A 54,271-nucleotide genomic window follows, 5' to 3' on the forward strand; every position below is an offset into this window, starting at 1 on the left:
TGACCCGGACGGCGTGACCCGGACGGCGTGACCCGGACGGCGTGACCCGGACGGCGTGACCCGGACGGCGTGACCCGGACGGCGTGACCCGGACGGTGACCCGGCCCGCCGGTCAGCGGGCCGGTGCGCTCCGCTCCGGTTGCAGCAGCACCGGCTCCGGCACCGGACCGCGCAGCTGGCGGGCCACCGCGGCGGTCCAGCCCAGGTGCCACTCGTCGCCGTCGGCGTGGAAGGCGGCGCGCAGCTCGTACCAGTGCAGCCCGGGATGCCGGTGGTGCACGCCGTGCAGGTTGAACGCGAGCACGAACAGCTCCATCGGCCGGGGCAGCCGCAGGTTCATCGCCTCCAGGGGCAGCTCCAGGCGGGTCCGGTAGTGGTAGGCGTTGTCGGCGAGCGACACCAGCAGCGCGCGCCCGCCGACGGCGGCGGCGAGCATCCAGAGGTGCCGGCCGTAGCCCGCGGCGGAGCCGGCGTACGTGAGGACCACGGCGACCGACTCGAGGCGGAAGCGGCGCAGGTGCTCGCGCCGCGACACCCGCTCGAAGAGCAGGCCGGTGACGGAGTCCAGGGAGTCGGTGCGGCGCACCAGCCACCGCCACCCGGCGCCGGGCACGGCGGCCAGCAGCACCGACGCGACCTCCAGGAGGTAGAGACCGCCGAGCAGGCGCGGGTAGTAGCCGCGCGCGGCGGCGAGCCACGTGGTGACCGCCGGGTCGTAGACCTCGGTCCGTTCGCGGCGGGTCCGGCTGTACCGGTGGTGCAGCAGATGCCCGGCCTTCAGCAACGTGAAGGGGGCGCCGTACCCGGTGGCGAGGACGCGGCCGAGCCGGTCGTTCCAGGGCCGGTCGCGCAGGAGGGTGCCGTGGATGCCCTCGTGGATGAGCGACCACAGCGGCACGGTGGTGAGCACGACGGGGACGAGCAGCCAGCCCCAGCGCGGGTCGGCGGGCAGCAGCCACACCGGCAGGATCAGCAGTTGCAGCACGAGCGTGCCGGCGGCGGCGGTGGTCAGTACCCCCGAGATCAATGTCTGACGGGCAGCCATGCCCGCACCGTAGCCCCGGTGTGAACTGGCGGGAGAACGGGCGGGAGAACTCAGCCTGAACTGTCGCGGACGGTCAGCGTGGTCGGGAACGTGGCGTGCCACCCGCTGCCGACCTCGCCGCCGACCAGCGCCCGGGTCGCGGCCGCGGCCATCTCCTCGACCGGCTGGCGCACCGTGGTCAGCGGCGGTGTCGTGCACGTGGCGACGAGGCTGTCGTCGAAGCCGATGACCGCCACGTCGTGCGGCACCCGGCGGCCCGCCGCGGCGAGGACCTGCAGCGCCCCGGACGCCATCAGGTCGCACGCGACGAACAGCGCGTCGAGGTCCGGGTGCGTGGCGAGCAGCTGCCGGGTCGTCGCCGCGCCCGACTCGCGGCTGAACCAGCCGTCGTCGCCGCTGATCGGGTCGAGCCCCGCGGCGCGGACCGCGGCGAGATACCCGGCGCGGCGGTCGGCGGCGTCGCTGTTGTGCGCCGGCCCGGGCACGAGCGCGATCCGCTTGCGCCCGTTGCGGTGCAGCAGCCGCACGGCCTCGTAGGCGCCGGTGGTGTTGTCCGGCACGATCGACGGCACCGGCGGCTCGGTGCGGCTCATCGACACGACCCGCGGGCAGATCGCGTGGAACGCGGCGGCGAGCGGCGGCGGCACGTTGACCAGGACGGCGCCGGCGCTCACGGTGTGCGCGACCCGGTCGAGCAGCCGCGGCGCCTCGGCGTGGCCGACGACGTGGACCCGCATCTGCGCCTCGGTCCGGCGCAGCCCGTCGACGATCCCGGCGACGACCCGCCCGTAGTAGGGATTGGTGCCGAAGCAGGTCGGCTCGTCGTCGATGACGATGAGCTCGACGACGTCGCCGTGCCCCCGGGCGAGGGCGCGGGCGACGGGGTCGGGCCGGTAGCCGAGGCGCTCGACGGCCCGCTCCACCTGCTCGCGGACGCCGGTGGCGACGCGCGGGTTGCCGTTGATGACGCGCGAGACGGTGGCCCGGGACACCCCGGCGGCCTGCGCGACGTCGTCGAGGGTGGGCCGTTTGTGCTGCACCGGCTCAGCTTATGGGGTCACCGGAACGCGTCACGAATCTCCTTCACGAACAGGTCGGGGTTCTCCGCCGCCAGGAAGTGCCCGCCCCGCCCGGCGCGCACGACGCGGGTCAGCCGGGGGTACGCCCGCCGCAGCCACTCCTCGGGCGGCACCGGCAGCCGTGGCTCGTTGGGGATCAGCACCGACGCGGGGACCTGGATCACGTCGTGCGGCCCCGGCGGGGACGACAGCGCGTAGAGACGGGTGGAGCTCGCGATGGTGCCGGTCAGCCAGTACAGCATCACGTTGGTCAGCAGCAGGTCCGGGTCGAGCCGGGAGGCGGGGTCGCTCCAGGTGAGCCACTTCTCCAGGATCCAGGCGGCGAGCCCGACCGGCGAGTCGGTCAGCGCATACGCCAGGGTGTGCGGCCGGGTGGCCTGGACGTGCGCGTAGGCGCCCTCGGTGCGGTCCCATTCCCGCGACTGCGCCAGGTAGCGCTCCTCCGCTCCGGTCAGCGTGGCGCCGGGCGGCAGGTGGGCGTCGAGCCAGTTGGCGGTCTGGATCGCGGTGACCGTGTCCGCGTGATGGATGCCGAGCCGGTTGACCACCCCGCCGCCGATGTCGTCGCCGTGCGCGACGTAGCGCTCGAACCCGAGGTGCCGCACCATCAGCCGGTCGAACAGCCGGGCGATCGCCTCCCGGTCCAGGTCCAGGTGCAGGGCGCGGTCCGACAGCCCGTAGCCCGGCAGGGCGGGGACGACGACGGTGAACGCGTCGGCCGGGTCGCCGCCGTGCGCCGCCGGGTCGGTGAGCGGGCCGAGCACGCCGAGGTATTCCACGAAGCTGCTCGGCCAGCCGTTGACCAGCAGCAGCGGCCTCGGCCGCGGTCCCCGGCCCTCGGCGACGATCGCGTGCAGCCTGACGCCGTCGACCGTCACCTCCCGGTGCGGCAGGCCGGCGAGCCGCGCTTCCTGGGCCGCCCAGTCGTAGCCGTCGCGCCAGTACCGGATGAGGTCGTCGAGCCGGGCCACCGTCCCGGGCGTCTCGCCACCGCCACGGATCGGCGCCGCGGGCAGGCGCGCCGTGTCCAGCCGCCGCCGCAGGTCGTCGAGTTGCTCCTTCGGGAATCGCATACGGTCCAGGTTACGCTCTAAATGGTTTTGCCGGTAACGTGGCAGGTATGGACCACCGGCCGCCGGCCCCTGGCGGGCTCGCCCTCGTCGAGGCGTTCCTGCGCACCCGCAACTCGGTGACGTCCCCGGCGACGCTGGCCCGCTGGATGCGGGAGCACGGCTTCCCCGCCGGGCCGTTGACGGCGTCCGACCTGGCGGCGGCGGTCGAGGCGCGGGAGGAGATCCGCGCCCTGGCCGGCGCCAACACCCCCGGCGGCCCGCCACCCGCGCCCGGCGCCGTGAACGGGCTGCTGCGCACCCACGCGGTGGCGCCCGAGCTGTCGCCGTCCCTGCAGGTGCGCTGGCGGGCTCCGGGGGAGGGGCTCGGTGCGCTGCTGGGCGCGGTCCTCGGCGGGGTCGTCACCGCGGTCGCCGACGGCACCTGGGCCCGCTTCAAGACCTGCGCCGCCGGCGACTGCGGATACGCGTTCTACGACCACACCCGCAACCGCTCGGCCCGCTGGTGCGACGTCGCCGGCTGCGGGGTCAACACCCGCATGCGCGCCTACCGCACCCGCCGCGGTGCGCTCTGACACCTCGCGCCCCGCGGCCTTGGCCTCCCGGCGGGGCACGCTGGCACGATGAAGGCATGATCACGCCGCTGCTGGAGGTCATCGCCCTCGACGCGACCGACGCGCGCCACGCCCGCGACGGCGGGGGCGACCGCGTCGAGCTCGTCAGCGACATGGCCGCCGCCGGCCTCAGCCCGTCCCCGGCGACCGTCGCCGCCGTCCGGGCCGCCACCGGACTGCCGGTGCGCGTGATGCTGCGGGCCCGCGCGGACTTCGCCGCCGGCGACCTCGACGCCCTGCGCCGCGCCGCGAAGGACCTGCGGTCGGCGGGCGCCACCGAGTTCGTCCTCGGCTTCCTCACCCCCGCCGGGACGGTCGACCTGCCGGCGGTCCTGGAGCTCCTGGCGGTCCTCGACGGCGCACCCTGGACGTTCCACCGCGCGATCGACCACACCATCGACCGGCCCGCCGCCTGGGCCGCGCTCACCGGCCTGCCCGGCCTCGACACCGTCCTCACCTCGGGCGCCCCGACCGGCCTGCACGACGGCCTGCCCACCGTCCTCGCCGAAGCCGGAGCCGGAGCCGGAGCCGGAGCCGGAGTCGCAGCCGGAGTCGCAGCCGGCGCCGCCGGAGTCGGAGCCGCAAGAACAGCCGGAGCCGCCGGAATGGCTGGAGCCGCCGGGGGCGCGGTCAGGCTGGTGCTGCTCGCCGGGGGCGGCCTGCGGCGCGAGCACATCGCTCCGCTGCGGGCGGCCGGTGTCACCGCCTTCCACTCGGGCACCGCGGTCCGCGGGGGCGGCGACTGGACCGGCCAGGTGGACCCCGCCCTCGTGCACGACCTCAAGACCGCCCTGGGCCGCCCTCCCGCCGGCTGACCGACGGGACCGACGGGGCCGCTGGGACCGACGGGGCCGCGGGGAGCGACGGGAGCGACGGGGCCGCTGGGAGCGACGGGAGCGACGGGGCCGGCGGAAGCGGCGGTGGCGTCAGTACTGCGCGGCGGCCGGGTGGGCGGCGGCCCAGGCGGCGCCGAGCAGGGCGGCGTGCTCCGTGTCGGAGACCGGGCGGGCCGGCAGGGTCAGCGCGAGGGCCGGCTCGATCAGGTCCCAGGCGCCGGTCATCGAGCCGCCGAACACGACCACCTCGGCGTCGAACCGGGTCAGCCACTCGGTGAGCAGCAGGCCCAGGGCGCCGAACGCGGTGTCGATGACCGTCTGCGCGGCGGCGTCCAGCTCGCGGGCCCGGGCGGCCAGGCCGCGCATGCCGTCCACGTCGATGCCGGTCGCCGCGCGGTACGCACGGATCAGCGCCCGATCGGAGACGACGTCCTCCAGCTCGACCCCGTCGATGGTGCAGAAGTGCACCTCGCCGTCCGGGGGCACGGTCGGGCCGGTGGTGACCACGCTGCCGTCGGCGAGCCAGGCGGAGCCGATGCCGGTGCCGAGGGTGATGGCGACGCAGCGGGTCGCGCCCTTGGCGGCGCCGTCGACCCATTCGCCGAGCAGGAACGAGTCGGCGTCGTTGACGAAGGTGAACGCGTCGGGCGAGGCCGGGATCGCGGCGCCGAGGGCGGCGCGCAGGTCGACGCCGCGGAGGCTGTCGAACTTGCCGACACCGGCGTGCAGGGAGACGCCGGTGCGGTAGTCGAACGGGCCGGGCATCGCCACCGCCCAGCGGTCGCCGGGGTGCGGGTCGAGCAGCTTCGCGGCGCCGGCGAGGGCGTCGACGATGCCGTCGGCGGGCAGCGCGGGATCGAGAGGGTGTCGTTGCCGCTGGATCACCTTCCGGTCGTCCAGCAGCACACCGGCGGCCGTGACGTGGCTGCCCCCGATTTCGAGGACCCAAACCGGGCGGGAGTCTGCGTGCACGGCGTAACGTTATCGCACCCATGATCGACGGATCATGCGTGACCGCCGCCGAAGGGAGATGCCGTGGAACACGACCCGGACCGGTTGCTGGGGCCCGGCGGTGGCCTGCCCGAGTCCGTGCCGCCGTGGCCGGCCCGCGACGCGCTGAGGATCACCGCGGTCCGGCCGATCGTGACGGCGCCGGAGGGGCTGCCGCTGGTCGTGGTCAAGGTCGAGACGTCCGAGCCGGGGCTGTACGGGCTGGGCTGCGCGACCTTCACCCAGCGGTACGCGGCGGTGGCGGCGGCCGTGACGGAGCACGTCGGGCCGCTCGCGGTCGGCCGGCACCCGGCGGACATCGAGGACATCACGCGGCTGGTGCACTTCTCGTCGTACTGGCGCAACGGGCCGGTCCTCAACAACGCCCTGTCGGGGCTGGACCAGGCGCTGTGGGACATCGCCGGGAAGCGGGCCGGGCTGCCGGTGCACGAGCTGCTCGGCGGGCGGGTCCGGGGCGGCGTCGAGGTCTACACGCACGCGTCCGGCGCCGACACCCGTGAGGTCCTCGACGAGGCGGAGCGGCTCATCGCCCAGGGGTACCGCTGCATCCGCCTGCAGCGCGCGGAGCCGGGCCTCGGCAGCTACGGCGCCGCCGGCACCGGCGGGCACTACCCGGACTCGCCGAACCCGGACGGCTGGGACCCGGAGCGCTACCTGCGCGGCACCCCGTCGCTGTTCGAGGCGGCCCGCGGCCGGCTGGGCAGCGCCGTCAACCTCATGCACGACGTGCACAGCCGGCTCACCCCGAAACAGGCGGTCGTCCTCGCCCGCGCCCTGGAGCCCTACGGGTTGTCGTTCCTGGAGGACCCGATCCCGTCGGAGCTCTACGACCGGCTGCCGGAGATCCGCGCCGCGTCGCCGGTGCCGCTCGCGGTGGGGGAGCAGGTCAGCTCGGTCGCCGACGCGGCGCGGCTGGTCAGGGACGGCGGCGTCGACCTCATCCGGCTGCACACGTCGGCGATCGGCGGGCTCACCCCGACCCGCAAGATCGCCGCCCTGGCGGAGCTGTGCGGGGTGCGGACCGCGTTCCACTCCCCGGCGGACGTGTCGCCGGTCGGTGTCGCGGCCAACCTGGCCGTCGACATCTCCAGCCACGCGTTCGGCTTCCAGGAGTCGCACGAGTACAACGAGGCCACCCACGAGGTGTTCCCCGGCTGCCCCGACGTGGTCAAGGGCTACATGTACCCGTCGGACCGGCCCGGCTGGGGCGTCGACGTCGACGAGGTCGAGGCGGCGAAGTACCCGCCGACGAAGTTCCTCTTCGACCGCTGGGCCGCCGTCGTCCGCCGCCCGGACGGCGCGCTGGAGGCACCGTGAGGATCGTCGTCACCGGCGCCGGCGGCAACATCGGCCGCGCCACGGTGGCCCGCCTGCGGGCCGAGGGCGCCGACGTCGTCGCGCTCTCCCTGGAGCCGGTCACGTTCCCCGAAGCCGAAGCCGAAGGTGGCGCCGGTGACGGCCGCGTCTCGGTCGTCGTCGGGTCGGCCGGGGATCCGGGCGTCGTCGCCGGGGCGTTCACCGAACCCGTCGACGCCGTCATCCACCTGGCGGCGATCCCGGCGCCGACCCTCGGCAGCGCCCTGGACGTGTTCGCCGGCAACACCCGGGCGACGTTCGTGGTGCTCGACGAGGCCGCCCGCCGCGGCGTGCCGAGAGCGGTCCTGGCCAGCAGCTACGCGCTGCTCGGCATGCCGTTCTCGCCGCACGACCTGCACCCGCCGCACTACCCGATCGACGAGGCGACCCCGCCGCAGATCGAGGACCCGTACGCGCTGTCGAAGCTCGTCGACGAGCTCACCGGCGAGATGGTCCACCGCCGCGACGGCATGGCCGTCGTCGCGCTGCGCTTCCCGTTCACCGGCGACACGGCGCGACTCGCCGCGGCCGCCGCCGACCTGCGCGCCGACCCGGGCAAGGGCGCCCGGAACTCGTGGGCCTACCTGCACGTCGACGACGCCGCCGAGGCCGCCTGGCTGGCCGCGTCGGTGCCGCTGACCGGCTTCCACCGGTGCTTCGTCGCGGCGCCGGAGACCTTCTGCGACGAGCCGACCGAGCGGCTCATCGCCACCCACCATCCGGGCGTACCGGTCAGGACGCCGATCCCCGGCCGCCGCGTCCCGATCGACACCGGCGCCGCCGAGCGGCTCCTCGGCTTCGTCCCGAAGCGTCACATCACCGGGTAGGGCGTCGTCTTCGCCGACGTGACCAGGTCGTGGAAGAACGCGGTCGTCACGAGGGCCCGCCGCGCGTACCGCCGCATCACGACGCCGGCCTGGGGCGGGCCCAGGAACGGCGCCTCCCCGCGCAGGACCTCGGCCCGGGTGGCCTCGCCGCGGAACTCCTCGGCGAGCCACGTCGCCAGGTGCCCGGTGGTGTACCGCAGGTCGTAGTCGGCGTGCTCGCCCAGCCACGCGCGTTCCGGCCCGCTGAGCTCGAACCCCTCGTGCAGGGCGAGGCCGTGGTCGCCGAAGTACACCTGCCGCCCGTCGGTCAGGATGTTGTCGAAGTGCCCGTCGAAGTGCCACAGCCCTTCGCCGTTCATGAAGCCGATCGCGTCCCGCAGCCACCCGTCGACGTCCGGGGCGGCCTCCGGGCTGGCGCGCAGGAACGTGTGCACCGTCTGGGGGAGGTGCTCGAGGAAGAGCACGAGCCGCGCCGGGGCGTCCCGCAGCTGCGTCAGCCGGTCGCGTACCGACGGCGCGCCGCCCCAGTAGCGGACCCGCTCCTCGATGTCGACCGGCTCCCACGCGAACCCGGCCGGCAGCACCCGCCAGTGGTGCAGCAGTGGGAACGCGGCGTGCCGCCCGGCGACGACCCAGCCGGTGGTGATCCGGTGCGTGGCGAGCTCCCGCCACACGCCGAAGCCGGTCGAGCCGACCCCGTACTGGCAGAACATCGGCAACCCGAAGAGGTTCGCGGTCGAGTGCGGGTGCGCCAGGTCCAGCGCGGTGACCGGGACCTGCTTCACGAACACCGGGTCGCCGCCGACGTCGAGGGTGGCGGTCCGCCCGCCGATCCCGTCCGCGCCGGTCTGCGCCCGCCCGTCGACGAGCGCGGCGATCGCCGTGTCGCTGAGCAGCGTCAGCCGCGCCGACACCCGCTCGTGCAGCGCCAGGCGGGTCACGGCAGCAGCCGGGCGGCGTCGGCGAGCCAGCGGGCGTCGGCCGCCGCGCACGCGGGCGATCGGTGCGCCGACTGAGGGAAGTTGTGCACGTGTCCCCGCTCGTTCCGGTGTACGACCATGGTCCCGGCCGCCGTGAGCCGCGCCGCGTACCGGTCGCCGCCGTCGCGCAGCGGGTCGTGCTCCGCGGTGACGACGAGCGCGGGCGGCATGCCGGTGAGGTCCACAGTCAGCGGGTCCGGCGCGGCCCGCGGCGCCCACCAGCCGATCCACTCGCGCAGCTCGGCGACGTCCAGGGTGTATCCGGTGCCCTTCGTCGTGACGCTGCCGCCGTCGTCGTCCAGGGCGAGCCCGGCGACGGGGCAGACGAGCAGCTGCGCGTCGACCCGGTCCCGCCGCGCGAGGGCGGCCAGGATCGCGAGGAACCCGCCGGCGGAGTCCCCGGCGACCGCGAGCGGCCCCGGCGGCTGCGCGTCCAGGACGGTGAGGACGTCGTCGAGCGCGGCCGGGAACGGGTGCTCCGGGGCCCGCCGGTAGTCCACGGCGACGACGGTCCGGCCGGTGGCGGCGGCGATCCGGCGGGCGAAGGCGTCATGGGTGGCGAGGTCGCCGAGGACGAAGCCGCCGCCGTGCGCGAAGACGACCGTGCCCGGGCCGCCGCGGCCGTACCGGCGGATCCTGACACCGCCGATGTCGCCGTCCTCGACCGGCACGGCCGGACCGGGCGGGCGCAGGGCGGCGCGCTCGGCCCCGCCCCGGCGCAGCTCGGTGATGCGCTCCAGCGGGCTCACGGCCGGGCTCACGGTCGGGCTTGCGGTCGGGCTCACGGGTGGCTGCGGGACGCGGGACGCCGCGACCATCGCCGCGGTCGCCTCGTCGGCGAACACGTCGGTGTCCGCGGGCATCAGTCGCGGCCCTGCCAGGTGGTGACGCAGACCTCGTTGCCCTCGACGTCGGCGAGGATCCAGTACGCGGGAGCGGCCGCCTCCGACACGAGGATGCCGCCGGCGGCGAGCGCGTCGGCGATCCGCTGCGCCGCGGCGTCGTGCGGGACGCTGATGTCGAGGTGGATCCGGTTGCGCTCCAGGCGCGGCTTGTCCATCTGCTGGAACCAGACGGCGGGCCCGAGCCGGTGCGGGTCGGTGATCGCGCCGCCCGGGTCAGGAGCCTCGGCCGGGTCGTCCCCGTAGCCGAGGACCGCCTTCCAGAACGGCCGGACGGCCGGGATGTTCACCGCGTCGACGGCGAGCTCGATGAGCTGCACCGGCCGGCCCGTGGCGGGGACGGTGGCGAGGCCGATCTCCCGCAGCGACCCGGTCAGCGCCCGGGCGAGCTCGATGTCCCGCCCGGTCACCCGGCCCTCGGCGATGCTCTGCAGGGACAGCAGGACGTGCCCGGCGCGCAGGTCGAGCCACAGGTGCCGGTCCGCGTCGTCGCCGGCGACCGCGGTGCACCTGGCCGCGACCTCGGCCGCCTGCCCGACCGAGCCGACCGGCACCGCCGTCATGAGGGTGCTCAGGATGTACCGCCATCCGACGTCCACGACGGCGTCGCTGATCTCCTGCCGGTTCACCCGGCCCAATCTAGCGCTGTTCCGCGCGGCGCACGTCCCGCCGGGGCGGTGACCCGCCCGCTCACAGGAGGATGTCGACGCCCTTGCCGTCGGAGAGGCCGCTCGCCACGGCGGTGCTGTGCTTGCTGCCCATGAGCGCGCTGAGCGTGTCCGCCTGGGCGTTGACCTGGGCTTTCGCGGTGGCCGGGTCGACGCTGCGGCCCGCGGAGGGGACGCTCCAGGTGACGGACGAGGCGATCTGGCCGACGTTCATGCTGTGACTCCTCTGCTCGCCCGGCTGGTCGTGTCCACATCGGCAGCGCCGCCGCGGACCTGAAGGGTCAGCCGCCACTGGGTGAGCAGGCCCGCCGCGGCGGCGGCGAGGATCGCGGTGCCGTAGAGCAGGACCGTGGTGAGCAGGCCGAGCGGGGCGACGAGCTGCCCCGCGACGATCGCCGGGACGCCGAAGGACAGGTAGGCGACGAGGAACACGGCCGCGAACAGCCCCGCCCGCTGGTGCGTCTCGGCGAGCGGCCCGACGGCGCGCAGCGCACCGGAGAACGTGGCGCCGAACCCGGCGCCGCCGACGATCCCGCCGGCCCACACGAGGGGCAGCACGACGGCGACGATGCCGGTGACGACGACCGCGGCGCCCAGCAGGACCGCGGCGCCGCCGAGCAGGATCGTGCGGCGCGGGTGGAGGCGGCCCAGGAGGTACCCGGCGACGGCGGCCGACGCGGGCGGCAGGAACGCGGTCGCCCCGTTGAGCAGGCCGCTGTCGCGGTGGAAGATGTCCCGGACGATCGTCGGGGCGAGGCCCATGAACAGCCCGGCGAACATCCAGCTGGCCAGGTGCACGGGGACCGCGGCGGTGAACTCGCGGCGGGCCGCCCGCGGCACGGTCACCCGGGGCCTGAGCGAGTCGAGCGCGCCGGCCCGCCTGGTCACGGTCTCGGCGGAGAACGCGGCGGTGAGCGTACCGACGACCATGATCACGGTGAGGGCGCCGAAGACGATGAGGTTCGCCGAGTGGGTGAACTGCACGGCGAAGCCGGTCAGCAGCGCGCCCAGCCCGAGACCGCCGGCGGGCGCGGCGCCCGCGACGACCGTGCCGAGCCGCTTGCGGTGCGGCGGCGCCAGCTCGACGAGCGCGGCGGTGAACGCGCTGCTCGCGGCGCCCGTGGCGATGCCCTGCACGACCCGGGCGGCGATCACCCAGCCGATGCCGGGCGCGAACACGAACATGAGCATCGCGGCGACCTCGACGCTGAGCGCGCCGACCAGGACCGGCCGCCGGCCCACGTGGTCGGACAGCGACCCGACGACGAGCAGCGACGCGAGCAGGCCGAGGGCGTAGGCGGCGAACGCGACGGTCAGCACCCACGGCGCGAAGCCCCACTGGTGCTCGAACAGCACGAGCAGCGGCGTCGGCGCCCCGGCCGCCAGGTACAGCGACGCGAACGCGAGACCGGCGCCGGCGAAGGCGACCCCGGCGGGCAGTGTGACCGGTCTGGCCAGAGCGGTGGTCATGTCGTACCCCCTAAAGCAATTTCCATTGCGTTAGGCTGAAGCTACGCCGTTTTCCCCGGCTTAAAGCAACGATCGTTGCGTTAGGAGCGTCACATCGTGCCCGAGAAGCGCACCGGCGGCCGGAGCGCCGTCGTCCTCGCGCAGGTCAGACGTGCCGTCGAGGACCTGGTGCGGGAGCGCGGCGCCGAGCGGGTCACCATCCCGCTGATCGCCGAGCGCGCCGGGGTCAACCCGACCTCGATCTACCGGCGCTGGGGCGACCTGCCGACGATGCTCAACGACATCGCCACCTACCGGCTCGACCCGGACCGGCCGCTGCCCGACACCGGCGACCCGCGCGCCGACCTGGTCGCCTGGGCGGGTGAAATCGTCGAGCACTACGCCAAGCCGGTCAACGCCGCCCTGCTGCGCGGCGGCGCCGCCTCCGCCGGCGAGACCGAGTCCGACTGCCTGCGCAACCGCCGCGCCGAGGCCGTCGTCCTGGCCTCCCGGTCCGGCGCGCCCTTCGCCGCCGACGACCTCATCGACCTGGTGATCTCGCCCATCATCTACCGGGTGATCTTCCTGCCGTGGACGCTCACGCCCGACCTCGCGTCACGGTGCGTCGACCGGCTGCTGACCCAGCGCACGTCCGGCGGCCAGGCCGCTGGGGGCGAGGTAGCGTCGGAGGCATGAAGATTCCAGGACCTGACCACCCGATCACCGTCACGCCGACCGGCCGCCGCGTCACGGTCCGCGTCGACGGTGCCGTCCTCGCCGACACCACCGACGCGCTGACGCTGCAGGAGTCCACCTATCCGCCCGTGTTCTACCTGCCCCTCGCCGACGTCGACCAGTCGGCGCTGCGCCGCACGGAGCACTCGACGCACTGCCCGTACAAGGGCGACGCCTCCTACTACAGCGTCGTCACCGCCGACCGTGAGCTGACGAACGTCATCTGGACCTATGAGACGCCCTATCCGGCCGTCGAGCCGATCGCCAAGCGGGTCGCCTTCTACACCGACCAGGTCGACCTGACGGTGGAGTGACGCGTTCGTCCCGACCATGTGCAACGCGAAGGGTTACGCGAAACGTCTTCGTGTGGGTAGCGTTCGCGAACGGGGAGGGACGAGACATGCTGAGTCGACGCAAGATGCTGGTCACGGGTGCCGGAGTCGCCACCGCCGCGGTCCTGGCCGGCTGTGACGACGGTGAGAAGAAGACGGGTTCGGCCGCCACGGGCGCCGAGGGCACGGGCGGCGGCGCCGCCCCGCAGCCGGCGAAGCTCACCATCACGCCGGCCGCCGACAGCAAGGACGTCGCCCCGACCAGCCCGGTCACCGTCGCCATCGAGAACGGCACGCTCGACACCGTCACGGTCGCCGCCGCCGGCAAGTCCCTCGCCGGCACCCTGGCCGACGACAAGCACAACTGGCAGTCCACCGGCGCCCTGGCGTATGGGCAGACCTACACCGTCACGGTCACCGGCGTCGACGCCGCCGGCACCGCGGTCAACCAGACCGCCACGTTCACCACGCTGAAGCCGGCCGCCACCGTCGGGATCACCTTCCAGGCCAACCCGATGCTCGCGCTGAAGAGCGGCAACACCTATGGCGTGGGCCAGCCCGTCATCGTCTTCTTCAACAAGGCCGTCACCAACAAGGACGCCGTCGCCGAGGCCATGAAGGTCACCACCACGCCCGCGGTCGAGGGCAAGTGGCACTGGGTCAGCCCGCAGAGCGCCCACTGGCGCCCGGAGAAGTACTGGACGCCCGGCACCGCCGTGAAGGTCGACGCCAACCTGCTCGGCGTCGACGTCGGCAACGGTGTCTACGGCGGCACCAACGCCTCCGCCAACTTCAAGATCGGCAAGTCCAGGATCGCCATCGCCGACTCCAACACCAAGCAGATGGAGTGCTACGTCGACGGCCAGATGGTCCGCAAGATCCCCTGCAGCATGGGCCGCGGCGGCAAGGGCGCCATCGGCTCCAAGGGCGAGAAGATCGACTACCTGACCGCCAGCGGCGTCCACGTCCTCATGACGAAGGAACCGCTCGTCACGATGAGCTCCGCCACCTACGGCATCACCAACAAGAACGACCCGAACTACTACGAGGACAAGATCCGCCTCGCCTGCCGGATCTCGCTCTCGGGGGAGTACGTCCACCTCGCCGACTGGAACATCCCCAAGCACGGCAAGGAGAACACCTCGCACGGCTGCATCAACGTCGCCCCCGACCACGCCAAGTGGTTCTACGAGAACTTCGACGTCGGCGACGTCGTGGAGGTCCGCAACACCGCGAAGAACCTCACCCTCACCGACGGCATCGGCGACTGGAACGTCCCCTACGCCCAGTGGTGACCCCACCTGACCGCCGGCCGGGACGATGACCGTCCCGACCGGCGCGGCCGCTGTCAGCCGGGGTAGCAGATCAGCGTGATGGGCCTCGACACGAGCGTGACGGTGCTCAGCGCGCCGGTGTCCCGGGCGATCAGCTCGATCGACACCGATCCGGCCGTGAAGGCGTCGCTCCGGCTCGGCGCGATGTGCAGCAGCAACGGCCCGTCGGCGTGGACACCGAGGACGTAGCGCTCGTCCGGCTGCCCGTATTCGACACCCCCGTTCGTGGGGCGCTCGGCGGCGGGGATCTGGTCGGGCAGCGGGAACCGCTCGGTCACCCGTCCGGACTCGAGGTCGAACCCCACGAGGAACCGGTGCCGCCCCACTGCCCCCGCACCCGTGGCCGAGCCCGGCGGGGCCGTGTCGCGGGTACCGATGAACAGCGTGCGGTCGTCCGGTCCCAGCCTCGGCGTCCCGAGCTCGGCCGGCACCACCTCCGTGGGGCGCAGCCCCAGCTCCCCGGCGGGGATGTCGCGGACGACCTGCCCGGTCGTGCCGTCGGCCAGGCGCAGCCCGGAGAAGGCCGACTCGCGCGACGGGCACAGCACGAGCACCCCCGAGTTGCGCACCGCGCACACCCGGTCGGGCAGCGCGGGGTCCAGCGGCACCGTGGCGCGTACCCCGGTGCCGAGGTCGACCATGTACGTGACGACGGCATCGTTGGCACCGGACCCGCCGGAGACCTGCACCACCAGCCGCCGGCCGTCCGGCGACCACCTCGCGCCGGACGTGGTGTCCCCACCGGCGAACTCCTGCCGTGCGGTGCCGGTCAGGTCGCGCAGGACCCTCGTCCCGTCGGCCCGCAGCACCAGCAGCCACCGCCCGTCCGGTGACATCCCGTCCACGAGCAGCCCGTGCACCCGGTACTGGCCGCCGTCCGCGGTCACCAGGACCCAGCGGTCCTGGTCGCCGTCGCCGCCCAGGTAGGCCAGCGCGGCCTGGCCGACGCCACGGTCCTCGGGCAGCACCGGCGCGGACGCCTGCGGGACCAGCCGCCCCGGCAGGCCCGCGGCGGCGACCGGCAGGGGCGCGTCATCGCCGCCGCCGAACGGCACCCCGACCGCCAGCAGACCGGCGACCACGAGCAGCGCCGCCGCGACCGGCACCAGCCGCGCCGCCAACCGCCGGCGCCGGACCACCCGCACGGCCCGGTCGGTCACGTCATATGTGCGCGCGTCGTCCGCCGCCTCGATCAGCGCGTCCCGCAGCCCGGTCATGCCAGTACCTCCGAATCCTCGATGAGTTCGACCAGCTCGGGCGCGACGACCCGCAACCGGGCCAGCGCATGATGGGTCTGGCTCTTGACCGAACCCACCGAGCAGCCGAGCGCGTCAGCGGTCTCGGCCTCGGACAGGTCCTCGAAGTACCGCAGGACGATCACCGCCCGCTGCCCCGGAGCCAGCTTCGCCAGCGCGTCGCGCAACACGATCCGGCGCACCGTCTCCGCCGACTCGTCGCGCCCGGTCGCCCGCTCGGGCGGGTCCGCGGTCGTCGTCTCCTGCACGCGCCTGCCCCGCCACGACGAGACATGCTCGTGGTACAACGCCCGCCGCACGTACGCGTCCGGCGCCCCCGCCCGCGCCACCCGGCGCCAGTGCCGCGCCACCTTGACGAGCGTGACCTGCACCAGGTCCTCGGCCTTGTGATGATCGCCCGTCAGCAGGAACGCGATCCGCGACAGGCGCCCCAGCCGTGCAGCCACGAACTCCCGAAAGCCCGCCTCATCGTCCACCAGCACCCCTCAAGTCGTTGCTCCACCCCCGTACACGAACGCTGCGGTGCCCGAGGTTGGCCCCGACCTTGGGTGAACGGCAAACCCGTCTACCGACGCGAAGTTCCGTTCATAGGGTGCCCGGTGTGACCGTCGAGGTGCCGTTCCATCCTCTTGCCGTCGACCGGTCAGACGTTCGCCACGCCCACGGCCCCGATTCGACAAGGCAGCCGGGCGTGCCTGCAGGCCGGACCGCTGAGTTCAACTCGTGCTCGGCGACGGCGGCCTTGACAACGCTGGTCGACATGACCGTGCGGTAGACACTCGTCGGCATCCGCGGCACACGCTCCCACAGTGGTGCGTGTGCAGCTTGACGGGAACCAGATCAGCTCCGAGGCAGACTTCCACCGCCACATGGCGGGGCTTCTGGACTTCGGCCCCTACTACGGGCACAAGTTGGACGCGTTGTGGGACCGGCTGACCACCGATGTTCCGTGTCCCGTGCATGTGACCTGGACCGCAGCCCGGGGGAGTCGCTCGGCCATGGGACGAGCCGCGTTCAAACGAATCGAAGGCATCCTTCGCGCGGCGGCCGACCAGGACGCCGCCGGGGATCGGGTCGATCGCTTCACCTACGAACTCGCATAGCGCCGTCCAGACCGTTTCGCGCGCGGCATCCTCATCTGCCGCTGCCTTCGCGTGGCGTGACGTCGGGCCGTTTTGCAGACGTGATGAGCAGAGCAGTTCCTATGCGCAACGCCCGGCTGGCTTCTGTGCGAAGCTGGTCCTCCGCCAACGGCAGGAGCCGACGATGGACGACGAGATTCAGCTGATCAGCGACGGTGACGGGCTGGCGGTCATCGGGCCTCCGGCTGCGGTCGAGCGGTTCCTCGCTTCGGAAGGACTGCCGGCCAAGGACCTCGGGCTGCACCGGCTCGGACCGGTACTCGGTGCTGGCTCCGCGGTCGCGCAGGCAGGGTCCGAGATCGCCGCGAACTCGGGTCGGTGGGTGCAGCTGACGCGGGAGTCAGCGCAGGCAGTGAGCAAGTACGGGCTGCGGGAAAGCTCGAAGTCGGGGCTCGGCACCGGGGTGCTCAAGGGCGGCAAGGGACAGATCAAGGGCTTCGTCGAGTTCGCGGGCAAAGGCTCCGGGTCGTTGCTGACCAACCCGGCGGTACTGGCAGGGGCCGCCGGGATCATGGCGCAGCTGGCCATGCAGCAGGCCATGGACGAGATCACCGACTATCTCGCGGTGATCGACGAGAAGGTCGACGACGTCCTGCGCGCGCAGAAGGACGCCGTGCTGGCCGACATGGTCGGTGCCGACTTCGTGATCGAGGAGGCCATGACGATCCGGGCCGAGGTCGGGCGGGTGTCCGAGGTGACCTGGTCGAAGGTGCAGGCCACACCCGTGACGGTCGGCAAGACCCAGGCGTACGCGCTGCGGCAGCTCGATGCGCTCGCCGAGAAGCTTGAGCACAAGGCCGACATCGGCGATCTCGCCAAGGCTGCCCGGGACGCCGAGACCAAGGTTCAGGAGTGGCTCGCCGTGCTGGCCCGCTGTTTCCAGCTGCAGGACGCGATCGGCGTACTCGAGCTCGACCGGGTGCTGGACGCGGCCCCAGAGGAACTCAACCGACACCGCCTCGGTCTGAAAGCTGCTCGGCAGAACCGGCTCGAGCTCATCGCCCGGAGCACCGAGCGGCTGCTGGCCCGCATGGATGCGGCCGCCGGAACGGCCAACAAGCGGGTGCTGCTCCATCCGGCCAAGGCCCCGGCCGTGGTGCTGTCGAGCAATCACGTCTCAACCGCGGTCGTGGAGTTCCGCGGCCGGCTCGGGATCGAGGGCGATCGGCACTCCGCGGAGGCCCGGCGCTGGGGGGACGCGGCAAAGGAGGTGCGCGACAAAGCATTGGAGACCGGCGCGGACCACGTCGACACTGCCCGCCGTATCGGCGCCGAGACGTTCGACCGGGCCAAGTTGGTGACGGGCAAACTCACTGAACGGGCGCTGCGCTGGCGGAGGGACGGCGACGCCCACGACGAGGACGACTGACTGTGTGTGCGGTCGGCTGGACGTGAGCCTGTGCGTCTGCAACGCGTACCGGCCCGGGTACCGTGCGGTCGTGGCATGTCGAGGGATGTTCTACCGCAACGCCGCGGCGGCTAGACGGGCCGTCATCTTCACCGTCGATCAGTAGGACCGGGTGAGCATCGCGGCGGCCGGCAGGCGTTGACCGTGAGTCGGATGGTTCCGATTTTTCGGAAATATGCGGAAAATCGACCGACGCGATCCGAGAATCATGCGGTGCGGGGGATGCGGGTGCTGGTCACCGATGACGGGCGGTGGCGGCTGGAGGTGCGGTCCCGGGGGGTCGACGTCTATGACCGCGGGGCTCAGGGCTCCCGCAAGACCAGGATCGGCGCGCTCGTCCTGCGCCAGACCGACCTCGACCGCGCCGTGCGCTACCTCCTCGACCAGGGGGCCGACGTCGACACCCTCCACGAGCGCTGACCGCCGCGGCCCGACGGGCCGCCGCTGAACGGGGGCGCCAGGCGAGACCGGGGGTCAGCGGCCGCCGGCGACCCGCAGGGTGGTGCCCGTGGCGTACGAGGCGGCGTCGCTCAGCAGCCAGGCGACGGCCTCCGCGATCTCGGCCGGTTCGCCGGCGCGGCCGAGCGGGATGCCCGGCCCGGCCTTCTCGGCGCGGTCGGGGTCGCCGGACACGGTGTGCATCTCGGTGCGGATGATGCCCGGGGCGACCCCGTTGACGCGGATGCCCGCCGGGCCGAGCTCCTTCGACAGCCCGAGCGTCAGCGTGTCGAGGGCGGCCTTGCTCGCGGCGTAGTGGATGTACTCGCCGGGGCTGCCCAGTGTCGCCGCGCCCGACGAGATGTTGACGATCGCGCCGCCGCGGGGCAGGACGCGGGCGGCTTCGCGGGCGCACAGGAAGGCGCCGACGATGTTGACGTCGACGACCCGGCGCAGGTCCTCGGTGTGCAGGTCGGCGAGGGGGCCCATGGGGGAGGTGATGGCGGCGTTGTTGACCAGGCCGGTGACCGGGCCGAGCTCGGCGGCGGCGGTCGCGAAGAGCCGCACCACGTCGTCCTCGGCGGACGTGTCGACCTGCACCGCGACGGCGGACCCGCCCGCCTCCGCCACGGCGGCGACGACCGACGCGGCTGCCGCGGCGGCGCGCTGGTAGCCGACCGCGACCCGGTGCCCGTCCGCCGCGAGCCGCACGGCGCACGCCGCGCCGATGCCCCTGCTGCCGCCGGTGATGACCGTGACCTGACCCATGGACGCGAGCCTAGGCGATCACGCGCCCAGTGCGGCCCGGTTGTGAGGCAGCGCCCATCCCGACAACGATGGGCCGAGCGGGACCACGCCGGACGGGTTGATGTCGCGGTGGACCTCGTAGTAGTGCCGCTTGATGTGGTCGAAGTCGACCGTGTCGCCGAAGCCCGGGGTCTGGAACAGGTCGCGGGCGTAGTCCCACAGCACGGGCAGCTCGGTGAGCTTCTGCCGGTTGCACTTGAAGTGGCCGTGGTAGACGGCGTCGAAGCGCACGAGGGTGGTGAACAGGCGGATGTCGGCCTCGGTGATCTGGCCGCCGACGAGGTACCGCCGGGTCGACAGCCGCTCCGACAGCCAGTCCAGCCGGGCGAACAGCCGCTCGTAGGCCGCCTCGTACGCCTCCTGGGAGCCGGCGAACCCGGCCCGGTAGACGCCGTTGTTGACGTCCTTGAAGACGACCTCGTTGACCTCGTCGATCTCGTCGCGGAGCTCGGCGGGGTACAGCCGCGGAGAACCCGGCTTGTGGAAGGCCGCCCACTCGGTGGAGAGGTCGAGGGTGATCTGGGCGTAGTCGTTGGTGACGACCTGGCCGGTGGTGACGTCGACGATGCACGGCACGGTGATGCCGCGCTCGTAGCCGGGGATGCGGGCGAAATAGGCGTCCTGGATGCGTTCGATGCCGAGCACGGGGTCGACGCCGCCGGGGTCGAGGTCGAAGGTCCAGCTGCGCTGGTCGTGGGTCGGGCCGCAGACGCCCATCGACAGCACGTCCTGCAGCCCGAGCAGCTCCCGCACGATGATGGCGCGGCTCGCCCACGGACAGGCCCGGCTCACCACCAGGCGGTAGCGGCCGGGCTCGACCGGGTAGCCGTCCCGGCCGTCGGCGGTGATGCGGGAGGTGATGTAGTTCTGGTCCCGCTTGAACTCGCCGGTCGACCGGTAGGCACCCATACGTCCTATCCTGCCACCGCCGCGTACCGCTCCGCCGGGTCGCGGGTCAGTGACTGCTTCGCACCGCGGGACGTGTCGTCGGCGAGGACCTCGTCGCGGTCCTGCTCGATCGCGTCGAACACCTGCGCGGCGACCGACGCGGGGCTGACCTTCGGGGCGTCGACGGTGGCGGCCATGTCGGTGTCGACGTAGCCGACGTGCAGGCCGGTGACGCCGATGCCCTGCGGCGCGAGCTCCAGGCGCAGTGCGTCGCTGGCCGACCACAGGGCCGCCTTGGTGGCGCTGTACGACCCGCCGAGCGCGACCCACGACAGCGCCGAGTGCACGTTGACGATGCGGCCGCCGCCGTTGGCGAGCAGCTGCGGCACGAACGCCCGGGTGACCTGCAGCGGGCCGTAGAAGTTCGTCTCGAACTCGCGGCGCACGTCGGCCAGGTCGCCGGTCAGGAAGCTGGCGCCGACGTAGATGCCGGCGTTGTTGATCAGGACGGTGACGTCGCCGGTGCGGGCGGCGGCCAGCCGGACCGACCCGGGATCGGTGACGTCCAGGGTGACCGCCTCGGCGCCGGGTGTGGTGACGGTGCGCGGGTCGCGGGCGGCGGCGTACACCTTGCGGGCGCCGCGGGCCACGGCCTCGGCGACGAGCGCCTTGCCGATGCCCCGGTTGCCGCCGGTGACCATGACCACCGCGTCCTCGATCTTCATGATGTGCCTCCGCTGTCGACGTGGGTGGAAACCGATCGGTTTCCGACCGCTGTGGCAACCATAAACCGATCGGTTTACCCTTGGGATGTGACCTCTCCGACACGGGACCGCCTCTTGCGCGCCGCCGCCGACCTGTTCTACGCGGAGGGCGTCGGCGCGGTCGGCGTCGAGCGCCTGTGCCAGACCGCGGGCGTGTCGAAGCGCTCGATGTATCAGCTGTTCGCGACGAAGGACGACCTGGTCGCCGAGGCGCTGCGGGTGCACGGGCCGGACACCGTCGCACGCTATTTCGCGCCCGAGGACGCCGGCCTCACCCCGCGCGAGCGGATCCTGCACGTCTTCGACGTCCTCGAGGAGCAGGCCGCCGCGCCCGGCTTCCACGGTTGCCCGTTCGCCAACACGACGATCGAGCTGCACGACGCCACGCACCGGGCCAGCCGGGTCGCGCTGGAGTTCAAGACGCGGCTGGAGGTGTACTTCCAGCGGCAGGCCGCCCTGCTCGGCGCCCGCGACCCGCAGCAGCTCGGCACCCAGCTGCTCATGCTGTTCGACGGCGCCTCGGTCCGGGCCGTGATGCGCGGCGGCGGGATCGGCGGCGTCGGCAGCCGCACCGCCGCGATGCTGCTGGACGCGTTCGCATGACGTCGCAGGTAATCGACACGCCTACCCGGCACGGGTGACGATCACGGCATGACGGCTTACGCGCTCGCCCACCTGCACACGCCCACCATCAACGAGGACGTCCTGGTCTACCTGGAGCGGATCCAGGCGACCCTCGACCCGTTCGGCGGCACGTTCCTCGCCCACGGCCCCGACGTCGAGGTCCGCGAGGGTGACTGGCCCGGCTCGCTCGTGATCATCGCGTTTCCGGCCCTGACCGCGGCCCGGGCCTGGTACGACTCGCCCGCCTACCAGGAGATCCTGCACCTGCGCACCGACCACATCGCCGGCACCGCGATCCTCTTCGACGGCGTCCGGCCCGGCCACGACCCGGCGAGGATGGCCGCCGCGATCCGCGCTGTCACCTGAGCGCACGGCCGGATACAGTTTGCCGCGTGCCCATGGATCGGATCGACACCAGCGTGGCCCACCCGGCCCGGCGGTACAACTACTGGCTCGGCGGCAAGGACAACTTCGCCGCGGACAGGGCCTCCGCCGACGCCATCGCCGCGGCCTGGCCGAGCGCGCCGATCGCCGCCCGGGAGAACCGGCGCTTCCTCGGCCGCGCCGTGCGCTTCCTGGCCGGCGAGGCGGGCATCCGCCAGTTCCTGGACATCGGCACCGGCCTGCCCACCGCGGGCAACACCCACGAGGTCGCGCAGGCCATCGCCCCGTCGGCCCGGGTCGTCTACGTCGACAACGACCCGATGGTCATGGTCCACGCCAGGGCGCTGCTGACCAGCGCGCCCGAGGGCGCGACCGCCTATCTGGAGGCGGACCTGCGCGACCCGGCCCGCATCCTCGCCCACCCCGACCTGCGCGCCACCCTCGACTTCACCCGGCCGATCGGCCTCATGCTCGTCGCGGTGCTGCACTTCATCCACGGCGAGGGCGCCGGCGCGCCGATCGTGCGGGAGCTCCTCGGCGCCCTGCCCCCGGGCAGCTATCTCGTGGCCAGCAACGCGACGAAGGACTTCCTGCCGCCGCAGATCGCCGAGGTGTACGACCGGATGCTCGCCGCCGGGCAGACCGACATCTGGCCACGCACCCTGGCCGAGTTCGGCTCGCTGTTCGACGGGCTGACCCTCGTCGACCCGGGCGTCGTCGCCGTCAACGAATGGCGCCCCGACGCCGACCGCGACCCGGACCTCACCCCCGCCGACGTCTCCGTCTACGGCGCCGTCGCGCAGCTCTAGCCCGAGCGCAGGGCCTTGATCGCGGCTTCGAGGGTGTCGTACATGATGTCGCCGCGGCCGTGGTCGCCGAGGCGGCGGGTGACGTAGGCGAGGCTGTAGCCGAGCGACTCGTCGCGGCCGCCGGACGACCCGCCGATGCCGCCCATGCCCAGCCAGGCCTCGTCGCGGCGCCAGCCGAGGGTCCAGGTCGCGTCCTCCTCCAGCAGCCGGTCGAAGCCGACCGCCTGCGGGGCGAGCGCCTCGGCGAGCAGCGGCGCGGGCAGCATGCCGGGCAGCCCGTCGTAGAACGCGACGAGCCCGCGCGCCGTCGCGTGGCAGTTGACGGCGGGCAGCTCCCCGCGCCGCCACCGCGGCCCGTTGACGACCTCGGTGGCGAGGAGCCCGGCCGGGCCGAGGGCGCGGGACCACAGGTCGCCGTGGCCGCTCAGCTGCCGCTCGGGCCAGTCGGGCGTGGCGTGCTCGACCTCGGCGCACCGCGCGATGTCCACGTCGGACAGTCCGAAGTGGACGTCGACGCCGAGGGTGCGCACGACCTCGCCGACCGTCTCGCCGGTGGCGCCGCGCAGGATCTCGCCGAGGATGGTCCCGTAGGTCAGCGCGTGCTCCCCGAACGCCGTCCCGGGCTCCCACTCCAGCGGCGTGCCCGCGATGACCGCCGCGAACCGGTCGCCGTCCAGGATCTCGGCGACGTCGGAGGTCCCGGCCGCGGGCGAGCCGGCCTGATGGGACAGCGCGTGCCGGACCGTGGCCGCCGGGTGGGGGAACGCCTTCCAGTACGTGGCGATCGGGGCGTCGAGCTCGATGCGACCGTCGGCCACCCGGCGCAGCACCGCCATCGCCGCCACCGGCTTGCCCGTGGAGAACACCGTCGCCAGGGTGTCCGCCTCCCAGGGCCGCGTCCTGGCCGCGTCGGACCAGCCGCCCCACAGGTCGACGACCGGCACGCCGTCCACGGAGGCGGCGACCGACGCGCCCGTCTCCGCACCCGAGCCGAACAGCTCCTCGAACGCCGAACGGACGGTCTCGAACCCCGGTGCGACGCTGCCGTGCACGATGTCTGCCACGGGCCGCACCCTACCCGCGGCGTCATCGCGTCGCCGGGAATTCCTCGCGGTCGCCGCCGCGGGTGGTGTATAGCGAAGCCTCGAACCGCCGCTTCAGGGCCGGGACCCGGTCGGTGGTGCGCAGGAAGGCGCGCTGACCGGCGAGCGCGAGCCGGCCGAGCACCGGGCGGTGCACGAGCTGGTCGCCGCCCGTGCGCGCCTTCGAGGCGGCCACGGCGGCGAAGCCGTAGTCGCGCATGCGCTGCTCGTACCCCCGCAGCGAACCGTCACCGGTGGTCAGGGCGCGCACCAGGTTGTGCGCGTCGCGCAGCGCGGTGTTGGCGCCGACGCCCTGGCCGGGGGTCATGGTGTGGATGGCGTCGCCGAGCAGCATGACGTTGTCGGTCGGCCACGGCGGCACGGGCACCGAGGTGCGGATGCTGATCGGGAAGCAGGTGTCCGGGTCGGTGAGCGCGAAGAGCCGCCGCAGCGCCGGGCTCCACCGCTGGGTCATGGCCAGGGTCTGCTCGACCAGCCGCGGGCCGCGCAGGCCGGTCACGCCCGCCGGGAAGCGGTCGCGGTGCGCGGAGACGCCCCAGTTGACGTGGTCGGCGGTCGGGTCGCCGGGCAGCGGCGACGTGCCGCCGGGACCCCACGGGAACTCCATGACGTGCAGGACGCAGGCCATGCCGTGCGGGGCCAGGACGAGGCCGATGCCCGGGAACACCCCCTCGGGCAGCAGCGCCCTGGTGTCGTCGGTGAGCGGCACCTTCCCGCCGATCGCGACGATGCCCGAGTCCTCGACGCGGGCGTGCGGCAGCCGCTGGGCGCGCACCCGTGAGCCGGTGCCGTCGGCGCCGACGAGGAGGTCCCCGGTGGCGGTGCCGCCGTCGGCGAAGTGCGCCGTCACCGAGTCGCCGTGCTGCTCGTAGTGGGTGAACTCGCTGCCGAAGCGCACGACGTCCTCCATGCCGGTGTACAGGACCTGCCGCAGCGTCATCCGGCTCACCGACTTCTCGTCGTTGACGTCGTCGGTGGGTGTGCGCAGCGGCACGGTCAGCGTGCGCCGCCCGCGCTCGTCGAGGAACGCGAAGGTCTCCGGCCGGCGCGCGCAGGTCCGGACGAACAGGTCGTAGACGTCCGGTGGCAGGCACGCCTTCAGCGCCCGGCTGCCGTCGGGGTCGATGCCGACCCGGTAGCCGTGCAGCCCGCCGGTCCTGGTCCGGTGCCGCTCGAAGACCCGCACGTCGACCCCCGCCCGGCGCAGGCCGTGCGCGAGGCACATGCCGCCGGTGCCGCCGCCGATGACGATCACTCGCATCCGAGCTCCTCTAGAATGTCTAGTCACTAGATTTTCTAGTGTCTTAGCGTACGAGGAGTCCTCTACGATCGGCAAGTGTGGGAACGACCGCACGCGCGGACCTGCTCGCCGAGCTCGGCCAGGTCATGCAGGCATACCAGCGCGCCATCGACGTGCTCGACCAGCGCGTCGCCGACCACCTCGGGCTCAACCGCACCGACATGCGGTGCCTGGAGCTGCTGTTCGCCCCGGAGCCGCTGAGCCCGAGCGAGCTCGCGACCGCCGCGGGGCTCACCACCGGCGGCGTGACCACCGCCATCGACCGGCTCGAACGCGCCGGGTACGTCACCCGCGAACGCGACTGCGCCGACCGGCGCCGGGTCACCGTCCACCCCACCGCGCACGCCCGGCGGGTCGTCGCGGAGATCTACGGCCCGATCGTGGCCGAGGGCGACGCCCACCTCGCGGCGTACGACAACGCCACCCTCGAGCACATGATCGAGTTCCTGACGTTCGCCACCGGCCAGCAGTACCGGCACGCGAAGCGGCTCAACCGTCCCGCTTGACCCGGTAGTACAGGTGCGTGACACCGGTGCCCGCGACGATCCGCGGGTCCTCGAGGTGGACGGGGTGCCGGGTCAGTCCGCCGAACCACGCGATGCCCTCGCCGAGCAGGACCGGCGCGAGGGCGACCCGGATCTCGTCGAGCAGGCCCAGGTCCAGGCACTGCGCCGCGAGGGAGGCGCCGGCGACACCCACCCACTTGCCGGGCCCGGCGATCTCCTTCGCCACCTCGACCGCCTCGGCCGCCCCGCCGGTGACGAACCGGCAGCGTGGCTCGTCAGGGACCGAATGACTCAGCACGACGACCGGGACGCCCATCGGATGGGTGCCGCCCCAGCCGTCCGTGATGTCGTACAGGCGGCGGCCGACGACGAGGCAGCCCAGGTGCTCGAACGCGGCACGCAGGTGCGGCTCGCTCGCCGCCGAGACGTTGAACGTGACGCCCGGGTTGTGGCTGGGGATGTTGACGGGACCGTTGCCGTACCAGCCGAAGAGGTGCTCCACACCGTCGTGCGGGTCGGCGACGAACCCGTCGAGGGACATCGTCATGTCTGCGATCACCTTGGTCATGTCGTGGCTCATACCCAGATGTACCGACACGGGAGCGGCTCGGTAGCGGGTCTGTCCCGGGGTTGTGCGGATCTCCTACAGTCTTCGTGTGACCGACGTGCCGCCGCAGAGCCCCGACGCCACCGACTCCGGCCCGCCGCGGTCCTCCGGCCAGGTCCCGCCACCGGTGTGGGCCTCCACCGCCGGCGCTGCTCCGGGTGCTTCCACGGCTCCGGGCGCTTCCGCTGCTTCCGCTGCTGACGACGGCCCGCCCCGGGCGCCGATGGTCGATCCCGGCCCGCCGTGGACGCCCTCGGGCCGGCCGCAGGCGGCCGGCGCGGGTCAGCCGTCATGGGTCACCGCCGGGCAGCCGCAGGCCGCCGGCGATGCGGGTCAGCCGTCGTGGGTCACCGCCGGGCAGCCGCAGCCCGCCGCCGGGCAACAGCAGCAGCCGGAATGGATCACGGCCGTGCAGCCGCAGGGCGACGCCGGGCAGTCGTGGATTCCCGGCGACCCGGGGCCGGCGCCGCAGCCGTCCCAGCCGTCGCCCGACGGCGTCGACGACGGGCCGCCGCCCGGGCTGTGGCAGAAGATGCGCGCCGACCCCGAGTACGCGCCCGAGCACCTCGCGCTCGAGGCCGTCACCAGGATCGGGCCGAAGATGCTCCTCGAGCTGCAGAAGCTGCGCGCCCAGAACCCGGGCGCGCCGCCGGAGGCGATCGCGAGCATGGTCGTCTACCGGTACACCAACCACGCCAGGCTCTCCGGCGCGGTGTCCGGCGCCGTCGGGCTCGCCGGGGCGGTCCTCGACGTCGGTGTGCTCGCCTGGACCCAGGCGAAGATGGTGCTGCTCGTGGCCGCCGCGTTCGGGCACGACCCGGCCGACCCCGAGCGGGCCACGGAGCTGCTGGTGCTGCAGGGCGTCCACAAGTACACGCAGACGGCCCGGGCCGCGCTGCAGGTCGCCCGCGGCCGGCAGGGGATCGGCACGCTGCTGCCGGACAAGCGCCGGCCGATCAACCAGATGCTGCTGACCCTGGGCCTGAAGCTCGCCCAGATGGCCGGGGTCAAGGCCGCGAAGCGGCTGTTCGCGAAGATCGTCCCGGGTGCGGCGATCATCCTCGGCAGCTTCGCCAACGCGGGCGCGACGAAGTCGCTCGGCAAGAAGGCCGTCGAGCTGTACGGCCGCCCGGCGCTGCCGATGCAACGCCCGCCGCTGCAGCTGCCGCCGGGGCCGAAGCACTGACGCGGCTCAGGCGCTCCGGCGCAGGGTCGCGAAGACGATGACGTTGCCGCGGTACGAGCGCCGCATCCGGTCGAACGTGCCGCCGCAGGTGATGAGCCGCAGCACCGGTCGGTCCGCCGCGCCGTAGACCTCGGCGGAGGGGAACCGCTCCTTCGGGTACTCCTCGACCCGGTCGACGCCGAACACCGCGGTCGTGCCGTCGGCCCGGCGGACGGCGATCTCGTCGCCGGGGCGCAGGTCCCGCAGCTGGTAGAACACCGCGGGCCCGTCCCTGGCCGTGTCGACGTGCCCGAGGATCACCGCCGGCCCGATCTCCCCGGGCGTGGCGAGGTTCCTGTACCAGCCGGCGGGCGCGTCGCCCCGCAGCGGCGGCACCGCGATCGTCCCGTCCGGGTTGAGGCCGAGCTCCATCAGCGAGGTGCTGACCCCGATCACCGGGATGTCCAGGTGTACGGGCACCGAAGCCCCCATCGCACCACCGGCCGCGGCGACCCCGGCGGAACCGCTCGTGCCGCCGGTCACGGCGCCGCCCGGTCCGGTGGCAGAGCCCGTGGAAGGGCTGGGGGCAGACCCGGTGGCAGGACTGGTGGAAGAGCCGGCGCCCGGTCCGGTGGCGGCCGGAGAGCCGGCGGCACGGCCGGTCGGCGCGGGCGGTCCGAGCGGCACCTCGTCGGCGGCGGCCTGCTGCCCGGGCCGGCGCTGCGGCTCGCGCGCCGGCGCGGCACCGATGACCACGAGCGTGAGCCCGGCGACCGCGCAAACGGCGGTCAGCACGTCGACGACCCGCCGTCGCCGCCGCGGCTCCATCGCCGAGATCCGCTGCCGCACCCGCGAGACGGCACCGGCCACCCCGGCTACCCCGGCCGCGGCCGGTGCCCCGGACGCGGCGGATGGTCCAGGCGTGGCGGATGGTCCAGAAGTGGCGGCTACCCCGGACGCGGTAGGTGCTCCGGACGCGGTGGGGGCTCCGGACACAGCGGGTGGTCCGGACGCGGCGGGTGGTCCGGACGCGGTGGATGGTCCGGACGCGGTGGATGGTCCGGACGCGGTGGATGGTCCGGACGCGGTGGATGGTCCGGACGCGGTGGATGGTCCGGACGCGGTGGGTGGTCCGGGCCGCATCTACCGCGGACCGGACGACGGGCGCAGCCGGAACACGGCGAGGGCCGCGGCGGCGAGCAGCAGGACGATGCCGGCGCCGGCGAGGAGCGGATACCGCATGCCGAGACCACCACCGCCGCCCGTGCCCGGCGCGCCGCTCGGGGTCGTGGCCGGCCGCGCGGTCGCCGTGGCGGTCGCGGTGGTCGCGCCGCCCGCCGCACCGGCGGAGCTGCCCGGCCCCGTGGAGGTCGTGGCGCCGCCCGCGGCACCGGCCGAAGCGCCGCCGCCCGGCCCGGTCGAGCCGCCCGCGGTCGCACCACCGGCGGTCGAGCCGCCGCCGGCGGCGCCCGAGCCGGTCGAGGCGCCGGTGGGGGTCGAGGTCCTGGCCGCGTTGCCCGAGGCGGCCGGGCCGGCCGAGGCGGAGCGGGAGGCGGGCGCGGCGGTCCCCGAGGTGCCGGCGGGGCCCGGTGCGGCGCCGTCACGGTCGTCGCGGGTCGCCACGCAGTACGACAGCAGCAGCACCAGCAGGACCAGCAACGCGACGGCGACCACCGTGGCGATCGCCCGCCGCTCGGCGAGGGTGCGCCTGGCGTGAGCTCTTCTCGCGGGTTCGGACATCGGGGCCTCCCCTGTCGAAGACGGGATGAGGGTACCCAATCACCGGCGTCGCATAACCACCGGTCAATAGCACCGAACGTGGGCGAGGCGTCAGACGGTCACCCGGCGGCGCGCAGGGCGCGGCGGGGCACCCGGGCGGCGGTCCCACAGCACCAGCAGCCCGATCCCGGCCCGCAGCGACACGGCCCCGGCCAGCACCCACACGATCCACGGCATGCTCCGTACATGCCCACGTGGTCGATGCGTCAACCGTCTACTCGAACAGCGAGTGGTGCCCGCCCCGGGCGTGGCGGCGGCGCTGGATGACGACGAGGTCGACGACCGCGACGGCGGCGAGGAACACGAACGCCCACGCGGGCAGCGGCAGGCCGGCGCGGAACAGCAGCACGGCGAACACGACCGACGACACCAGGCCGAACGTGGCCAGGACCAGGCGCAGGTTGAGGGGGCTGTACGGGTGCCCGACGGTCCCTCGCCGCCGGGGCGGCTGCGCGTCCAGAGGCATACCGGTCACCTACCCCGCCCGGCCGGTACCGTAACCGCGTGCCGAACCGAGATCGAAACTGGAGCGGGGCGTGAGCGGGCGGCTGCGGGAGATCGCCCGGCAGACCGTCGCGATCGCCGCCGCCGGCGAGTACCGCAACCAGGCCGGCGACCTCGTCCGCATCGGTCCCGCGGTGACCGCCGCCGTCGCCGGGACCAGGCTGTACCTGCCGGACGACCCCGTGCCCCCGCCCGCGGGGCCGCCGGTGGAGGCCCGGGTCGAGGTGACCGCCGAGTCGACCCTCGCGGCGGCCCGGCGCCTGGCCGCGCTGGGCGACGTCGCGTGCCTGGTGTTCGCGTCCGCGAAGAACCCCGGCGGCGGCTTCCTCGGCGGCGCCGAGGCGCAGGAGGAGAGCCTCGCCCGGGCGTCCGCCCTCTACCCGTGCCTGCGGGCGGCGCCGGACTTCTACGCGTTCCACCGCGAGCAGCACGATCTGCGCTACAGCGACCGGATCGTCTACTCGCCGGGTGTGCCGGTGTTCCGCGACGACAAGGGCAGGCTGCTCGACGCGGCGCACCACGCCACGTTCCTGACGGCCGCCGCCCCGAACCTCGGCGCGATCCTGCGCAGCCGGCCCGGCGACGCCGGCGACGTCCCCGCGGTGCTGCACCGGCGGGCCCGCCGGGTCCTGGCGGTCGCCGCCGCCCACGGGCACCGCACCCTGGTCCTCGGCGGGTGGGGTTGCGGGGTGTTCCGCAACGTGCCGGCCGACGTGGCCGGCGCGTTCGCCCTGGCGCTCGCCGACGTCGGCGCGTTCGACCAGGTGGTCTTCGCGGTGTACGACCGGGCGAAGGGCACCCCGGTCCGCGCGGCGTTCGTCGAGGCGTTCGGGAGTGCTCCCGGCCGTCTGTAGAATCAACGCCCGGATTGAGCGTGTTGCAGTATTCAAGCGGGTTGATGGCGATATCCGTTCCCGGACCCGTCAGGTATGTTCCGTCGGTCGCCCGAGCGGTAGGAGCGGAATGAGCGTGAACGAGGCCACCTGCGAGGATGCCGGTCCCGCGGTGGACGGCACGGCCGTTGACGGCACCGCCGTCCTGGGCTCCTCGCTGCCGCGGATGCTGCTCGCGACCGCCGTCGCGGTCACGGTCGTCGTCCTCGGCGTGACCCACTGGTCGACGGTGCGTGAGGGCGTCGCCGGGCTCGCCCGGGCCGACAGCGCCTGGCTGGTGGTCGCCGCGCTCGGCACCGCGTCGATCTGGATCGCCGGGACGATCACGCAGATCGGCTCGATGTCGCTGCGCCCGCCGGTCGGCAAGCTCCTGGCGGTCCAGGTGGCGGCGTCGTTCGCCAACCACGTGCTGCCCGCCGGTTCGGGCGGGATGGGGATCAACATCCGGTTCCTGCGCAAGCACGGCCTCGGGCCGGGCGCCGCGGTCGGATCCGTCGGGCTGAACACCCTCGCCGGCGCGGTCACGCACACGCTGCTGCTCGTCGTGGCCGTCGCCGTCAGCCCGTCGCTGGCCCGCGGCATCCAGGTGCCGGGGTCGTGGCGGGAGTCGGCGGCGCGGGCCGCGGGACCGGCCGGCTGGGCCCTGCTCGCGGTCGGTGCCCTGCTGCTGGCCGCGGGCCTGGTCGCCGCGGTGCGTCCCGCGTGGCGCCGCACGATGGCGGCCCGGGTCGTCGCGGCGGGCCGGCGGGTCGGTGAGGAGCTGCGCCGGCTGTGGGGGGTGCTGCGCGACCCGTACCGGGCGGCGGCGCTGTGGCTCGGGTCGTTCTCCACGCCGCTGCTGCACGCCGTCATCCTCTACGCGGTCCTGCGCAGCCTGGGCGTGGCGGTGACGGTCGGGACCGCTGTCGTGCTCTACCTCGTCGTGTCGACGCTGTCGGCGTTCGTGCCGTCACCCGGTGGCATCGGCGCGCTCGACGTCGCCATGCTGGCCGGCCTCACCGCGATCGGCGTGTCCTCGGCCGTCGCGCTCGGTGCGGTGGTGGGGTATCGGCTGATCACCGTGTGGGTGCCGCTGCTGCCCAGCGCGTTCGTCCTGGCGGTGCTCCTGCGCCGGCGCATCATCTGACCCGTGCCGCCCCGGCACGACGCGCTCCCGCGGCGGCGCCACGCCGTCATGCCCGTGCCGAGCCGGCACGATGCGGTCGTCCGCGCGGTCCCGCGGCGCCAGGTCGTCGACCGGGTGCGCGGACAGCCGGCGGCGGCGCCACGGCGGGGTGGTGAAGCGGGCCGGCAGCGGGGGCAGGGCCGGGGCGAGCGCGACCGCGGCCAGGCCGACGACGACCCCGGCGACGACGTCGAGGACCCAGTGGTTGGCGGTGACGACCACGACGACCCCGGTGATCGTGGGGTACACGTAGCACAGCGCCCGCCCGCGCCGCCCGGCCAGCAGCGCCGCGGCGACGCACGCGGTCCACACCGCCCAGGCGAGGTGCAGCGACGGCATCGCCGCGTACTGGTCGGCGGGCACCTGGCCGCCGTGGTCGAGGCTGAACCCGGCGGCGGCGATCGTGTCCACGTAGCCGCCGTCCGGCATGAGCCTCGGCGGCATCACCGGCAGCAGGTAGAACACGGTCATCCCGGTCAGGTTGGTGATGACCAGGGCGTTGCGCATCGGCCGGTAGAGGTCCGGGCCGGCGATGTAGCACCAGACCAGCACCGCCAGGGACACGCCGATGTGGGCGAACTGGTACCAGTACACCGCGGCCAGGGCCAGCGGCGGATGGTCGGTCAGCCACCGGTTGGCGGCCAGCTCCCAGTCCAGGTGCAGCAGCCGCTCGATCGACAGCACCTCGGCGCCGTGCCGGTGCGCGGGCGCCTCCCGCACCGCGGCCAGGGAGCGGATCATGTCGTACACCTTGACGAGCAGCACCACGATCAGCAGCTCGCCGAGCACGTTGGGCCGGCGGCGCCGGGTGACGGAGATCGTGGCGGGACGGTCCGTGAGCGGGCTGGAGCGCAGCGGAGGGCCGCTCACCATGGGCGCAGGTCGTGGCTCAGGCCGACGCTGGAGCGCAGCGGAGGCGGCGGCGTGAGTGAGCTGGAGCGCAGGGTCACGCGCGCGCGCCGATCGGTGCCCGGTGCGCCGCGGCGAGCTCATACAGCGCGGTGGTCCTGGCCAGGACGTCCGGCCACGCGACCGGCGGCGCCGTGGCCAGGTTGTGTGCGGCGATCCGGCCGCGCCGGGCCGGATCGGTGGCGAGTGCGGCGATCGCGTCGGCCATCGCGGCGTCGCTGTCGACCAAGACACCCTCCCTGCCATCGGTGATGAGCTGACCGATCCCGCCCTCGGCCCGCGCGACCACGGGAAGCCCGGCGCACCGCGCCTCCAGCGCCGCGATCCCGAAGGACTCCAGGATGGCCGGCGCGACGAACAGGTCACCCTGCGCGAACAGCGACCTGATCTGTGACCGGGACAGCCTACCGGGCAGGCTCACCCATCCGGTCATCCCGTGTCTGCGCAGGTAGCGCTCCATGGCCGGGCGGCGCGGGCCGTCGCCGGCGATGACCGCCCGCAGGCCGGTCGTCTCCGGCAGCGACAGCCGGGCCCGGCGCAGCATCCGCAGCAGCTGCAGCGGCCGCTTACGGGCGGCGAGGCGCATGACGGCGACGACGAGCACGCCGCGCGGGTCGGTGGGGTGCGGGTCGACCCGCCACCGGTCGGCGTCGATGCCGTTGGGCAGCACGTGCACCTCGGCGGGCCAGACGAGCCGGCGCAGGGGCGCGGCCGCCACGTCGCTGACCGCCGTCCACACGGCCGGCCAGGAGGACCAGCCGGAGGCGCTGTCCAGCGCGCGGAACGCGTGCTCCAGGTGCGACAGCAGCGAGTGGATCGTCACCACGGTCGGGACCTGACCGGCGAGCGACGCGGCGGCGTACGCGAGCGGCGAGGCCGGCCCGGCGTGCACGTGCAGCACGTCGTACCGGCCGGACAGCAGCAGCGACCGGCCCGCCCGCAGGACGGTGGGGCGCACCTCGGCGGGCAGCCAGAGCCGCTCCGACAGCCGGTGCACCCGCGGCTCACCGTGCGGGGAGGGCAGGGTGGTGCCGCCGGGGCCGTCGGGGGTGGTGGTGACGATCTCGACGTCGTGCCCGGCCGCCTGCTGCCGGACGGCCAGGTCGTGCACGTGCATCTCGATGCCGCCGAGGCGCGGGAGGTAGAAGTCGGTGACGTGCGCGATTCTCATGAACTGCGGCTCCGAGATGGTGACGGCCGGTGCCCGGGGTGGGATGGGAGCATTGGCCGGTGCCGTACACGATGGTGTCGTTTCATGCGCATCCGGACGACGAGGCGTTGCTGACCGCGGGGACCCTGGCCAGGGCGGCCGCGGAGGGGCACCGCGTCGTCCTGGTCGTCGCGACCGCCGGTGGGGCCGGGCTCGCGTCCTCGGCGGTGCTGGCGGAGGGACCCCTGGCCGGGCGGCGCCTGACCGAGCTGCACGCCTCCGCGGCGGCCCTCGGCTGTGCTCGGGTCGAGTGCCTCGGCTACGAGGACTCCGGCATGGCGGACGCCCGCTCCGGGGCCGACGGCTCGTTCGCCGACGCCGACGTGCGCGAGGCGGCCGGCCGGCTCGCCGCGCTGCTGGAGCAGGAGCGCGCCGCCGTGCTCACCGTCTACGACCCGGCCGGCGGCTACGGCCACCCCGACCACGTGCAGGTGCACCGGGTCGGGACCCTGGCGGCGGAGCTGGCCGGCACGCCGGTCGTGCTGGAGGCCACCGTCGACCGGCGGCTGCTGCAGCGGGCGCTGCGCGCCGTGCACTGGCTGCCCGGCATCCCGGCGGACTTCCACCCGGCGCGCTTCGCCGGGGCGTTCGCGGAGCCGGGGCGCATCACGCACCGTGTCGACGTGCGCCGCTTCACCGGGCCCAAGCGGGCCGCCATGGCCGCGCACACCAGCCAGGCCGGGGCCGACACCGGCCGGCGCACCCTGGCGGTCCTGCTGAAGCTGCCGCGTCCGCTCTTCCGGTTGCTGATGGGGCGCGAATGGTTCGTCCAGCACGGCCGCGCACCGGCCCGTCCCCTGATCGACGACGTCTTCGCCGGTCTGCGGGACAGCCGCTGAGCCCTTCCCCCGAGCAGGCAATGCGCCCCCGATCGTCGGTCATGGCCGTTGGCCCCTTGCACCTGGACCGCCGCGCCGGCAACCGACCTTCAGCGAACCGCTGGGGAATTGTAGGTGGTCGCCGCGTGGCGTAGGGGGGAGGCACACCCGCCGATCACCGCGGTTGTGCTCAGATGCGCTGCCCGGATGCCGATTCGGCCGGGGTGGGGGAGCGGGCGTCACTGCGCCGGTCGATGATCCTCGCCCGGGACAGGGTCGCCGCGACGCGCGCCGTCGCGTACTTCCTGATGGTCGGCGGCGCGGTCGTCGGCGTGTGCGCGCTGCTCGTCCCCGGGTTCGCCGGGAGCTTCGCGGGCATCGTCGCGACCGTGGTGACGGCGATCGCCATGATCGGCGCCGGGGCGTGCTGCCGGCTGGCGCCCGACCGGGTGCCGGAGCCGTTCTGGGCGGTCGTCCCGGCACTCGGCGTGCTGATCATCGGCGGCCTGAACCTCGCCACCGAGGACGTGAGCGTCAGCGCGCACCTCTACTATCTGTGGCCGCTGCTGTACGCCGCGACGTTCCTGCGCCAGGACGTCGCCTACGCGCTGCTGGTGGCGGCGAGCCTGACCGACGCGGCGGTGACGTTCACGCTGCAGCCGGTCAGGGTCGGGCTGCCCGACATCGCGGCCCTGGTCACGGCGTACTGCGTGCTCACCGTCGTGGTGACGAAGCTGCGCGGCCGGGCCGACGCCCTGGTGGCGATGCTGGAGCAGCAGGCGCTGACCGACCCGCTGACCGGGCTGCCCAACCGGCGGGCGTTCGACCGGGACCTCACCGCCGCGCTCGACGCCGCCCGGCTGACCGGGGCGGAGTACTGCCTGCTCATCGTCGACGTCGACCACTTCAAGACGATCAACGACACGTGGGGCCACGCGACCGGCGACGCCGTGCTGGTCCAGGTGGCGGCGGCGCTGCGGGAGGCCGGGCCGGGGCAGTCGCGGGCGGCGCGGCTCGGCGGGGACGAGTTCGCCGTGCTCGTGCGGGGCGACGTGGCGGACGCGCAGCGGATCGCGGTGGCGGCGCGGGCCGCGGTGGCCGGCGTCGCGGACCTGCCCGACGGGCTGCCGACGCTGAGCGTCGGCCTGGTGTCCACCCGCTCGGCCGTGACGGAGCCGGACGCGCTGCTCGCCGCGGCCGACCGGGCCCTGTACGACGCGAAGGTCCACGGCCGGGACAGGGTCAGCGTCGTCGAGACCGCCCCGCGCCGGCGGGCCGGAGCCCGGAACAGGTAGCCACCCGTCCAGTTCCGTCCTATTGACATGCCCCGATCTCGGTCCGATGCTGTGAGAGCGCTCTCACTAAAGGTTCTTCACAGATCCGGGAGCGCACCGGCGGGCCACACAACGTCGCGACAGTCCTGCCCGGCCGCCACCGGGGAGCACGCCGGGCTGTCCAGCGGAACTGAGGAGCCACCTTTGCGCACCATGACCAGGCTGCTGCGCGCGGCCGCAACCCTCCTACTGGCCGTGCCGGCCGTGCTCGTCGGCGGCACCGCCGCGCAGGCGATCGGGCCGAGCCTGCTGCCCATGACCGTCACCAACTCCACCGGTCGCGGCGACGCCGTCTACCTCTACGTGCTCGGCGTCAACCTGGCGACCGGCCGGCTCGGCTACGTCAACGGCGCCGGCACGTTCAACAACTGGCCCGCCGGCGGGCTGCCGCCCACCCCGGCGCCCGACGTGTCGATCGCCGGCCCCGGCAACGGCGGCACGAAGACCATCCAGATCCCGCGCGGGCTGTCCGGCCGGGTCTACTTCTCCCTCGGCCAGCGGATCAACTTCTACCTCACCCCGGACGGCCTGGTCCAGCCCGCGCCGTGGGCGGGCGGGGACTCCAACCGCGACATCCTGTTCGACTGGAGCGAGTTCACCTACAACGACGCCGGCCTGTGGCTCAACAGCTCGCAGGTCGACATGTTCGCCGTCCCGCACGCCGTGACCGTCACCGGCGCCACGGGCACCACGAAGCGGACCGGCGACCTCGTCGCCAACGGCCGCGACGCGGTGATCAACGGCATCCGCAACCAGCCCGGCTGGGGCGGCTCGATCTACACCCGCGGCGACGGCACCGTCCTGCGCGTCCTCGCCCCGGGCAAGGCCGCCGAGGCGGGCGGGCTGAGCAGCACATACCTCGACTCCTACATCAACTCGGCGTGGGGCGCGTACGCGAGCAAGACGCTGACCGTGGTGCCGTTCGGCGACCAGCCGAACACGAAGTACTTCGGCCGGGTGTCGGGCACGACGATGAACTTCACCAACAGCGCCGGGCAGCAGGTCGCGTCGTTCCAGCGGCCCACCAGCGCCGACGTGTGGGGCTGCGCCGGCCGGCTCGCCGCGCCCAACGACCTGGTCGTCGGGCCCATCTCCCGTACCCTGTGCGCCGCCCTCAACCGCGGCACGCTCGGCACGATCGACACCCAGCCGAGCACCAACGCGGCGGACTTCTACAAGAACAACCCGACCAACCAGTACGCCAAGATCATTCACGCGAACATGGTGGACGGCAAGGCGTACGCCTTCCCCTTCGACGACGTGGGCGCCTTCGAGTCGCTCGTGCACGACGGTGACCCCCGCGCCGCCGGGATCGTGCTCACCCCGTTCAGCGGCGGCAGCAACCCGCCGACCGGTAACCGCATCATCAGCAACATGAACAACAAGTGCGTCGACGTCCCGTCGTCCAACTTCACCGACGGCAACCAGCTGCAGATGTGGAACTGCAACGGCACCGGCGCGCAGAACTGGACGTTCAACGGCGACGCGATCCAGGCCGGCGGCAAGTGCATGGACGTCGCGGCCGGCTCCCTCGCCAACGACGCGAAGATCCAGATCTGGACCTGCAACGGCTCCGGCGCGCAACGCTTCACGCTCAACGGCGCCGGCGACATCGTGAACCTGCAGTCGGGCAAGTGCCTGGACATCCAGTCGTTCAACGCCAACGACGGGGCCAAGCTCATCCAGTGGACCTGCACCGGCAGCTCCAACCAGAAGTGGCGCCGCGGCTGATCCGACCGTATGCCGCCGAATGACGTGGTCCTGGCCCGCCAGCCAGGACCACGTCCGTTTCTACCGGTGGAACGTCAGAACGTCCCGGCCGTGTTGCACTTGGCCTTCTGGACGATGCAGTCCTTCACCCGCTGGCCGAGGGCCACGTTGTCCCAGGCGAAGAAGTTGTCGCCGTGCATCGACGACGCCATGCCGGACGCGAGGGTGTAGCCCGCCGCGCTGCCGTGCGTGTTGTAGTCGATGACGAACGAGACGTTCGGGATCGCGACCGGGAACGCCCCGCCGCACTTGCCGTTGACCAGGTTGGTCGACACGTGCGACTTGTGGTCGGGGCTGTCCAGGTTGATCCCGTCCCAGCAGTCCTGGAAGACGAGCTGGTACGTCAGGTTGGCGGTCTGCGCGCAGATCGGCCAGTTGCCGTCGGAGCTGCGGCCGATCTCGCCGCCGGGGCCCGCGCACCAGAACTGGCCGGGTGCGCCGGACGGGGTCGCCACCTGCCGCTTGGCGTCACCGGCGATCATCCGGAAGCCCTGCGGGAACGGCACGGTCGCGGTCGGGTCCTGCAGGCGGGAGCCGTAGTACACGGTCACGCCGCGGGGCTCGATCGCCACGCCGTTCTGGTAGAGCGTCGGGATCCAGTACGCGGAGTGGTCCAGCGCCGGCCCGCAGCTCGACGACGTGTTGGCGAGCAGCGACTCGGTGGTGGTGTTGGCGTTGGTACTGCGGTTGCCCAGGAAGCTGTGCATGTGCGACGCGCCGGGCAGCCCGGGGAAGACGATCGGGTCGTCCTTGAACGAGTGGCTGTAGGTGCACGCCGCGTTGAACTCCGAGACGCGCACGGCGTTGGCCGGCGCCGGGTGCATGGGCAGCGCGTTGAACTGCGCGAGCTGCGCGGCCCACTTCGCCTGGTCCATCTTCACCCAGCCCGCGCCGGACGAGCCGGTGGCGGTCGGGGTCGGCTGGCTGCCGCCCGTGCCGAACACCTGGAACTCCCACAGCGACGCGCCGTACTGCGTCGCGCGGGCGGTGGTGTTGAGCTTCACGTACCGGCCGGAGGCGGACACGTTGAAGGTCTGCGTGCCGCCGGTGCCGTTGACGGTGGTGTTGATCGTCGTCCACGAGGTGCCGTTGGCCGACGTCTGGATGGTGAAGTTCTTCGCGTAGGCGGTCTCCCAGATGATGACCACCTTGTTGATGGTGGCGGTGGCGCCCAGGTCGACCTGGAGCCACTGGGGGTCGCTGAACGCGCTCGACCACCGGGTGCCGGTGTTGCCGTCGACCGCGTTGGCGGCGGGGGTGCCGCCGTTCTCGGTCGACGACGCCGTCGCCGGCTTGCCCTGGGAGATCGGGGTCTCGGCGGCGTCGGCGGACTGCAGGGCCTGGGCGGTGAGGAACGTGCCGACCAACGCGGTGAGCGCGGCGCCGAGCACCAGGGTGCGCAGCCGCGTTCTGCCCGCGAGGGCGTAGTTGGACATGACGGGTCCTCCGGTTCTGCGGGTACGGCCGGGGGCGGGGTCCGACCGGCACCGGCCCGTGGCAGCGGGACGGTGATCTTGCCAGAGAGCGCTCTCTGTCGTCTCACACTGAACCTCGGACTCGATTCGTGTCAATGGATCCGGACAAATGGGAGAGCGCTCTCCAAGAATCCGTTTTCCCGCAGGCCGCACGGTGTCCGGCCCATCGACGGTCATGACACGCCCGCGACGGGCCGATTCGAGGGAGCGCTCTCCGCGCCGGTTCGCGGGAACGTCGCGGGATCACGGGAGAAAGGCCCAGGTGGGTCACAGGCAACGCACAAGGACGCCACACGTTCGCTCCGTATCCAGGGGACATGAAGAAGTTCCTGGGCAGCACAGTGGGCAGGACCGTCGCCGCCGGGGTCGCCGCCCTGGTGCTCGCCGCCGGCGGTGGCACGGCATGGGCGCTCGACCGGTTCGTCGTCGACCACGTGCAGATCGCCGACGTCGACGCGTACGAGGCCGCGGCCGGCACCGCGGCGGACCGCGCCGGCGCGCAGAGCACGGTCACCGGCACCACCTACACCTCCGCCGACGCGACCGTCACCGTCGCCAAGCACGTCACCGGCACCGGCGGCGGGACCGTCACCTACTACGTCGCCGACGTCGTCCTCACCGACGCGACCCGGCTGCGCTCGGCGTTCGCGGACAACCGGTTCGGCACCAACATCGTCGAGAACACCTCGGCGATCGCCGCCGACAACGACGCCGTGTTCGCGATCAACGGCGACTACTACGGGTTCCGCGACACCGGCATCGTGATCCGCAACGGCGTCGTCTACCGCGACAAGGGCGCCCGCCAGGGCCTCGCCTTCTACCGCGACGGCACCGTCGAGGTGTACAACGAGACCGCCACCACCGCCCAGAAGCTGGTCGACGCCGGCGTGTGGAACACGCTGTCGTTCGGGCCCGCGCTGCTGGAGGACGGGCAGGTCGTCGCCGGCATCGAGGACGCCGAGGTCGACACCAACTTCGGCAACCACTCCATCCAGGGCGACCAGCCGCGCACCGCCGTCGGCGTCGTCGACGCCAACCACCTCGTCTTCGTCGTCGTCGACGGGCGCAGCACCGGCTACAGCGCCGGGGTGACGATGACCGGGCTCGCCGGGATCCTGCGGGACCTGGGCGCGGGCACCGCGTACAACCTGGACGGCGGCGGCTCGTCGACGATGGTCTTCGACGGCGAACTGGTCAACAACCCCCTCGGCAAGGGCACCGAGCGGGGCACGTCCGACATCCTCTACATCGAGCGGTAGTCCGCCGATGATCGTGCTCATCCCGGCGTACGAGCCGGGCCCGCGACTGGTCCGCCTCGTGGCCGACCTGCTCGACGCGGGGCAGCGGGTCGTGGTCGTCGACGACGGCAGCGGCCCCGCCCACGCCGGCGTGTTCCAGGCCGTGCGGGACCTGGGCGCCACCGTGCTGACCCATCCGGTCAACCGGGGCAAGGGCGCCGCGCTGAAGACCGGCTTCCGGCACGCGGGCGGCGACGACGTGGTCTGCGCCGACGCCGACGGCCAGCACCGGGTCCAGGACGTGCTGCTCGTCGCCGCGCACGTGCGGCGCACCGGCCGCACCACCCTCGGCGTGCGCCGCTTCACGGGAGCCGGGGCGGTGCCGTTGCGCAGCAGCGCCGGCAACACGCTCACCCGGGTGCTGTTCGCCGCGGTCACCGGCCGCCGCGTCGCCGACACCCAGACCGGCCTGCGCGGTTACCCCGGCGCGCTGCTCGGCTGGCTGCTGGACGTGCCGGGGGAGCGCTTCGAGTACGAGATGCGCGCCCTGCTGCTCGCCGCCCGCCACGGCCACCCGGTCGAGCAGGTGCCGATCGCGACGGTCTACCTGGAGCACAACGCGTCCTCGCACTTCCGGCCCCTCGCGGACTCCGCCCGGGTCTACGCGCCGCTGCTGCGCTTCGCCGGCTCGTCGCTGCTCGCCGCGGCCGTCGACGCGGTGCTGCTCTTCACCCTGTACGCGGCGACCGGCGCCCTGCTGCCCTCGGTGCTCGGCGCCCGCGCGGTCAGCTCCACGACGAACTTCCTGGTCAACCGGCGGGTCGTGTTCGCCGGCGGCAGCTCGTCGCCGGCCGCCTCGGCGCGCCGCTACTGGACCCTCGTCGCCGGGCTGGCGCTCGGCAACGCCGCGGTGCTGCACGCGCTCACCGGCGCCGGGCTGCCGCTGCTACCGGCGAAGCTCGCGACCGAGGCACTGCTGTTCGCCGTCAGCTACCTCGTGCAGCACCGGGTCGTGTTCGGCAGCCCGGCCACAGGTGCCTCCCAGGTGGCGCACAGCCCCGCCCGGCTTGATGAACGGGTAGCGAACTCGAGATGAAGGAACTCCCGTGGACGATTTGATGATCATCGGTGTCGACCTCGTCGCCATCGCCGTGCTGACCTTCGCGGTGTACTTCCCCCGCCATCACCGCCGCGACCTGGTCGTCGCGTTCATCGGGGTGAACCTCGGCGTCCTGGCCACCTCGATCGTGCTCGGCTCCTCGTCGGTCGGCGCGGGCCTCGGCCTCGGCCTCTTCGGCGTACTGTCGATCATCCGGCTGCGCTCCAACGAGATCGCCCAGCACGAGATCGCCTACTACTTCGCCGCGCTCGCCCTCGGCCTGCTCAGCGGGCTCAGCCCGGCCGTCGGGCCGCTCACGGTGGGGCTGATGGCGCTCGTCGTCGGCGGGCTGTTCGTCGCCGACCATCCGCGGCTGTTCGGCCGGCACCGGCAACAGACGATGCAGCTGGACCGGGCGCACACCGACGAGGCGACGCTGCGCGCGCACCTGGAGGACCGGCTGGGCGGCCGGGTCGTCAACCTGATCGTCCGGCACGTCGACCTGGTCAACGACACCACGCTCGTCGAGGTCCGGTACATCACCGGCAGCGGCAGCAACGCTCAGCTCGGGCCGGCCATCGAGCGGGTGACGGCATGACGACGACAACCGGCGCCGCCGCGCTGCGGCCCATCGGGCTGGACGAGCTGACCCGGCGGGCGGCACTGCAGACCCGGGTCGACCGCAAGTATCTGCTGCCCGCCGACCGGCTCCCCGAGGTGCTGCGCCGCCTCGCCCGCGCCGCCCGGGTCCTGGAGATCGACGGACGGCGCAGCTTCGGCTACCGCTCCGACTACTTCGACACCCCGGCCCTCGCCTGCTACCTCGCCGCCGCACACCGCCGGCGCCGCCGCTTCAAGGTGCGGGTCCGGACCTACCTGGACACCGGTGAGCGGTTCCTGGAGTTGAAGACCCGCGGGGCGCGCGGCACCACGGTGAAGGAGCGGGCGCCGTACACCGGCGGCCCCCTGACCGACGTCCCGATGCCCTGCGACCCAGGGCTGCTGCGGCCGGTGCTGGTCACCCGGTATGACCGCACGACGCTCTACCTGCCGGCCACCGGCGGCCGGGTCACGATCGACACCGGCCTCACCTGGCAGCTGTGCGACGGCGGCGACGGCCTGCGGCTGCCCGGCCGGGTGATCGTCGAGACGAAGGCCGCCGCCGGCGCGTGCGAGGCGGACCGGCTGCTGTGGTCGCTGGGTCACCGGCCGTGCCCGATGTCCAAGTACGCCACCGGCCTCGCCGCGCTGCGGCCGGACCTGCCCGCGAACCGCTGGCTGCGAACCCTGCGCCGGCACCTCCCGATCGACATGGAGTCCTGAGATGCGCATCCGTGCCCGCCTGCTCGCCGCCGTCACCTCCACCGTCCTCGCCGCCGCTGCGCTCACCGGCTGCGGCACCTCCAGCGGCTCCTCCTCCGCCTCCGCCGCCTCCTCCAGCGCGGCGGTCGTCGCCGACGCCACCCTCAGCGCCGCCGCCGTGCTGGCCGCCGATACCGCGGTGCACGAGGCCGGCACCACGTGGAGCGCTTCGGACGCCGTGACGATCTCCCTGTCCGGGTCTTCGGCGTCGGTACCGTCGGGCAAAGGCGTCACCGTCAGCGGCGGCAAGGTCACCATCTCCGCCGCCGGCACCTACCGGGTCACGGGCACGCTGAGCGACGGGCAGATCGTCGTGGACGCCGCCGGCGCGACCGTCAAGCTCGTCCTGGACGGGGCGAACGTCAGCAGCTCCACCGGCGCGGCGATCGCGGCCACCGCGGCCGAGCAGGTGGTCGTCATCCTCGCCGACGGCAGCAGCAACACGCTGTCGGACACCAAGGCGTACGCGGCGGACGCGGCCGTCAACGCCGCCCTGTACAGCGCCGCCGACCTGACGATCGCCGGCTCCGGCGCGCTCACCGTGCACGGCAACGGCAACGACGCGATCGCCGGCAAGGACGGCCTGGTCGTCGCGGGCGGCACGATCACCGTCGACGCCGTGGACGACGGCATCCGCGGCAAGGACTACCTCGTCGTCACCGGCGGCACCGTCACCGTCACGTCCGGCGGCGACGGGCTCAAGGCCGACAACACGGAGAAGGCCGACGCCGGCTACGTCGCCGTCAGCGGCGGCACGCTGCGGATCACGGCCGGCGGCGACGGCGTGGACGCGGCCACCGACCTGGTGCAGACCGGCGGCACGATCACGGTCACCGCGGGCGGCGGCAGCACCGCCAAGACCGGCGACACCTCCACGAAGGGGCTCAAGTCCGGGGTGATCAGCGTCCTTGAGGGCGGCATCGCCACGGTCGACGCCGCCGACGACGCCGTGCACAGCGACGGCGCCGTGCACCTCGCCGGCGCGACGCTCACGCTGTCCTCCGGCGACGACGGCGTGCACGGCGGGACCGCGCTGGTCATCGACAAGGGGACGGTGAAGGTCGCCAGGTCCTACGAGGGTCTCGAGTCGGCGCACATCACCGTCAACGGCGGCGACATCTCGGTCGTCTCCAGCGACGACGGGCTGAACGCCGCGGGCGGCTCCACGTCGGCCTCGACGGGCACCGGTTCCGGCTCCGGCGGCGGCTCCGGCGGCTCCGGTACGGGCACCGGCGGGATGGACGGTGGCCGCGGCGGCGGTGGCTTCGGTGGCGGCGGCGGTGGCTTCGGCGGTGGTGGTGGCGGTGAGGCGGTCGGCGACTTCACGGTCACCGTCACCGGCGGGACGCTCGTCATCGACGCCGGCGGGGACGGGTTCGACTCCAACGGCACCGCGACCATGACCGGCGGCACCGTCGTCGTGAACGGGCCCACCCAGCGCAACAACGGCGCCCTCGACGTCAACGGCGCGTTCACCGTCAGCGGCGGGGTCCTCGCCGCGGCGGGCAGCTCCGGGATGGTCGTCGCGCCGGACACGGACTCGGCGCAGGGCTGGCTGTCGGCGACCTTCACCGGCACCCTCGCCGCCGGCACCACCGTCCAGATCGTCGACGGCTCCGGCAAGGTCGTCGCCACGTTCGTGACGTCGAAGGCGACCCAGAACCTCGTGTACTCCTCGCCGGCGATCACCAGCGGCGCGCAGTACAAGGTCTACACCGGCGGGACGGCGAGCGGCGGCAGCACCGGCGGGCTCGCGGCGGGCGGCAGCCTCGGCTCGGCGGCCCTCGCGGTGACGGTCACCGCCGGTCAGGCGCCGGCCGGCGGCGGGATGGGCGGCGGCCGGTAGCACCTCCCCGGGCGCGTCCGGTTCGCAGGACGCGCCCGGGGCCTCCGCCGCTGCTCACCCCTTCCGTGCCTGTCGTGTCTTGCTGATGCCTTCCGGGTGGCTTCCGGGTGGGTGACACGATCGGGTGCATCCTGACGGTCACCCGGGCCCGCCCGTCGGCATCGGAGTCGGCCCCGACGGAGGTGCCGGCGGGCGTGTCCACGTGAATACGCTCGGTGCATGACGTGCCCGATCTGCGCCTTTCCGGGCAATGACGCCGCCGCGATCCGATGCGCCAACTGCGGCTTCGCGATGCGCCCTCCGCCGCCCAACCCGGCACCCGACGACGAGACCGGTCCGGGCCCGGCCGCCGCCGTGCCGCCCATCCCCGGACCGCGGGTCGCCACCTACGACGAGCACCCGGGTCCGCCGGTCGTCGCCGCGTATGGCGAGCACCCGGTCCCCGGTCCGCCGGTCGTCGCCGCGTATGACATGCACGCGGTTCCGCGTCTGCCGGCCGTCGCCGGGTATGGCGAGCAGCCGGTCGTCGCCGCGTACGACGTGCACGCGGTTCCCGGGCCGCCCGGTGCGGGTCCGCCGCCGTTCCCGCCGCCGTACTCGTCGTGGCCGCCGGTGTCCTGGCCGCCGGTCGTGGACGCGCCCACCTCCGGGCCGCCGGTCCCGGGAACGCCCGGCGCGTGGCCGCCGGTCTCCGGCGCACCCACCTCCGGGCCGCCGGTCTCCGCCGTGCGGGTGCCCGCGCCGCCCGGCTCCCGCTCGCCGGCCGCCGCCCGGCAGCGGCCGCGGGTGGTCGTGCCGCTCACGGTGATCGTCGTGGTGCTCGTCGTCGCCAGCACCGTCATCGCGGTGGTGCGGATGACCGGCGGCCCGAAGTTCACCCCCGCGGCCGCCGAGACGACCGCCCGCGTCGGCTGGAACACCCAGCCCGGCCAGCCGGACCAGCGGGCGGCGGGCCAGGTGTCCGGCCAGGCCTCGGCGCCGGCCTTGCCGCCGAGCGGGGTGCCGGCCGGGGCGCAGGCCGACCCGAGGGCGCAGGCCGCCGCCGTCGACGGGGTGCTCGACGCCAGCGTCGCCAGCCGTACCAGACTCAACGCCGCCATCGCGCGGGTCAGCGACTGCACGTCCATCGAGCAGGCGATCGGCGACCTGCGCACGGTCGGCGCAGAGCGGCAGGCGCAGCTGGACGGCGTCGCCGCGTTCGACCTGTCCGCGCTGCCCGAGGGCGAACAGGTCCGGACCCTGCTCAGCGAGGCACTGCGGTACTCCCTGGCCGCCGACCGCGGATTCGTGCTGTGGGGGCAGGCCGTGCAGGACAGCGGCTGCGACGGCGGCGGCCGCGCCGACTACCAGGAGGCGCAGCGCCAGTCGCGGCTGGCGAGCGACGCCAAGACCCGCTTCCTGGCCGTCTGGAACCCGGTCGCCGCCCGCAACGGCCTGCGCGACCGCTCATCCGCCGAGATCTGACCGGCTCCGGCCGGGGATCGTGCCGCGCTCCACGACGTCCCACCGCACGTAGCGGTAGCCGGCCCCGAACGGCACGTGATCGAGGAAGTCCTGCTCGCCGCGGTACCGCTGCACCGCCGCGGGCCGGATCCTGTCCGGGTACTCGTACCCGGGGTACATGACCCAGTGCTCGACGTAGACCGACGCTCCGGGCTTGCGGGCCACGAAGATCTCGCCGACCTTCGTGCCGTCGGCGTGGAAGATCTCGTGCAGCGGATAGCGGCCCTGCGCCGCGAGGGGCGCGGCGCAGACCCGCGTCCCGGCCGCGTTCACGGAGCAGGTCACCTCCATCTGCGCCGCCGCCGACGACCCGGTGAGGAGCCCGGCGGCGGCCACGATCCCGGTCAGCAGCGCCACGCGCCGCTTGACGTTTCCTGCGTGTCTGGTGCTCATGCCGCCATCATCGGCGCCGCCGCACCACCGCCGGATCCGTAGAACTACGGGCGTGCGGGGGACCGGAACCCGACAGGGCGAGGGCCATGACGAGGGCAGGGGAGGGCCCGGCCGTCGGTAGCGTACATCGACGCATCCGAAATCGTCGATAGGAGACACGGTATGACGCGCTTCAGGCGTGCACTGATGTCGATGACGCTCCTGACCGGTCTGATCGGCGCCGCCGGCGTCGGCGCCCCCGCCGCCGCGGCGGCCGTGGCGGACATCCGCGACCAGCTCGAGGCGGCCCCGGGCGTGACCGTCCTGGAGGAGCAGCCGGTCGAGGCGCCGTACCGGTTCTTCGTCCTGAGCATCACGCAGCCGGTCGACCACCTGCGGCCCGCCGCCGGCACGTTCCAGCAGCGGTTCACGATCCTGCACCGGGGCACCGACCGGCCGACGGTGCTGCACACCACCGGCTACAACGTGCCCGCGTACGCGTTCCGCTCGGAGCCGACCCGGCTCGTGGACGGCAACCAGCTCTCCGTCGAGCAGCGCTTCTTCACCCCGTCACGACCCGACCCGGCGGACTGGTCGAAGCTCACCATCTGGCAGGCCGCCAGCGACCACCACCGCATCGTCGCGGCGCTGAAACCGATCTACGCGAAGAAATGGCTGTCGACCGGCGCGAGCAAGGGCGGCATGACCTCGATCTACCACCGCCGTTTCTACCCGTCCGACGTGGACGGCACGATCGCCTACGTCGCCCCGCAGGACGTCGTCAACAGCGAGGACTCCGCGTACGACCGGTTCTTCACGAAGGTCGGCACCGCGCAGTGCCGGGCCGCCCTCGACGCGGTCCAGGTCGAGGCGCTGCGCCGGCGCGGCGAGCTCGTCGCCCGCTACGAGGCGTGGGCCGCGGCGAACGCCCGCACGTTCACCACCATCGGCAGCGCCGACCGCGCCTTCGAGTTCATGGTCAACGGCACGACGTGGGCGTTCTGGCAGTACAGCCTGGCGAGCGACTGCGCCACCGTGCCACCGGCGACCGCGTCCAGCGACGACCTCTGGGCCTGGCTCGACGAGATCTACGGCATCGACTCCAACACCGACCAGGGCGTCGGCCCCTACATCCCGTACTACTTCCAGGCCTCCTACCAGCTCGGCTACCCGGACGTCGCGCTGCCGCACCTGGCCGGCCTGCAGCACTACCGCGGCCAGGACCGCGCGCAGTCCTACATCCCCCGCGACATCGTCCCGCACTTCCAGCCGCTCGCCATGGACGACGTCGACGTGTGGGTGAAGCTCTTCGGCCGCCGTCTCTTGTTCGTGTACGGCCAGAACGACCCCTGGGGCGCCGAACCCTTCCGCCTCGGTCCGGGCACGAAGGACTCCCTGTCGTACACGGCGGCCGGCGCCAACCACGGCGCGAACATCGCCAAGCTGACCCCGGCGGAGGCCGCGACCGCGACGGCCGCCGTCCAGCGCTGGGCCGGCGTCACCACGGCCGCGTCCCTCACCGGGGCTCCGTCCCACATCCCGTCCCTCGACGACCGTGACCCGGCCCTGGACCGCCGTTTCGCCCTGCGGTGACAGCTCCATGACCGCCCCGCGTCCGGCGGGGCGGGCCCCGCGTCGTGCGCCGGGAAGTGTCGTACCCGGCCGGTACCGTCGCGGGCATGACGGGGATGCGGCAGACGCCCCGCTCCCCGGGGGCAGTTGGGGAGCGGGGCCTTCCTGGGGCGGGGATCAGGACCGCGACGACGACCATGACGAAGCGGTCTTGGGCTGCGAGGTCTGCGGGTCGGGCCGGCCTGGACGGGACGGCCTGGTCCGCGCGTCTGCGGGCGCATGCCGGCCAGGACGAGGCGGCCCACGGTTGTCGGGGCTTGCGGTCGTGGCGGCCTGAGGTCGCGGTGCCGGCGTGCGGCGGACCTCGGGACGCGGTGCCGGTGTGCGGCGGGCCTCAGGACGCGGACGGTGAGGGTGCCGCGGTCGTCGGGGCGGTGGGCGTGGTGACCGGGCCGGGGCCGCGGTTGCCGTCCTGGCCGGGGCGGACCTTGCGAGGCTCACCGTCACGGCCGGGGACGCCTGGGGCTCCGGGTCCGCCGTAGCGGCCAGGGCGTTCGTCGCGGGTGATCCGGCCGCGGTCGTCGCCGCGGTGACCGTCGCTGAACAGCGCGGCCCCGACGGCGACCACGCCCGCGCCGAGACAGCAGCCCAGCACCAGGCCGATGATGCCGACGAGCAGTGGGACACCGACCCGGGAGTCCCGCAGACGCCCACCGGCCGTCCGGATCCCACCCGGCGCTGCCGGGGGAGGTGCGGCGTACGCCGCCGGGGTCGTCGCGCCCGGGCCCGCTGACGGGGGAGGCGGCGCGGCCCACACCGGCTCACCGGGACCGCCGTGTGCCGGGCCACCTTGCGCCGGATCGCCCTGCGCCGGGCCGGCTTGCGCCGTGCCGCCCTGCGCGGGGGCACCCTGCGCGGGGGCACCCTGCGCGGGGGCGGCCTGCGCGGGGGCGGCCTGCGCGGGGGCGGCCTGCGCGGGGGCGGCCTGCGAGTCGCCTTCCGCCGCGCCGGTTTGTGCCGGGCCGCTCTGTGCCGGGCCGCTCTGTGCCGGGCCGCTCTGTGCCGGGCCGCTCTGTGCCGGGCCGCTCTGTGCCGGGCCGCTCTGTGCCGGGCCGCCCTGTGCCGGGCCGCCCTGTGCCGGGCCGCCCTGTGCCGGGCCGCCGTGGGCTGCGGTGTCGTGGGCCGGGGTGTGCACCGTCGGGGCGTCCCGGGTCGGGTCGGCGGCGGGCCGGTCCGGATCGTCGGGCAAAGGCTTCGTGTCGCTCATCGGAGACCTCCGGTGCGGGGCGATGTCGGGGTCGACGCCGCCAGCATCTGCCCCGCACCTAAGAGGTCCGGTCCGCGTGACTAAGAGTTCGATGAGAAATCCGCGAGGGCCTCCCGGGCCTCGGCGAGCACGGCGTAGGAGGTCGGAGTGGTCAGGACGTGTTCGAGCGCCGCGCGGTGCGCGACCCGCAGCGCGTCACCGGCCGGGACGGTGACGTCGGGGGTGACGCCGGTGCCCTCCCAGTTGGTGCCGGTGACCGGGTTGATCGAGCGGGCGATCGGCACCGCGACCTCCAGGGTCGCCGAGAGGGGGAAGCGGTCGGTCGGGTGGGCGCCGCCGCGGGTCACCTCGCCGACGAGGGTGGCCCGGCGCAGCGCCTGCAGGTTGTAGGCGAACTCCTCACCGGCGGAGAAGGTGAAGTCGCTGGTCAGCACGTACACGGGACGGTCCAGGTAGCGTGGGCCCGGCACGTACGCGAGCGTCCAGAACTGCCTGGTCGTGCCGGTGCGGCCGTCGTAGATGTCGTTGAGGTGGGTGTCGGAGTCGGGGAACAGGTAGCTGTGCCACAACTGGACGCCGTCGGGGTCGCCGCCCTTGTTCCGGCGCAGGTCGAAGATGAGGGCACCGGTGTGCGCGACGAGCCGCATCGCCGCGGCGATGGCGGGGCCGCCCGTGCCGGGTGACGCCACGCCGCGCAGGTCGACGTACCCGACGTTGCCGTCAAGCCGCTGCACCGCGGCGATGTGATGGTTGCCGAGTCGCTGCGCCTCCAGCCAGGCGGCCTCGGCCTCCTCGGGCGTGACCGCGGCGCGGTGGTCGGGGGATCGGACGAGCAGCCGCAGATGCCTGTCGCCACTGACCTCGTGGAACACCGCCGTGACCCGCGCCGCGAACCCCTCGACGTCAAAGCCGCTGCCGGCATCGCCGATATCGCCGAAACGGTCGGTGCCGCTGGGATCGCCGGTGCCGTGAGGATCGCTGACACTGTCGAAGCCGTCACGCCCGGCGCCGCCGAAGGGGTCGCGCGCGTCGGGCGCGTCGGGCGCATCCGAGTCGCCAGGGCAGTAAGCGTCGGTGGCGTCGAGCCCGTCGGCGTTGCCGGGGCTGCCGGGGCTGCCGGTGTTGCCCGGGTCGGGTGGGCTGCTGGCGTTGTCGGAGTGGTCGCGGCCGGACCTGCCGGGGGCGTCGAGGTGCTCGCGGCTGTCGGCGTTGGCGAGGTGCTCGCGGCCGTCGGCGTCGCCAGGGCGGTCGGGGCTGCCGGAGGTGTCGACGTTGCCAGGGTTGCCGAGGCCGTCGAGGTTGCCGGCCTCGTCGAGGTTGCCGAGGTTGTCGAGGTCGTCGAACTCGCCGGCGGCGGCGCGGCGTTCGATCGCTGTCGCGACCTCGGCGGCGACGGCCGGGAAGACGTAGTGCTTGCGGATGAGGTCGAGCATGTCGTGCAGCAGCTGATGCATGTGGTTGTGCCTTTCGCACTCAGGTCACTGGTCCGAGCGGGCCCAGGCGCGAGCGACGCCGCGAACGGTCAGCGGCGCGAGGTGACACCTGGGCGGTCATGGATGCGGGCCACGGCGTCACCTCCTCGAAAAGCAGAACCTGAACAACAACCAGCGTGAGTATCGCACAGCGGTCAGACAAAACCCGGAAGCCGGCCGGCGACCTCGGTGGGCGACGGCATCCGGGCGATCTCCCCGGCGAGCACCCGTGCCGCGTCGCGGTGGCCGGCCTGCCCGGACAGCAGGGTCAGGACCTCGTCGGTGACCGCGTCGGCGGTCAGCTCGTCCGGCGCCAGCCGCAGGCCCGCGCCGCGGGCGGTGACGGCGGCCGCGTTGGCGTGCTGGTCGGCGCCCTGTGGCAGGAGCAGCTGCGGTACGCCCGAGGCCAGCGCGCCCAGGGTCGTGCCGCTGCCGCCGTGGTGCACCACGACGTCCGCGTGCGGCAGGACCGTGGCCTGGTCCACCCATGGCTGCACGGTGACGCCGGCGGGCAGGGTGCCGAGTTCGTGCGGGGGGACGCGGCCGGCGGCGACGATCACGGTGAGCCCGAGCCTGGTCAGTCCTTGGATCGCGGTGGTGAGCAGGTCCGCGGTGCCGAACGCGGTGCCCAGCGTCAGGTACGCCAGGGTGCCCGCCGGGCGGGTGAAGGCGGGGGACGGCTGGGCGTACATCACCGGCCGCAGCGCGATCCGGTCGGCTGTCGCCAGGAAGTCCTCGTCCTGCAGTGAGGGCGGGCAGATGTCGAGGTGCGGACGGCCGGGCGCCTCGTCGACCAGGGTCGGGATCCGCAGGCCGATGCCGTCGGGGAACATGCGGCCGAAGCCGTGCCACAGTCCGGGAATGCCGGCCCGGTACGCCGCCGCGGCCGCACCGGGCACGCCCCAGCCGTGCACGACGAGGTCGGGGCGCAGGCGGTCGAGTTCGGGCGCGAGGTCCTCGGCGTAGATCTCGTAGAAGGCGTCGGCGGGCCGGAACGGGCGGAGCCCGTGCGCGTCGAGGGCGGGGTGCACGGCTTCGCCGGCGGCGAAGTGCACCTCGTGGCCGGCTTCGCGGCAGGCGGCCGCGAGGGGGACCAGGGGATAGGTGTGGCCGGGCGAGCCGAGGCCGGCGAACAGCACGCGCACCGGCCCAGCTTGCCAGTTGACGGCCGCGCCGAAAAACATACACTCCAAGTGCATATACTCCCCGCCGGATGAAGGAGCTGTATGAGCGCGCAGGAAGGCAGGCTCGCCGGTCGGGTCGCCGTCATCACCGGGGCGAGCCGGGGCATCGGCTTCGGCATCGCCAAACGGTTCGTGGAGGAGGGCGCGAAGGTGTGCGTCACCGCACGCAAGCCCGACGCCCTGGAGGAGGCGGTCGCCGCGCTCGGCGGGCCGGTCAACGCCGTCGCCGTCGCCGGCCGGGCCGACGACCCTGAGCACCGCGCCGACGCCGTCCGCCGGGTGGCGGACCTGTTCGGGCCGCCGGACGTCCTGGTCAACAACACCGGTATCAATCCCGTGTACGGCCCGCTGCTGGAGCTCGACCTCGACGCCGCCCGCAAGATCTTCGAGGTGAACGTGCTCAGCACCCTCGGCTGGGTGCAGGAGGTCTTCCGCGGAGCGCCGGGCAGGGGCGGCGCGGTCGTCAACGTGTCGTCGGTGTCGGCGTTCCACCCGCCGGCCGGCATCGCCTTCTACGGCGTCACCAAGGCCGCCCTCAACCACCTCACGTCGTGCCTGGCCGCCGAGCTCGCGCCGGCCGTCCGGGTCAACGCGGTCGCCCCGGCCGTGGTGAAGACCCGCTTCGCCGCCGCCCTGTACGAGGGGCGCGAGGAGGACGTGGCCGCGCTCTACCCGATGGGCCGGCTCGGCGTGCCGCAGGACGTGGCGGGCGCCGCCGCGTTCCTCGCCTCCGACGAGGCGAGCTGGATCACCGGCCAGACCCTCGTCGTCGACGGTGGCGTCACGCTCGCCCGGAGGGCCGGATGACGGCCGCGGGACTGCAGCTCAACGGCGCCGCCGTGGTCATCACCGGCGGCGGCTCGGGGATCGGCGCGGCCCTCGCCCGCCGGTTCGCCGGGCTCGGCGCGCAGGTCGTCGTCAACGACCTCGACACCGCCGCCGCCCGCCGCGTCGCCTACGAGATCGACGGCCTCGCGTTCTCCGGCGACGTCGCCGACCCCGACGAGGTCGACCGGCTCGTCGACTTCGCCTGGGACAAGCTCGGCGCCCTGGACCTGTTCTGCGCCAACGCCGGTGTCGCGCCGGGCGGTGACGCGACCGCCCCCGACGCGGCGTGGCAGCAGGCGTGGCAGGTCAACGTCATGGCGCACGTCTACGCGTCCCGGGCGCTCCTGCCGCGCTGGCTCGCCAAGGGCCAGGGCCGGCTGCTGGCCACCGTCTCCGCCGCCGGCATGCTGACGCTGCTGGGCAAGGCACCCTACGCGGTGACCAAGCACGCCGCGTTCGCCTACGCGGAGTGGCTGCGCTGCACGTACGCCCACCGCGGCATCGTCGTGCAGGCGCTGTGCCCGCAAGGGGTCCAGACGCCGATGCTCGCCCGCGGCGAGGGACCCAGCCGGGGCCTGCTCGACCGCACCGCCCTCACCCCCGAGCGGGTCGCGGACCACGTCGTCGAAGGGCTCGCCGGCGACCGGTTCCTGATCCTGCCGCACCCCGAGGTCGCCACCTACTACACCCGCCGCGCCGAGGACCCCGACCGGTGGCTCAACAGCATGAACCGGCTCCAGCAGAAGCTCGACCAGGGACGGTTGTGATGGACTTCCAGTTCGACGCGGTGACCGAGGCGTACCGCGAACGCCTCCTCGCCTTCATGGACGAGCACGTGTACCCGGCCGAGCGGGCACCTGACCTCGGCGCGTTGCGACGCACGGCGCGGGACCTGGGGCTGTGGAACCTGTTCCTGACCGGCGAGCACGGCCCCGGGCTGACGAACCTGCAGTACGCGCCCCTCGCCGAGATCATGGGCCGCAGCCCGTCGCTGGCGCCCGCCGCCCTCAACTGCGCCGCCCCCGACACCGGCAACATGGAGCTGCTCGCCGCGTTCGGTACCCCGCAGCAGCGCGAACGATGGCTGGAACCCTTGCTGGACGCCAGGATCCGCAGTGCCTTCGCGATGACCGAGCCCGACGTCGCCTCGTCGGACGCGACCAACATCGCCACCCGCATCGAGCGCGACGGCGACCAGTACGTCATCAGCGGCCGGAAATGGTTCGCCACCG

The 54,271-nt window shown here is 73.7% G+C and carries 58 protein-coding genes and 1 pseudogene (1 of these 59 running past the window's edge); 31 read left to right on the top strand and 28 right to left on the bottom strand.

Annotated elements, in window-relative coordinates; genetic code table 11:
* Nucleotides 1-112: 112 nt before the first annotated feature.
* The 3 genes from ACZ6TV_RS25120 to ACZ6TV_RS25130 are packed head-to-tail and all read right to left on the bottom strand — an operon-like array spanning nucleotide 113 to nucleotide 3,197.
* Nucleotides 113-1,045 (bottom strand): fatty acid desaturase family protein, encoded by a 933-nt coding sequence (locus ACZ6TV_RS25120; protein WP_465299687.1) that lies wholly within the window; start codon nucleotides 1,043-1,045, stop codon nucleotides 113-115.
* Nucleotides 1,046-1,095: 50 nt separating this feature from the next.
* Nucleotides 1,096-2,085 carry a LacI family DNA-binding transcriptional regulator gene (locus tag ACZ6TV_RS25125; RefSeq protein ID WP_465299688.1) on the bottom strand — a complete coding sequence of 330 codons (990 nt, stop codon included), beginning with the start codon at nucleotides 2,083-2,085 and terminating at the stop codon, nucleotides 1,096-1,098.
* 17 nt (nucleotides 2,086-2,102) lie between these two features.
* The gene (locus ACZ6TV_RS25130; RefSeq protein ID WP_465299689.1) at nucleotides 2,103-3,197 is read right to left on the bottom strand and encodes an epoxide hydrolase family protein; all 1,095 of its coding nucleotides are present in this window, start codon (nucleotides 3,195-3,197) and stop codon (nucleotides 2,103-2,105) included.
* 47 nt (nucleotides 3,198-3,244) lie between these two features.
* Between ACZ6TV_RS25130 and ACZ6TV_RS25135 the strand changes: the two genes are divergently transcribed.
* On the top strand, nucleotides 3,245-3,769 hold the full coding sequence (locus ACZ6TV_RS25135) for a CGNR zinc finger domain-containing protein (RefSeq protein ID WP_465299690.1): 525 nt from the start codon (nucleotides 3,245-3,247) through the stop codon (nucleotides 3,767-3,769).
* A 56-nt stretch (nucleotides 3,770-3,825) separates the two neighbouring features.
* Complete coding sequence (locus ACZ6TV_RS25140; RefSeq protein ID WP_465299691.1) at nucleotides 3,826-4,623, top strand: copper homeostasis protein CutC; 798 nt, start codon at nucleotides 3,826-3,828, stop codon at nucleotides 4,621-4,623.
* Between the two features lie 111 nt (nucleotides 4,624-4,734).
* Here the strand turns inward: ACZ6TV_RS25140 and ACZ6TV_RS25145 are convergent, their stop codons facing one another.
* The gene (locus ACZ6TV_RS25145; protein WP_465299692.1) at nucleotides 4,735-5,616 is read right to left on the bottom strand and encodes an ROK family protein; all 882 of its coding nucleotides are present in this window, start codon (nucleotides 5,614-5,616) and stop codon (nucleotides 4,735-4,737) included.
* 63 nt (nucleotides 5,617-5,679) lie between these two features.
* Between ACZ6TV_RS25145 and ACZ6TV_RS25150 the strand changes: the two genes are divergently transcribed.
* Complete coding sequence (locus ACZ6TV_RS25150; protein WP_465299693.1) at nucleotides 5,680-6,972, top strand: enolase C-terminal domain-like protein; 1,293 nt, start codon at nucleotides 5,680-5,682, stop codon at nucleotides 6,970-6,972.
* The gene (locus ACZ6TV_RS25155; RefSeq protein WP_465299694.1) at nucleotides 6,969-7,838 is read left to right on the top strand and encodes an NAD-dependent epimerase/dehydratase family protein; all 870 of its coding nucleotides are present in this window, start codon (nucleotides 6,969-6,971) and stop codon (nucleotides 7,836-7,838) included. Before ACZ6TV_RS25150 ends, ACZ6TV_RS25155 begins: the two co-directional genes overlap by 4 nt.
* Here the strand turns inward: ACZ6TV_RS25155 and ACZ6TV_RS25160 are convergent.
* The 5 genes from ACZ6TV_RS25160 to ACZ6TV_RS25180 all read right to left on the bottom strand — a co-directional run bounded on the left by ACZ6TV_RS25160 (nucleotide 7,823) and on the right by ACZ6TV_RS25180 (nucleotide 11,858).
* Nucleotides 7,823-8,779, bottom strand: a complete 957-nt coding sequence (locus ACZ6TV_RS25160) for a serine/threonine protein phosphatase (protein WP_465299695.1) — start codon at nucleotides 8,777-8,779, stop codon at nucleotides 7,823-7,825. The genes ACZ6TV_RS25155 and ACZ6TV_RS25160 overlap by 16 nt on opposite strands.
* Complete coding sequence (locus ACZ6TV_RS25165) at nucleotides 8,776-9,681, bottom strand: alpha/beta hydrolase (protein ID WP_465299696.1); 906 nt, start codon at nucleotides 9,679-9,681, stop codon at nucleotides 8,776-8,778. Before ACZ6TV_RS25165 ends, ACZ6TV_RS25160 begins: the two co-directional genes overlap by 4 nt.
* Nucleotides 9,681-10,349: a VOC family protein gene (locus ACZ6TV_RS25170; RefSeq protein WP_465299697.1), complete on the bottom strand. Its 669-nt coding sequence runs from the start codon at nucleotides 10,347-10,349 to the stop codon at nucleotides 9,681-9,683. Before ACZ6TV_RS25170 ends, ACZ6TV_RS25165 begins: the two co-directional genes overlap by 1 nt.
* Before the next feature lie 61 nt (nucleotides 10,350-10,410).
* On the bottom strand, nucleotides 10,411-10,602 hold the full coding sequence (locus ACZ6TV_RS25175) for a hypothetical protein (RefSeq protein ID WP_465299698.1): 192 nt from the start codon (nucleotides 10,600-10,602) through the stop codon (nucleotides 10,411-10,413).
* Nucleotides 10,599-11,858, bottom strand: coding sequence for an MFS transporter (locus tag ACZ6TV_RS25180; protein WP_465299699.1), 1,260 nt, complete (start codon nucleotides 11,856-11,858; stop codon nucleotides 10,599-10,601). Before ACZ6TV_RS25180 ends, ACZ6TV_RS25175 begins: the two co-directional genes overlap by 4 nt.
* A 96-nt stretch (nucleotides 11,859-11,954) precedes the next feature.
* Here ACZ6TV_RS25180 and ACZ6TV_RS25185 point away from each other — a divergent pair, with 96 nt between their 5' ends.
* From ACZ6TV_RS25185 to ACZ6TV_RS25195, 3 genes are all read left to right on the top strand, one after another.
* Nucleotides 11,955-12,533, top strand: coding sequence for a TetR/AcrR family transcriptional regulator (locus ACZ6TV_RS25185; RefSeq protein ID WP_465299700.1), 579 nt, complete (start codon nucleotides 11,955-11,957; stop codon nucleotides 12,531-12,533).
* The gene (locus ACZ6TV_RS25190; RefSeq protein ID WP_465299701.1) at nucleotides 12,530-12,886 is read left to right on the top strand and encodes a DUF427 domain-containing protein; all 357 of its coding nucleotides are present in this window, start codon (nucleotides 12,530-12,532) and stop codon (nucleotides 12,884-12,886) included. The genes ACZ6TV_RS25185 and ACZ6TV_RS25190 overlap by 4 nt, the downstream gene beginning before the upstream one ends.
* Nucleotides 12,887-12,972: 86 nt before the next feature.
* On the top strand, nucleotides 12,973-14,199 hold the full coding sequence (locus ACZ6TV_RS25195; protein ID WP_465299702.1) for a L,D-transpeptidase: 1,227 nt from the start codon (nucleotides 12,973-12,975) through the stop codon (nucleotides 14,197-14,199).
* A gap of 53 nt (nucleotides 14,200-14,252) precedes the next feature.
* Here ACZ6TV_RS25195 and ACZ6TV_RS25200 read toward each other — a convergent pair whose 3' ends face one another.
* Together ACZ6TV_RS25200 and ACZ6TV_RS25205 are read right to left on the bottom strand one after the other, a co-directional pair.
* Complete coding sequence (locus ACZ6TV_RS25200; protein ID WP_465299703.1) at nucleotides 14,253-15,455, bottom strand: TolB-like translocation protein; 1,203 nt, start codon at nucleotides 15,453-15,455, stop codon at nucleotides 14,253-14,255.
* Complete coding sequence (locus tag ACZ6TV_RS25205; RefSeq protein WP_465299704.1) at nucleotides 15,452-15,970, bottom strand: SigE family RNA polymerase sigma factor; 519 nt, start codon at nucleotides 15,968-15,970, stop codon at nucleotides 15,452-15,454. The genes ACZ6TV_RS25200 and ACZ6TV_RS25205 overlap by 4 nt, the downstream gene beginning before the upstream one ends.
* A gap of 125 nt (nucleotides 15,971-16,095) precedes the next feature.
* Between ACZ6TV_RS25205 and ACZ6TV_RS25210 the strand changes: the two genes are divergently transcribed.
* From ACZ6TV_RS25210 to ACZ6TV_RS25225, 4 genes are all read left to right on the top strand, one after another.
* Nucleotides 16,096-16,269 (top strand): hypothetical protein, encoded by a 174-nt coding sequence (locus ACZ6TV_RS25210; protein WP_465299705.1) that lies wholly within the window; start codon nucleotides 16,096-16,098, stop codon nucleotides 16,267-16,269.
* 34 nt (nucleotides 16,270-16,303) lie between these two features.
* Complete coding sequence (locus ACZ6TV_RS25215) at nucleotides 16,304-16,597, top strand: barstar family protein (protein ID WP_465299706.1); 294 nt, start codon at nucleotides 16,304-16,306, stop codon at nucleotides 16,595-16,597.
* Nucleotides 16,598-16,760: 163 nt separating this feature from the next.
* Nucleotides 16,761-18,005 carry a hypothetical protein gene (locus tag ACZ6TV_RS25220; RefSeq protein WP_465299707.1) on the top strand — a complete coding sequence of 415 codons (1,245 nt, stop codon included), beginning with the start codon at nucleotides 16,761-16,763 and terminating at the stop codon, nucleotides 18,003-18,005.
* Between the two features lie 252 nt (nucleotides 18,006-18,257).
* Complete coding sequence (locus tag ACZ6TV_RS25225; RefSeq protein WP_465299708.1) at nucleotides 18,258-18,464, top strand: hypothetical protein; 207 nt, start codon at nucleotides 18,258-18,260, stop codon at nucleotides 18,462-18,464.
* A gap of 54 nt (nucleotides 18,465-18,518) precedes the next feature.
* Here the strand turns inward: ACZ6TV_RS25225 and ACZ6TV_RS25230 are convergent, their stop codons facing one another.
* From ACZ6TV_RS25230 to ACZ6TV_RS25240, 3 genes are read right to left on the bottom strand one after another with little or no spacing between them, the layout of a single operon-like run.
* Nucleotides 18,519-19,250: an SDR family oxidoreductase gene (locus ACZ6TV_RS25230; protein ID WP_465299709.1), complete on the bottom strand. Its 732-nt coding sequence runs from the start codon at nucleotides 19,248-19,250 to the stop codon at nucleotides 18,519-18,521.
* 18 nt (nucleotides 19,251-19,268) lie between these two features.
* Nucleotides 19,269-20,198: a glutathione S-transferase family protein gene (locus ACZ6TV_RS25235; RefSeq protein ID WP_465299710.1), complete on the bottom strand. Its 930-nt coding sequence runs from the start codon at nucleotides 20,196-20,198 to the stop codon at nucleotides 19,269-19,271.
* A 5-nt stretch (nucleotides 20,199-20,203) separates the two neighbouring features.
* Entirely contained in the window at nucleotides 20,204-20,902 is a 699-nt protein-coding gene (locus tag ACZ6TV_RS25240; RefSeq protein WP_465299711.1) for an SDR family oxidoreductase, read from the bottom strand.
* An 87-nt stretch (nucleotides 20,903-20,989) separates the two neighbouring features.
* On the opposite strand from ACZ6TV_RS25240, the gene ACZ6TV_RS25245 reads away from it, so the two are divergent.
* From ACZ6TV_RS25245 to ACZ6TV_RS25255, 3 genes are read left to right on the top strand one after another with little or no spacing between them, the layout of a single operon-like run.
* Nucleotides 20,990-21,544: a TetR/AcrR family transcriptional regulator gene (locus tag ACZ6TV_RS25245; protein WP_465299712.1), complete on the top strand. Its 555-nt coding sequence runs from the start codon at nucleotides 20,990-20,992 to the stop codon at nucleotides 21,542-21,544.
* Between the two features lie 48 nt (nucleotides 21,545-21,592).
* Entirely contained in the window at nucleotides 21,593-21,931 is a 339-nt protein-coding gene (locus ACZ6TV_RS25250; protein ID WP_465299713.1) for a DUF1330 domain-containing protein, read from the top strand.
* A 32-nt stretch (nucleotides 21,932-21,963) separates the two neighbouring features.
* Nucleotides 21,964-22,758: an SAM-dependent methyltransferase gene (locus ACZ6TV_RS25255; RefSeq protein ID WP_465299847.1), complete on the top strand. Its 795-nt coding sequence runs from the start codon at nucleotides 21,964-21,966 to the stop codon at nucleotides 22,756-22,758.
* Here the strand turns inward: ACZ6TV_RS25255 and ACZ6TV_RS25260 are convergent.
* On the bottom strand, nucleotides 22,755-23,822 hold the full coding sequence (locus ACZ6TV_RS25260) for a serine hydrolase domain-containing protein (RefSeq protein ID WP_465299714.1): 1,068 nt from the start codon (nucleotides 23,820-23,822) through the stop codon (nucleotides 22,755-22,757). The two genes, ACZ6TV_RS25255 and ACZ6TV_RS25260, sit on opposite strands and share 4 nt — an antisense overlap.
* Before the next feature lie 22 nt (nucleotides 23,823-23,844).
* A complete protein-coding gene (locus tag ACZ6TV_RS25265; protein ID WP_465299715.1) occupies nucleotides 23,845-25,122 on the bottom strand; it encodes an FAD-dependent oxidoreductase in 1,278 nt (425 codons plus the stop codon).
* 77 nt (nucleotides 25,123-25,199) lie between these two features.
* Between ACZ6TV_RS25265 and ACZ6TV_RS25270 the strand changes: the two genes are divergently transcribed.
* Complete coding sequence (locus ACZ6TV_RS25270; RefSeq protein ID WP_465299716.1) at nucleotides 25,200-25,667, top strand: MarR family winged helix-turn-helix transcriptional regulator; 468 nt, start codon at nucleotides 25,200-25,202, stop codon at nucleotides 25,665-25,667.
* On the opposite strand, the gene ACZ6TV_RS25275 is transcribed toward ACZ6TV_RS25270, so the two are convergent.
* On the bottom strand, nucleotides 25,651-26,235 hold the full coding sequence (locus ACZ6TV_RS25275) for a dihydrofolate reductase family protein (RefSeq protein WP_465299717.1): 585 nt from the start codon (nucleotides 26,233-26,235) through the stop codon (nucleotides 25,651-25,653). The genes ACZ6TV_RS25270 and ACZ6TV_RS25275 overlap by 17 nt on opposite strands.
* A gap of 88 nt (nucleotides 26,236-26,323) precedes the next feature.
* Here ACZ6TV_RS25275 and ACZ6TV_RS25280 point away from each other — a divergent pair, with 88 nt between their 5' ends.
* Nucleotides 26,324-27,460, top strand: coding sequence for an EcsC family protein (locus tag ACZ6TV_RS25280; RefSeq protein WP_465299718.1), 1,137 nt, complete (start codon nucleotides 26,324-26,326; stop codon nucleotides 27,458-27,460).
* A gap of 6 nt (nucleotides 27,461-27,466) precedes the next feature.
* Here the strand turns inward: ACZ6TV_RS25280 and ACZ6TV_RS25285 are convergent, their stop codons facing one another.
* From ACZ6TV_RS25285 to ACZ6TV_RS25300, 4 genes are all read right to left on the bottom strand, one after another.
* Nucleotides 27,467-28,288: a class F sortase gene (locus tag ACZ6TV_RS25285; protein WP_465299719.1), complete on the bottom strand. Its 822-nt coding sequence runs from the start codon at nucleotides 28,286-28,288 to the stop codon at nucleotides 27,467-27,469.
* A gap of 294 nt (nucleotides 28,289-28,582) precedes the next feature.
* The gene (locus ACZ6TV_RS25290) at nucleotides 28,583-29,179 is read right to left on the bottom strand and encodes a hypothetical protein (protein WP_465299720.1); all 597 of its coding nucleotides are present in this window, start codon (nucleotides 29,177-29,179) and stop codon (nucleotides 28,583-28,585) included.
* A gap of 90 nt (nucleotides 29,180-29,269) precedes the next feature.
* The gene (locus ACZ6TV_RS25295) at nucleotides 29,270-29,395 is read right to left on the bottom strand and encodes a hypothetical protein (protein ID WP_465299721.1); all 126 of its coding nucleotides are present in this window, start codon (nucleotides 29,393-29,395) and stop codon (nucleotides 29,270-29,272) included.
* Between the two features lie 37 nt (nucleotides 29,396-29,432).
* Nucleotides 29,433-29,684, bottom strand: a complete 252-nt coding sequence (locus ACZ6TV_RS25300; RefSeq protein WP_465299722.1) for a DUF6343 family protein — start codon at nucleotides 29,682-29,684, stop codon at nucleotides 29,433-29,435.
* A gap of 70 nt (nucleotides 29,685-29,754) precedes the next feature.
* Between ACZ6TV_RS25300 and ACZ6TV_RS25305 the strand changes: the two genes are divergently transcribed.
* Entirely contained in the window at nucleotides 29,755-30,576 is an 822-nt protein-coding gene (locus ACZ6TV_RS25305; RefSeq protein ID WP_465299723.1) for a TIGR02452 family protein, read from the top strand.
* 109 nt (nucleotides 30,577-30,685) lie between these two features.
* Complete coding sequence (locus tag ACZ6TV_RS25310; RefSeq protein ID WP_465299724.1) at nucleotides 30,686-31,741, top strand: lysylphosphatidylglycerol synthase transmembrane domain-containing protein; 1,056 nt, start codon at nucleotides 30,686-30,688, stop codon at nucleotides 31,739-31,741.
* A gap of 192 nt (nucleotides 31,742-31,933) precedes the next feature.
* On the opposite strand, the pseudogene ACZ6TV_RS25315 reads toward ACZ6TV_RS25310, so the two are convergent.
* Both ACZ6TV_RS25315 and ACZ6TV_RS25320 read right to left on the bottom strand, forming a co-directional pair.
* Nucleotides 31,934-32,773, bottom strand: a pseudogene (locus ACZ6TV_RS25315) (phosphatase PAP2 family protein); the annotation flags it as partial.
* On the bottom strand, nucleotides 32,727-33,860 hold the full coding sequence (locus ACZ6TV_RS25320) for a glycosyltransferase family 4 protein (RefSeq protein WP_465299725.1): 1,134 nt from the start codon (nucleotides 33,858-33,860) through the stop codon (nucleotides 32,727-32,729). The gene ACZ6TV_RS25320 and the pseudogene ACZ6TV_RS25315, both read right to left, overlap by 47 nt.
* A 59-nt stretch (nucleotides 33,861-33,919) precedes the next feature.
* Between ACZ6TV_RS25320 and ACZ6TV_RS25325 the strand changes: the two genes are divergently transcribed.
* From ACZ6TV_RS25325 to ACZ6TV_RS25335, 3 genes are all read left to right on the top strand, one after another.
* Nucleotides 33,920-34,738 (top strand): PIG-L family deacetylase, encoded by an 819-nt coding sequence (locus ACZ6TV_RS25325; protein WP_465299726.1) that lies wholly within the window; start codon nucleotides 33,920-33,922, stop codon nucleotides 34,736-34,738.
* A gap of 173 nt (nucleotides 34,739-34,911) precedes the next feature.
* A complete protein-coding gene (locus tag ACZ6TV_RS25330) occupies nucleotides 34,912-36,012 on the top strand; it encodes a GGDEF domain-containing protein (RefSeq protein WP_465299727.1) in 1,101 nt (366 codons plus the stop codon).
* Between the two features lie 183 nt (nucleotides 36,013-36,195).
* A complete protein-coding gene (locus ACZ6TV_RS25335; RefSeq protein ID WP_465299728.1) occupies nucleotides 36,196-37,782 on the top strand; it encodes a beta-1,3-glucanase family protein in 1,587 nt (528 codons plus the stop codon).
* A gap of 74 nt (nucleotides 37,783-37,856) precedes the next feature.
* Here ACZ6TV_RS25335 and ACZ6TV_RS25340 read toward each other — a convergent pair whose 3' ends face one another.
* A complete protein-coding gene (locus ACZ6TV_RS25340) occupies nucleotides 37,857-39,257 on the bottom strand; it encodes a DUF1996 domain-containing protein (RefSeq protein WP_465299729.1) in 1,401 nt (466 codons plus the stop codon).
* 356 nt (nucleotides 39,258-39,613) lie between these two features.
* On the opposite strand from ACZ6TV_RS25340, the gene ACZ6TV_RS25345 reads away from it, so the two are divergent.
* From ACZ6TV_RS25345 to ACZ6TV_RS25370, 6 genes are all read left to right on the top strand, one after another.
* Nucleotides 39,614-40,555 carry a phosphodiester glycosidase family protein gene (locus tag ACZ6TV_RS25345; protein WP_465299730.1) on the top strand — a complete coding sequence of 314 codons (942 nt, stop codon included), beginning with the start codon at nucleotides 39,614-39,616 and terminating at the stop codon, nucleotides 40,553-40,555.
* Between the two features lie 7 nt (nucleotides 40,556-40,562).
* Complete coding sequence (locus ACZ6TV_RS25350; protein ID WP_465299731.1) at nucleotides 40,563-41,630, top strand: glycosyltransferase; 1,068 nt, start codon at nucleotides 40,563-40,565, stop codon at nucleotides 41,628-41,630.
* 10 nt (nucleotides 41,631-41,640) lie between these two features.
* On the top strand, nucleotides 41,641-42,231 hold the full coding sequence (locus ACZ6TV_RS25355) for a DUF4956 domain-containing protein (protein ID WP_465299732.1): 591 nt from the start codon (nucleotides 41,641-41,643) through the stop codon (nucleotides 42,229-42,231).
* A complete protein-coding gene (locus ACZ6TV_RS25360) occupies nucleotides 42,228-42,956 on the top strand; it encodes a polyphosphate polymerase domain-containing protein (protein ID WP_465299733.1) in 729 nt (242 codons plus the stop codon). Before ACZ6TV_RS25355 ends, ACZ6TV_RS25360 begins: the two co-directional genes overlap by 4 nt.
* A 1-nt stretch (nucleotide 42,957) precedes the next feature.
* Entirely contained in the window at nucleotides 42,958-44,841 is a 1,884-nt protein-coding gene (locus tag ACZ6TV_RS25365; RefSeq protein WP_465299734.1) for a carbohydrate-binding domain-containing protein, read from the top strand.
* Between the two features lie 219 nt (nucleotides 44,842-45,060).
* Complete coding sequence (locus ACZ6TV_RS25370; RefSeq protein ID WP_465299735.1) at nucleotides 45,061-46,305, top strand: hypothetical protein; 1,245 nt, start codon at nucleotides 45,061-45,063, stop codon at nucleotides 46,303-46,305.
* Here the strand turns inward: ACZ6TV_RS25370 and ACZ6TV_RS25375 are convergent.
* Nucleotides 46,288-46,737 (bottom strand): hypothetical protein, encoded by a 450-nt coding sequence (locus tag ACZ6TV_RS25375; RefSeq protein WP_465299736.1) that lies wholly within the window; start codon nucleotides 46,735-46,737, stop codon nucleotides 46,288-46,290. The two genes, ACZ6TV_RS25370 and ACZ6TV_RS25375, sit on opposite strands and share 18 nt — an antisense overlap.
* A gap of 192 nt (nucleotides 46,738-46,929) precedes the next feature.
* On the opposite strand from ACZ6TV_RS25375, the gene ACZ6TV_RS25380 reads away from it, so the two are divergent.
* Nucleotides 46,930-48,309: a S28 family serine protease gene (locus tag ACZ6TV_RS25380; protein ID WP_465299737.1), complete on the top strand. Its 1,380-nt coding sequence runs from the start codon at nucleotides 46,930-46,932 to the stop codon at nucleotides 48,307-48,309.
* 373 nt (nucleotides 48,310-48,682) lie between these two features.
* On the opposite strand, the gene ACZ6TV_RS25385 is transcribed toward ACZ6TV_RS25380, so the two are convergent.
* The 3 genes from ACZ6TV_RS25385 to ACZ6TV_RS25395 all read right to left on the bottom strand — a co-directional run bounded on the left by ACZ6TV_RS25385 (nucleotide 48,683) and on the right by ACZ6TV_RS25395 (nucleotide 52,172).
* Complete coding sequence (locus ACZ6TV_RS25385; RefSeq protein ID WP_465299738.1) at nucleotides 48,683-49,555, bottom strand: hypothetical protein; 873 nt, start codon at nucleotides 49,553-49,555, stop codon at nucleotides 48,683-48,685.
* An 80-nt stretch (nucleotides 49,556-49,635) separates the two neighbouring features.
* A complete protein-coding gene (locus tag ACZ6TV_RS25390; RefSeq protein ID WP_465299739.1) occupies nucleotides 49,636-51,009 on the bottom strand; it encodes a S41 family peptidase in 1,374 nt (457 codons plus the stop codon).
* Between the two features lie 173 nt (nucleotides 51,010-51,182).
* A complete protein-coding gene (locus ACZ6TV_RS25395; protein WP_465299740.1) occupies nucleotides 51,183-52,172 on the bottom strand; it encodes a glycosyltransferase in 990 nt (329 codons plus the stop codon).
* 81 nt (nucleotides 52,173-52,253) lie between these two features.
* Here ACZ6TV_RS25395 and ACZ6TV_RS25400 point away from each other — a divergent pair, with 81 nt between their 5' ends.
* The 3 genes in view from ACZ6TV_RS25400 to ACZ6TV_RS25410 are tightly spaced (at most 11 nt apart) and all read left to right on the top strand, a layout consistent with a single transcriptional unit that may run on beyond the window.
* Entirely contained in the window at nucleotides 52,254-53,018 is a 765-nt protein-coding gene (locus tag ACZ6TV_RS25400; protein ID WP_465299741.1) for an SDR family oxidoreductase, read from the top strand.
* 11 nt (nucleotides 53,019-53,029) lie between these two features.
* The gene (locus tag ACZ6TV_RS25405) at nucleotides 53,030-53,806 is read left to right on the top strand and encodes an SDR family oxidoreductase (protein ID WP_465299848.1); all 777 of its coding nucleotides are present in this window, start codon (nucleotides 53,030-53,032) and stop codon (nucleotides 53,804-53,806) included.
* A protein-coding gene (locus ACZ6TV_RS25410; RefSeq protein WP_465299742.1) for an acyl-CoA dehydrogenase family protein crosses the window boundary here: on the top strand, nucleotides 53,806-54,271 show its beginning. 713 nt of this gene lie beyond the right edge of the window; 466 of the gene's 1,179 nt are visible here — the first part of the coding sequence; it begins with the start codon at nucleotides 53,806-53,808; its stop codon lies beyond the right edge, outside the window. The genes ACZ6TV_RS25405 and ACZ6TV_RS25410 overlap by 1 nt, the downstream gene beginning before the upstream one ends.

Source organism: Dactylosporangium sp. NPDC051087, assembly GCF_055586325.1.

Excerpts from the sequence above, each read along its gene's own strand:
- ACZ6TV_RS25140 (WP_465299691.1), top strand. The coding sequence starts at position 3,826 with ATGATCACGCCGCTGCTGGAGGTCATCGCCCTCGACGCGACCGACGCG.
- ACZ6TV_RS25180 (WP_465299699.1), bottom strand. The coding sequence starts at position 11,858 with ATGACCACCGCTCTGGCCAGACCGGTCACACTGCCCGCCGGGGTCGCC.
- ACZ6TV_RS25235 (WP_465299710.1), bottom strand. The coding sequence starts at position 20,198 with ATGGGTGCCTACCGGTCGACCGGCGAGTTCAAGCGGGACCAGAACTAC.
- ACZ6TV_RS25200 (WP_465299703.1), bottom strand. The coding sequence starts at position 15,455 with ATGACCGGGCTGCGGGACGCGCTGATCGAGGCGGCGGACGACGCGCGC.
- ACZ6TV_RS25365 (WP_465299734.1), top strand. The coding sequence starts at position 42,958 with ATGCGCATCCGTGCCCGCCTGCTCGCCGCCGTCACCTCCACCGTCCTC.
- ACZ6TV_RS25120 (WP_465299687.1), bottom strand. The coding sequence starts at position 1,045 with ATGGCTGCCCGTCAGACATTGATCTCGGGGGTACTGACCACCGCCGCC.
- ACZ6TV_RS25195 (WP_465299702.1), top strand. The coding sequence starts at position 12,973 with ATGCTGAGTCGACGCAAGATGCTGGTCACGGGTGCCGGAGTCGCCACC.
- ACZ6TV_RS25165 (WP_465299696.1), bottom strand. The coding sequence starts at position 9,681 with ATGCCCGCGGACACCGACGTGTTCGCCGACGAGGCGACCGCGGCGATG.
- ACZ6TV_RS25290 (WP_465299720.1), bottom strand. The coding sequence starts at position 29,179 with ATGTCCGAACCCGCGAGAAGAGCTCACGCCAGGCGCACCCTCGCCGAG.
- ACZ6TV_RS25390 (WP_465299739.1), bottom strand. The coding sequence starts at position 51,009 with ATGCATCAGCTGCTGCACGACATGCTCGACCTCATCCGCAAGCACTAC.
- ACZ6TV_RS25175 (WP_465299698.1), bottom strand. The coding sequence starts at position 10,602 with ATGAACGTCGGCCAGATCGCCTCGTCCGTCACCTGGAGCGTCCCCTCC.
- ACZ6TV_RS25375 (WP_465299736.1), bottom strand. The coding sequence starts at position 46,737 with ATGAGCACCAGACACGCAGGAAACGTCAAGCGGCGCGTGGCGCTGCTG.
- ACZ6TV_RS25320 (WP_465299725.1), bottom strand. The coding sequence starts at position 33,860 with ATGAGAATCGCGCACGTCACCGACTTCTACCTCCCGCGCCTCGGCGGC.
- ACZ6TV_RS25370 (WP_465299735.1), top strand. The coding sequence starts at position 45,061 with ATGACGTGCCCGATCTGCGCCTTTCCGGGCAATGACGCCGCCGCGATC.
- ACZ6TV_RS25310 (WP_465299724.1), top strand. The coding sequence starts at position 30,686 with ATGAGCGTGAACGAGGCCACCTGCGAGGATGCCGGTCCCGCGGTGGAC.
- ACZ6TV_RS25190 (WP_465299701.1), top strand. The coding sequence starts at position 12,530 with ATGAAGATTCCAGGACCTGACCACCCGATCACCGTCACGCCGACCGGC.
- ACZ6TV_RS25340 (WP_465299729.1), bottom strand. The coding sequence starts at position 39,257 with ATGTCCAACTACGCCCTCGCGGGCAGAACGCGGCTGCGCACCCTGGTG.
- ACZ6TV_RS25250 (WP_465299713.1), top strand. The coding sequence starts at position 21,593 with ATGACGGCTTACGCGCTCGCCCACCTGCACACGCCCACCATCAACGAG.
- ACZ6TV_RS25400 (WP_465299741.1), top strand. The coding sequence starts at position 52,254 with ATGAGCGCGCAGGAAGGCAGGCTCGCCGGTCGGGTCGCCGTCATCACC.
- ACZ6TV_RS25295 (WP_465299721.1), bottom strand. The coding sequence starts at position 29,395 with ATGCCGTGGATCGTGTGGGTGCTGGCCGGGGCCGTGTCGCTGCGGGCC.
- ACZ6TV_RS25380 (WP_465299737.1), top strand. The coding sequence starts at position 46,930 with ATGACGCTCCTGACCGGTCTGATCGGCGCCGCCGGCGTCGGCGCCCCC.
- ACZ6TV_RS25220 (WP_465299707.1), top strand. The coding sequence starts at position 16,761 with ATGGACGACGAGATTCAGCTGATCAGCGACGGTGACGGGCTGGCGGTC.
- ACZ6TV_RS25255 (WP_465299847.1), top strand. The coding sequence starts at position 21,964 with ATGGATCGGATCGACACCAGCGTGGCCCACCCGGCCCGGCGGTACAAC.
- ACZ6TV_RS25360 (WP_465299733.1), top strand. The coding sequence starts at position 42,228 with ATGACGACGACAACCGGCGCCGCCGCGCTGCGGCCCATCGGGCTGGAC.
- ACZ6TV_RS25300 (WP_465299722.1), bottom strand. The coding sequence starts at position 29,684 with ATGCCTCTGGACGCGCAGCCGCCCCGGCGGCGAGGGACCGTCGGGCAC.
- ACZ6TV_RS25345 (WP_465299730.1), top strand. The coding sequence starts at position 39,614 with ATGAAGAAGTTCCTGGGCAGCACAGTGGGCAGGACCGTCGCCGCCGGG.
- ACZ6TV_RS25330 (WP_465299727.1), top strand. The coding sequence starts at position 34,912 with ATGCGCTGCCCGGATGCCGATTCGGCCGGGGTGGGGGAGCGGGCGTCA.
- ACZ6TV_RS25350 (WP_465299731.1), top strand. The coding sequence starts at position 40,563 with ATGATCGTGCTCATCCCGGCGTACGAGCCGGGCCCGCGACTGGTCCGC.
- ACZ6TV_RS25275 (WP_465299717.1), bottom strand. The coding sequence starts at position 26,235 with ATGACCAAGGTGATCGCAGACATGACGATGTCCCTCGACGGGTTCGTC.
- ACZ6TV_RS25130 (WP_465299689.1), bottom strand. The coding sequence starts at position 3,197 with ATGCGATTCCCGAAGGAGCAACTCGACGACCTGCGGCGGCGGCTGGAC.
- ACZ6TV_RS25230 (WP_465299709.1), bottom strand. The coding sequence starts at position 19,250 with ATGGGTCAGGTCACGGTCATCACCGGCGGCAGCAGGGGCATCGGCGCG.
- ACZ6TV_RS25240 (WP_465299711.1), bottom strand. The coding sequence starts at position 20,902 with ATGAAGATCGAGGACGCGGTGGTCATGGTCACCGGCGGCAACCGGGGC.
- ACZ6TV_RS25265 (WP_465299715.1), bottom strand. The coding sequence starts at position 25,122 with ATGCGAGTGATCGTCATCGGCGGCGGCACCGGCGGCATGTGCCTCGCG.
- ACZ6TV_RS25385 (WP_465299738.1), bottom strand. The coding sequence starts at position 49,555 with ATGAGCGACACGAAGCCTTTGCCCGACGATCCGGACCGGCCCGCCGCC.
- ACZ6TV_RS25135 (WP_465299690.1), top strand. The coding sequence starts at position 3,245 with ATGGACCACCGGCCGCCGGCCCCTGGCGGGCTCGCCCTCGTCGAGGCG.